This window comes from Butyricicoccus sp., from assembly GCF_977037065.1.
In genome coordinates, this window is record NZ_CDRQNY010000013.1 from 1 (window position 1) to 56,426 (window position 56,426).

A 56,426-nucleotide genomic window follows, 5' to 3' on the forward strand; every position below is an offset into this window, starting at 1 on the left:
CTTCCTGAGCGCTTACCTTTTCGTTCGGAACGAACTTGGTGTTGCTCTTACCAGCAATGATGCCCAGAGACTGGCAGTACTTGATGTAGCCGCGAGCCCAGTGGGAGCCAATGTCGGTGAACGAGGTCTTGTCGTCGTTGTACGCAGAAGCGTCAGAATTACCGGTGCGCAGAACGTAGATCATCTTCGCCATCTCCGCACGGGTTACGGTACCGTTCGGCTTGAAAGAGCCATCGTCGTAGCCGTTAACTACGCCCAACGATACCAGAGTGTTCACAACTTCGGACTTAACCTTAATGTCAGCCGAATCCGTGAACGCTGCACCAGCAAACATGGTGAATGCGCAAGCAAACGCCAGTACCAGTGCAAGAACCTTTTTGAGATTCGCGGGAAAATCGCAAAAAGACTTTAAACACCTGAAAATGCCGGAAAATAGACGGTGCATGCAACAATTTCGCAAAAACAAAACCGCTGCAAACATCCACAAACTGGATATCTGCGGCGGAATATGTACCGAAAAATCAACAGAAAAAATTTTAATATTGCTTCACAGCCTGAAACCGCCCATTGGGACTATCCCGAATTCTGTGTAACCGCCAAAATGCGGTGTAAAATAGAACTTATATTTCAAGGCGGGAGCGGCGTTGGCTGCGCCCGCCTTGTCTACAACATAACGCCAACAGGGGCGGAAGTCAAGGGGCACCCTCGTTCATTGGAGCCTCGCCGGCGGCGTAGCGCCCCTTGCCCTTTGAGCCGGGTTGTTAATCAGGCATCCGATCCTCGAAGTAGATTGCCAGCTGGGTATGAATCATGCTCCAGTCCTGTCTGCGGCCGGTCCACTTTTTCGTGATGTCGATCATCGCCAGATACAGCATTTTGAAAAGGCTGTCATCGGTCGGAAACACGGATTTCGACTCGGTTACCTTCCTGAGCTGACGGTTAAAGCCTTCGATAGTGTTGGTTGTATAGATCAGCCGCCGAAGTTCTTGAGGAAACTTAAAATAAGTGCTGAGATTTGCCCAGTTATCCCTCCACGACTGAGAAATCTTGGGGTATTTCTTGTCCCAGTGTTTTGCAAACGTGTCTAACGCGTCCAAAGCAGCCGATTCATCCACCGCTGCGTAGACTGCTTTCAAGTCAGCCATAAGCGCCTTCAAATCCTTGTAGGAGACATATTTGCTGGAATTTCGAATCTGATGGATGATGCAGTTCTGGATTTCCGTCTTGGGATAGACCGCCTCGATCGCCGCAGAAAAACCGGTCAAATTATCCGTACAGGCAATGAAAATATCCTCGACGCCCCGATTTTTCAGGCTGCTCAGTACGGTAGCCCAGAATTTCGCACTTTCGTTCTCGCCAACCCACATTCCCAGAACATCCTTCCGACCATCAAGATCAATACCGATGGCGATATAGACGGCCTTCTTTACGATCTGGCCTTCACTGCGGACATGGTAGTGAATCGCATCCAGAAAAACAACTGCATAGACCGATTCCAGAGGCCTCTGCTGTCACTCTTTCGCTGCGGGAGGGATTTTATCTGTGATACGGCTTACGGTCGTATCACAGACATCTACGCCGTAGATATCCTGAATATGCGCTTCAATGTCACCGGTGGTCATGCCTTTGGCATACATGGACAGAATCTTCTCCTCGATGTCCTGGCTGATGCTGGTCTGACTTTTCCGCAGCACCTTGGGGTCAAATTCGCTCTTGCGATCCCGCGGCACAGATACCTCTACATCACCCAAACGGGCGCGCAGGGTTTTGCTGCTGTGCCCGTTCCGGCTGTTATCCGTGTCCTTGTTCTTGTAGTCATACCGGCTGTAGCCCAGCTGATCGTCCAGCTCGGCTTCCAGACCGTTTTCCATGAACTCCGCGATAGTGTCTTTGAACAGTTCCTGAATGTCATCCATGCTGCCTACATTCGCCAGCTGCAGCAGCTCACGAATTTTTTCGCGACGTGTGTTTTCTTCTGGGGTTCTTTTCCTTCTTGCCATTGTGATTACCTCCGTCATCCTGCTTCTATTCTACACCTTGTTGGAGGTCTACACAAAGTTTGGGATGGAGTCCGCCCGTTCCACCGTTACAACAGCCTGCTCTTGCGTATACCCATCCTTAGGACGGAACCGGTTATTCTCCTTGCCCGGCATAATGCCGATCTCGCGCATCGCATACACGCTGCTGCGTGCCCAATCGCCAAGCTGGGTATCATCGGCGTTTGGTTTATCGCTTGCAGCACCGACTCCCGCCGCCATGCTGCCCGCAATCAGCGCGGCTGCACACAAATAACGCCGTTTTTCATAAAAAATATCTCCTGCCTGTGAAGTTCTTCACTTACTATAACCGTTAGACGGGAGAAGTGTGACAAAGTTCTCTCAAAAAACCTATTTTCGTGTCACAGTTGACAGGGGCAGAAGGGTTATATACTATATATAGTATATAAATTCATTTGGCAAGGGGATAGGGAACATGAAAAAACGAATGGTTATGCTGTCCGCGCTCGTGCTATGCGGCTGTATGCTGATGCAGATACCGCATCGCTCGGCATCGTCACCGGCTGCGAGAATGGCACGTTTCAGCTGACGCGCGAGCTTTCGCATTAGGAGGCAGCAGTGATTCTGCACCGACTGTACAACGTGCTGTACGGCACGGTTCCGAGCGAAAATTCTGCGAAAATCTATGCCGACAACGCAGTATCGGCCTTTGGACGAAGAATTCGGTTTACGCGATGCAGCAGGGCGGCATCCTGCAGGGCAAGAGCGGCAGCAAATTCTGCCCGAAGGATGGCTGCACCATCGAGCAGGCGCTCGTCATTATGCTGTACATGACGCAGAAGGCGTAATCAGGGAGGAAAATCATGCGTATTGTGAAAAAATACTGGCTGCCGCTGTTGGCGCTTGTGCTTGCGATTGGACTGGCGGCCTGGCGAATCGGCTATCTGGAGCGGACGAACACGTCGCTCAGCATAGAAATCGGCAGCAGGGAAGCCCTGCAGAACGGAGAGCCGATCACGTTGGAGAATCCGGTTATTTTGTACAAAAACGAGCCATATATCCCACTTTACGAGGTTGTAGAGCGTCTCGGCGGTACGACAGACGGCAAAACCTACATACTGCACGGTGCTGAGACCGCTGTCTCCGGCGTGGAACGAAATGGCATATTGTACACGCCGTTTTCGTACCTATGGGATAGTCATATTCCGCAGATACGGTGGGATAAGAGCCGCAACCGCGTTATCATCACCGAGGCACCGGATGAAATTCCACTGACCCGCCGGTGGCTGTTCTGGCGGCACAAAACCGTGCGCGGACTGCGTGTCGGAGACAGCGAAGCACGGTTCCTCGATCTGTACGGCTCACTTGACGCACGGGACGAAATGATGATTGACTTGCTGCATGTCACCATCGAAAACGGTGTCGTCACCGAGATTTCCATGGGACGTTATGAGTAAGCAAAAAGGACTTCGTAAAAACGAAGTCCTTTTTATTGGTTACTTGATTGCCTGATACATGCGCTCGATGGTCACAATGGACTGCTCTGCGGTGTAGCCGTCGGTCGGGCAGAACCGATTATTTTCCTTGCCCTGCATGATGCCGGTCTGGCGCATGGCGTAAACGCTGCCGCGTGCCCAGTCGCCGATTTTGGCATCGTCAGCGAAGGCCTTTTCGGAAACCACGTCCGTTTTGCCGCCGAGTACCTGATACAGCCGGTCAAGCATGGCGGCAGCCTCCTGGCGGGAGATGGTCTTGTACGGACGGAAGGTGCCGTCCTCGTAGCCGGTGACAATGCCGAGTACGGCGGCATTGTTCACGTTCGGGTCGTCCCTGCAATCGGTGAACTTGGTTTCCAGAGCCGGAATCTCCTTGTTGGGATAAATCTTGTTGTACAGGTTCATCGCCAGCTTGGTGAAGTTTTCGCGGGTAATGTCCAGCTTGGGATAGGAGAACGACTCGGTGAGACCGTGCTCTTCTGCGGCAGCTACTTCGGTCTTGGCCCAGCTGCTGTACTCCTTGACGTTTGCGGGCAGCAGGGTTTCGCCGCCCTTGCCATCCAGCAGATAAGATTTTGTGCCTCTGCTGCGTGTGCCGATAAAGTGCTGATCGTACCAGAAAATCTGGTTGAAGTCATGCTTGCCGACAAATTTTTCGGTTTTCGGGTCGAACAGACCGCAGGTGCCGTTGCCGTCCGCGCCTGCCTTGCCAACACGTTCCCACTTAGTACTTCCAGTCTTGGCGATGAAGAAATCAGCGTACCAGTCCGGTACCATGTCGATGTCGTCGAGAATGATGTTCATGTCTTTGTCAGCCAGAGCAAAGAAGGTGACATCCTCAACCTGTGTGGTTGGACCATCGCCGGAATACGGGTCATATACCGGCTTTTTCGCGTTTTTGAAGAGCACGAACACATTGCTGTTTGGCTCATACGTCGCAAGCTCATAACCGGACGGCAGCTTCATCGGCGTCAGTTTGCCGGTTTCATCGGCGAACCAGTAGTTGGGGCGATGATCAGCGTCGTACTGGCTAACCAGTGTTTCCGTGCCGTCAAGCGCAATGTAATAATCGTACTCCACAGGAACAACCAGCTTGCCGGTCGTTTTGTCCAGAATACCATACTTGTGTGTGCTGTCAGCTGTTAGGTTAACCAAATACTGTTTCGCGTTGAGGTTCGAGAGGATGATTTCGCAGTTTTCGCCGGTAAAGCCGAGTGTTTTCAACTGACCGTAATCCTTGATCTCCTGCTGTACCTTAGTCATAGCCGATTGCAGCGTATCCTGTGCCGAACTGGACAGTTCCGCCGCCTGTGCCGAGAACAGCAATGCACCGCTTACCACAACACCGAGTAACGCCTTCTGAAACCGTTTCATATTTTTCCTCCTTTTCACTGTTAATGCTTATACTCTCTATCCTGATGACAATAACAAATGCCATCGACAGCACGGCTGCTGCTGCGGTGGGGGAATTGCCATATATTAGCTTAGACGTTTGTTCCGTATGGTTTGTTCCGCATGTTTCAAAAATTTTTTCTCTGACATCGAATTGGTACGTCAAATGCATAGCCGGAACGGCATGAAAAGCGTATCGTATGCTCATTTCTGCACAGGAGAACTGTTATATTTATTGTATAGCTTTTTCCGGAAGGACGCAACAGGAAAGCAGCAGAGGCGGGATTGAAAAATCCTCAAACCGGCAGCGCACATGTTTGACAGACCGTGCCCGTTCTGGTATAATATTTACACGCCGCCATGGCGGAACTGGTAGACGCAGGGGACTTAAAATCCCCCGGAGTTAAACCCGTGCCGGTTCGATTCCGGCTGGCGGCACCAGAAAAACCCCGTATTTCTTACGAAATACGGGGTTTTTCTGTTAGTTTGATTTAATTCTTATTAAATACAGACTTGTTCAGTGCGCCGTCCTGATGCGCCACGATCGTGGTGCAGACAGCGTCGCCGGTGATATTAACGGCAGTACGCGCCATATCGAGGATACGGTCGATACCCATGATCAGACCGATTCCGGCAACCGGCAGACCGACCGAATCGAATACCATCGCCAACGTAACCAGACCAACCGACGGCACGCCTGCGGTACCGATGGAGGCGAGCGTTGCGGTCGCAATAACGGTCAGATAATCCGCAGGGGTCAGCTGGATGCCGAACGCCTGTGCAACGAATACAACGGCAACGCCCTGCATGATGGACGTACCATCCATGTTGATGGTCGCGCCGAGCGGGATGGTGAAGGACGAAATACGGCGGTTGACGCCGATTTTTTCCTCCAGCGTGTCGATATTCATCGGGATAGTGGCGTTAGAGGTAGCGGTCGAGAACGCAAAGCCCATAACCGGAGCGAATTTCTTGAGGAAACGCAGCGGATTGAGTCTCGTAAGCAGCGCCAGCAGAATCTGGTATACGCCGCAGCACTGGATGAACAGCGCCAGCAGCACCGCGCCCATGTACTTGAACATTGGCACCATGGCGGAGAAACCGAGACCGGCAAAGGTCTTAGAGATCAGGCAGAATACACCAATGGGAGCCAGACCCATGACCATCATGGTCATTTCCATCATAATATCGTTGCCCTGCTGGAAGAAGTTCGTTACCAGCTGGGTCTTATCCTGCAGCTTGGCGAGGATAACGCCGACGATCAGTGCAAACACGATAACCTGCAGCATTTCGCCGTTGGCGAGCGCACCGATCGGGTTTTTCGGGATGATGTTCAGCAGGGTTTCCGCAAAGCTGACCGAATCCGAAGAAGCGGTGACTTCGGCGGTCTGGATCTGCGACATATCCAAGCCCATGCCCGGCTTGATCAGCAGACCGATGCCGAGTGCAACGGCAACTGCCATCATCGTGGTGAAAATGTAGAAGCCGATGATTTTTACGCCGACCTTGCCGAGCGTTTTACTGTCGCCGATGGCAGTAGCGCCGCAGATCAGCGAGCAGAATACCAGCGGTACGACCAGCATCTGCATCAGGCGGATAAAGCCCTGACCAACAACATAAAATACGCCGTTTACTAGCACGTTCTGCACAAACTCCACATCAGCTGCAAACATATTGAGCGCAATGCCGACAATCGCACCGGCAATCAGCGAGATGAAGATCTTTGTAGTCAGACCGAGTTTCTTTTTCTCTTTTACTTCATTCATTTATTTACTCCCGTCTTCCGGTGAGCCATGTATTCGCTCAGCGCGTCATGCCAGTCCGGCATTTGATACAAACCAGTGATACGCAGCATCATGTTATCCAACAGCGTAAAGCGCGGACGCAGCGCAGTGTTCTCGGAGGCCGAGGTGACTGGCACATTTTCCTTGCCGGCGAGACGCAGAATTTCGCGGGCGTACTCTGCACGGGAGCACGAGCCGTCGCACGATGCGTGAAACAGGCCGTACTCGCGGCTGTGCATCAGGCGGTCGATAAAGCCGGCGAGCGCTTTCGCCGAGGTCGGGGAGGAAATCTCATCCTCCGGCAGATGGACCGCGCCTTCCTTTGCCGCCGTATCGAGCACGCGGTCAACAAAGTCGTACGAGCCGACGCCGTACAGCCACGACGAACGCACAATAACATGCTTGTCGGTCAGTTCGCGCACGAGCTTTTCACCGGCGTACTTGCTCTTGCCGTACATCGTGGTCGGATGGGGATCGTCAAACTCACAGAAAGCCTTGGCCTCGTCGCCGCCGAATACGTCGTCGGTCGAGATCTGAATGAATTTTGCGTCGATGCGTCTTGCAGCGGTCGCCAGATTGCGGGCGCCGATGGCGTTGATCTTATACGCTTCTTCGGGGTTCTCCTCGCAGGCCTGCACGTCGGTCAGACCGGCACAGTTGATGATGACATCCGGATGGTTAATATCGGCAAAACGACCGACAACGGATACATCCTCAACCGGTACATCGCGGTCGCTGGTTACCAGCTTATATGCTGTGTTGCCGCCGAAACGATGACTAAGCGCGGAACCCAGTCTGCCGCTTGCTCCCGCGATCCAAACGCGGGTTGTAATACTGTTCATAAAACACCTCTCCTGTCGGCTCGGTGCAGCGGAACTGCTCCGGCGCGCATTACCCATTTTATGGGCTGTATATTCAGTATAGCACAAAATCGTTAAAAAAACAACAAAATATGCGGTCTCTTTGCATAAGTATGCTCGAATTCCTGCAAACTATCCGATTTGTACAAAACTTCTTTGTATTTTTATACAAACTGACAAGACCGCTCAGCCGAAGAAAAGAAACAGCCAAAAGCGAGGAGAATTTTTTGGGAATATGGACGGCCAATATCTGTCAGCGCTATGATATCCGTACACCGATTGACGGTATCCGCGGCATGGTCGAGATCAGCCGCCATTATGCGGAAAATGCTGTAGATCACCTCTCTGCATACGAAGCGGGGAGATGGTTTATTTTATATGAAAACATCTGATTTTTATTGTGCAGAATGCTGTAAAAACCTGCGTTGACCTATGCGGTTTTCGGTGATATAATTAACGGATAACAGTGTGGATTGAATCACATAATTTGCCAAGCGTTATTTTGTCTCGAAGGAGGAGCAGGAAATGAAACCGGTTCTGGAGGTTTGTGTCCACTCGGTTGAGTCTGCGGTAAGCGCGGAGCGCGGCGGTGCTATGCGGTTGGAGTTATGCGCAAATTTAATGATCGGCGGTACTTCACCGGATGAGGATCTGTTCCGCATGGTGCGGGAACGGGTTTCCGTACCGGTTCGTGTGCTGCTGCGTCCGCGCTGCGGCGATTTTTTGTATACGGAAAGCGAATTTGAGCTGCTCTGCCGTCAGGTGAAGCGCTTTGCCGCGCTCGGCGCGGACGGCATTGTCATCGGCGTGCTCACACCCGAGGGTGATCTTGACGAGGCGCGCATGGAAAAGCTGATCGCGCTTGCAGGCGGCTGCGGTGTGACGCTGCACCGTGCGTTCGATGTCTGCCGCGACCCGTTTGCGGCGTTGGAAACCGCAAAGCTGCTGGGTGTGGATACCATTCTGACCTCAGGGCAGCAGGCGGACTGCACCGCAGGCGCGGATTTACTGCGCGCGCTGGTTGCAAAAGCAGGAGAGGATGTGCAGATTCTGGTCGGTGCAGGCGTAAATGCTGCGGTAATCCGCGCATTGCAGCCGAAAACAGGCGCGAATGCCTTTCATCTTTCCGCAAAGCGGGTGGAAAACAGCAGAATGCAGTTTCGGCGCGAAAATGTGACGATGGGACTGCCCGGATTGAGCGAATTCAGTCTGTGGCGGTGTGATGAAAATGCAGTCCGTGCGGCGCGTGAAGCGTTTGATGCGTGCTGCGGTGCGGGGCAGGAGGCGCGGACGTGAAAATAGAAAAGGTACTCAACAACAATGTTGTAGTCGCGCTAGATGAAAACGGTGCGGAGACCGTGCTGATGGGGCGCGGTCTGGGCTTCGGCCGCCGCGCAGGTGACGAAGCACCGCCGGACAAGGTAGAAAAGCGGTTCACACTGCACTCGGATCAGCTTTCCGACCGGTTCCAGCAGCTGATAACAAGCATTCCGCTGCCGCATTTCCTGATGAGCGAACGCATTATCAACCATGCGAAGATCGCGCTCGGCAAGGAGCTGTCGGACAGCATTTACGTTACGCTGCCCGATCATATCTCGGCGGCCGTCAACCGCTACAAGGAGGGCATTGTGCTGCCCAATCCGCTGCTGTGGGACATCCGGCAGCTGTACAAGGACGAATTCCGCGTGGGACTCAAGGCGAATGAAATCGTCAAGGAGGAGACCGGCGTGGAGTTTACGGATGATGAGGCAGCGTTTATCGCGCTGCACTTTGTCAATGCACAACTCGGCGGTGAAATCCGCGATATTTACGACATGACCTATCTGCTGCAGGCGGTTTTCCGCATCGTTTACGATGAATACGGTTTCCGTCCGGATGATGAATCACTCAATTACTACCGGTTTGTCACGCACCTCAAGTTCTACGCACGGCGTATCGTCAGCGGAGAAGGCTACGGCGATGAGGACAGCGATCTGCTCGATGTGGTGCGGTTCAAGTACCCGAAGGCGTATGCCTGTGCGGACAAGATTCGCGTGTACGTCCAGAGGGAGAAAAATTTCCACTCCGGACAGAATGAGTTGCTGTATCTCACCATCCACATCGCCCGTGTGATGGAGCACATTGATGATAAAAAATAATCACGGAGTCCGTGCTGTACAAGCAGTACGGACTTGTTTTTTGTGCAAAGTGCAGAAAAACAACGAGAAAATTTGGTAACTAATTCGACAGGTTGCTCTTGCCAAGGCGAGAAAAGTTTGTTATACTGCAATTAACAAGTAAACAGTATCCGTTTGAAATGGATTGTTACCGCTTCGGCGGGCAAAACCAGATTTCTCGCAGAAGTTGCTATCAAAGAGCAAGTTGTATCTGCGCAGAAGTTTGGTTCTTTTTATTTTCTGTATGTTTTCGGACAAAACAGGCATACTTAAGGCAACACCGCACAATTTACTCGCAAATCACTCGTGTTCAATCATGCGGTATTGCCGAATCAAAAAGGTTGTGAGCTAAATGTTTGGTAAACTGAAAAATCTGTTTGGCGGCGACAGCGGCATCGAGATAACGGCGCCGGTTGCCGGCAAGGTGGTAGCACTGGAGGACGTACCCGATCCCACGTTCGCACAGGGCATTCTCGGTCCGGGCATTGCAATCGAGCCGACCGAAGGACGCATTGTTGCTCCGGCGGACGGCACGGTGGATGTGATGTTTGAGACCGGTCACGCGGTATCGCTGACCACGACGAGCGGTGCAGAGCTGCTCATCCATGTTGGCATCGACACCGTACAGCTGGAGGGCAGGCATTACAAGGCCTGCTGCAAGGCCGGTGATCAGGTCAGGAAGGGCGACACGCTGATCGAATTTGACCCGGAGGCCATCAAGGCCGAAGGCTACAAGATCGTAACGCCGGTTTTAATCTGCAATCCGGATACGTTCAAGGACGTAAAATCCGTGGCAGGAGAAACGGTTTCTGCAGGCGACGCACTGCTGCACCTGGAAACCAAGTAACGGAAAGGAAGTAATTCTGAGATGAAGACCATTGAATATACGATTACGGATGCACTGGGCATCCACGCTCGACCGGCCGGACTGCTGGTCAAGGAGGCAGGCAAGTTTGCCTCGAAAATCATGATCGCCAGCCCGAAAAAGGAAGTCGATGCCAAGCGCATCATGGGCGTGATGGGACTCGGCGTTAAGGGCGGCGATACCGTAAAGCTTACCATCGAGGGTGAGGACGAGGAGACCGCTGCAGCTGCAATGCAGGCGTTCCTCGAGAGTAATTTGTAAGGATTTCATTTCGCTGGGTGTGAACGGCGATGAAATAGGGGGACGGAAACGGAGTTCGGCTCTCCCATCCGTCAACACAATCGGCCGCTTCGGCGGTCCACAAAATAAGGAGGGGAAACTCTTATGATGAAAAAACTGCAAAAGCTGGGCAAGGCTTTGATGCTGCCGGTAGCTGCGCTGCCGATCTGCGGTATCCTGATGGGTCTCGGCTACGCGATCGCTCCGGGCGTTATGGGCGTGCCGGGTGCGGCCACGAGCGGTGCACTGTATAACATTGGCTTCCTGTTGATAAAGGCAGGCGGCGCGCTGATTGACAATATGGCATGGCTGTTTGTCATCGGTGTTGCAGTCGGACTATCCGACGACCGCGAGGGTACCTCGGCACTGGCCGGTCTGGTATCCTGGCTGATGATGACCAACCTGCTGAGCACCGGCGTTGTTACCACGCTGATGCCCGCAATCGCGGATGATCCGGTAAAAACGCTGGCATTTGACAAGATCCAGAACGTATTTATCGCTATCATCGCCGGTATCATCGGTTCGAGCTGCTACAACCGCTTCAAAAATGCGAAACTTCCGGACTGGCTGGCATTCTTCAGCGGCAAGCGCTGCGTTGCCATCGTAACCGGTCTGGTTTCCATCGCGGTATCCGTTGTTCTGCTGTTCGTATGGCCGATCATCTTCAGCGCTCTGGTAGCTGTTGGCGAAGGCATCATCGGCATGGACGGCATCGGCGCCGGCATCTATGCATTCCTCAACCGACTGCTCATCCCGACCGGCCTGCACCACGCACTCAACAACGTATTCTGGTTCGATACCATCGGCCTTGGCGACCTGCAGAACTACTGGGCCGGCTTTCAGACCGGCGATGTCGGCATCACCGGCAATGTCATTGGCTGGAGCCTCGGTATGTATATGTCCGGCTTCTTCCCCTGCATGATGTTCGGTGTTGCCGGTGCGGCTCTCGCGATGATCAAGGCGGCCAAGAACAAAAAGGCTGCTATCGGTCTGGTCCTGTCCGCTGCCATCTGTGCATTCATCTGCGGCGTTACCGAGCCGTTTGAGTTCGGCTTCATGTTCCTGTGCTTCCCGCTGTATGTTGTTTATGCTGCTCTGTACGGCATTTTCGCCATTATCACCTACTATGTCGGCTTCCGTGCAGGCTTCTGCTTCTCCGCAGGCGCGACCGACCTCGTATTCTCGTCCTTCCTGCCGGCAGCGAACAACACGCTGATGATCATCCCGCTGGGTATCGCAGCATTCGTTGTATTCTACCTGGTATTCTACTTTGCGATCACCAAGTTCAACCTCAAGACCCCGGGCCGTGAGGATGAAGAAGCCGACTTCGCAGAGGTTGACAAGAATGCCAAGCTGGCAAATAACGACTTCACCGCAATTGCAGCTGCAGTCCTCGAAGGTCTGGGCGGCAAGGAAAATGTAGCATCTCTGGATAACTGCATTACCCGTCTGCGTCTGGAAGTCAAGGACGGCACGCTCGTCAACGAGAAGAAGATCAAGGCTGCAGGCGTGGCAGGCGTAATGCGTCCGTCGCAGACCGCAGTTCAGGTTATCATTGGCACCAAGGTCCAGTTCGTAGCCGACGAAATGGCAAAGATGCTGAAGTAACACTGAAAGCAATTTAACGCAGTTTGAAGTGCTCGCACACGGTTTGGAAATACAGCCGCGTGGGAACACCGAACTGTTAAGAAATCGCAACCAATCGAACTAACCTATCTTGTTTGCATATCACGATTGCGCTCCGCGCAATGGAAAGGGCGGGCACATTGCCTGCCCTTTCTATTTCCGGAGACAGAGGAAAGAGGTATTCCATGAAAATCATTCGCGCAAAGGACTACAACGACATGAGCCGCAAGGCAGCCAACATCATCTCAGCACAGGTTATTCTCAAGCCGGATTCCGTACTCGGTCTGGCAACCGGTTCGTCGCCGATCGGCATTTACGAGCAGCTGATTAAATGGTATAACAAGGGTGATGTGGATTTCGGCGGCTGCACGACCTTCAATCTGGACGAATACCGCGGCCTGACACCCGATCACGACCAGAGCTATCACTATTTCATGCACAAAAACTTCTTCGACGCGGTGAATGTGCCGGCAGAGCGCATCAATCTGCCGGACGGCGCGCAGCTTGACGCCGAGCGGGAGTGCAAGCGCTACGATGCGGCCATCAAGGCGGCTGGCGGCATTGACCTGCAGTTGCTCGGCATGGGTCTGAACGGACACATCGGCTTCAACGAGCCGGACGAGTATTTCTCCAAGGGCACGCATTGCGTGAACCTGACCGAGTCCACCATCGAGGCCAACAAACGCTTTTTCGCGTCGGCGGATGACGTGCCGCGGCAGGCCTATACCATGGGCGTGCAGACCATCATGCTGGCACGGCGCATCGTGCTGGTGGTTTCCGGTGAAAACAAGGCAGAGACCGTCCGCGAAGCGTTCTTCGGTCCGGTAACGCCTCAGGTTCCGGCATCCATCCTGCAGCTGCACACCGATGTTTCCATCGTAGCGGACGAGGCGGCACTGTCTAAGTGCGGCGATTTGCTCTAAAAAGGAAGCGAAGTTATGGAATTTAGCAATTTGAGGGTATATCAGCCGGATGGCACGTTCAAAACCGGCGGACTGTCCATCTCGGGCGAGCGGATTGCATCCGCAGAGGTGAGCGCGGACGCGGTGGATATGGGCGGTCTGTACGCCGTGCCCGGACTGGTCGATCTGCACTTTCACGGCTGCATGGGCCGCGATTTCTGCGACGGCACGCATGAGGCTATCTCTACACTGGCAAAGTATCAGGCGCAGATCGGCGTGGCCGCCATCTGTCCGGCGACTATGACCTATCCCGAGGACAAGCTGACACAGATTGCCGAAGCCGCCGCAAGCTATCAGGCGGAGAGCAATGACGCGGCGCTTGTGGGCATCAACATGGAAGGCCCGTTCATTTCTGAGGCGAAAAAGGGTGCGCAGAACGGCGCTTACCTGCACGCACCGGACGCGGCCATGTTCCGCCGGGTGCAGGAAAAATCCGGCGGCCTGTTCAAGCTGTGCGACCTGGCGCCCGAGCTGCCGGGTTCGATGGAGACCATTGACGAGCTGGCGGGCGAGGTGCGTATCTCGATTGCACACACGACAGCGGATTACGACACCGCCTGCGAAGCCTTCAAGCACGGTGCCCGTCAGGTGACGCATTTGTATAACGGCATGAATGAGTGTCTGCACCGGTCTCCCGGCGTGATGGGCGCGGCGTTTGACAACGAAAACGTGGCTGTGGAACTCATCGCGGACGGCGTGCATGTGCATCCGTCGGTCGTTCGTGCGACGTTCCGGCTGTTTGAGAACCGCGTCATCCTGATTTCGGACAGCATGATGGCGACCGGACTCGATGACGGCGAGTATTCGCTCGGCGGACAGGCGGTTACCGTGCGCGGCAACCTCGCCACGCTGCACGACGGCACGATTGCGGGTTCCGCGACCAACCTGATGGACTGCGTGCGCTCGGCAGTCAAAATGGGCGTTCCGCTCGGTCAGGCGATTCGCTCCGCGTCCACCAATCCGGCGCGCGCTATTGGCGTTGAGCACGATTACGGCTCACTCGAGCCGGGCAAGCTGGCGAATGTGCTCCTGCTGGATGAGGAGCTGAACATTCACACGATTCTGCTGCGCGGCAGAATGCTGGGCTGAACAGCGATTTGATAAAGAAATGAAATGAAAAGAAACCGGCATCGGAAGATGCCGGTTTTGCGTTGTTTTGGTTGTACGGTGCGGAAAACTGGAAGCTATTGATCTTCTGAATCTAATCCAAGTCCTTTCAGCTCTTTTTCGTTTTGGATATCTTCATCGGTTTTCTTTCCGGTGATAGCACGGTAGGCATTCTTTAATGCCATTTTTCACTGCCCATTTGATAACGAAATACAGCGCAATCAAAATGATAATTGCGGTTCCTCCGCTTATGCCTAATTCATTCCACATGATTCAATTCTCCCAAACGCCTTACTTCTTCCGCTTTTTCTTCTTCTGCACGCTGTACCCGAACTTGCCGAGATACTTGCCGAGCGCAAAATACTCGCCGTGGGAGTACATGATAAGGTTCGCGTCATTGATATGGAACCGGTCGTTTTCATCCAGAAATTCGTCATCAACCGTCACGCCGACTACCTCGGCGATGAACATGGTATGGCTGCCGAGTGCGAGGCTCTCGGTCACGCGGCAGGCGATGTTGACCGGGCTTTCCGCGATAGCGGGTGCGCTGACATGCTCGACCGGCATGGGTGTCAGACCGGTTTTCGCAAATTTGTCCACATCACGGCCGCTGACAACGCCGCAGTAGTCGCAGGCGCGCGCCAGCTTCTCGGTGGTGAGATTGATGACAAATTCACCGGTTTTCTCGATAATATCGTAAGAATACCGTGACGGACGGACCGAAATTGACACCATCGGCGGGTTGGTGCAGATCGTACCCGCCCAAGCCACCGTGATGATGTTGGGACGGTGCGCTTCATCGGCAACGCTGACCATCACCGCCGGAACGGGATTGAGCATGTTGCCGGGCTTCCAGCTTTGTTTACCCATGTTTATCTCCTTTATTGTGCGCGGGATAGACGGCGCGCAGTTGTTTTGAAGGTCTGATTACGTCAGCGGCTGCACCGTATAGCGGAGCCGTGCGGGCGAGTGCGGATACCGACGGTAAAACGCGCTTACCAGTCGGTCGGCGACCATGCGGCTGTTTTCGTAATTCGCCTGCGGCAGCAGGATGATATACTGCGAAATGCTGCATCGAGCGATCACATCGCCGCGGCGCAGATTGTTCTGGACAAGCACTTGCAGATTGTTCATTGCGGGGTCCAGACTGCGGCGTGCAAGCATTTCGCCGTCCTTGCCGGAGACCGACAGCAGGCAGATATTCGCTGAATGGCCGTTTCGCGCGATTGAACGGGCTTCGGCACGGTACAGAATCTTGAAAAAGTCGTATTCGCATACCATGGCGCCGCCGTGCGGCGCGGGCTCCTCAAGCTGAGAGCAAACCTCGTCCATGGTCAGTGTGCGGTCGTTTACGGTGCGTGTCGCCTGACGATACAGTGTGCGCAGCGTCTCGGACGGCATAACGCCGAAATGCGCAAACAGCAGCTCGCTCATTTCCTCGTAGACCGACATAGTGCCCTTCATATCGCCGGTGCGGAGCAGACCACGCATGAGGTGCTCATACAGGTCCTCTTGATACGGCTCAATATGAATCGCCTGATGGCACAGCGCAACGGCTTCGGCGGTGCGTTCCTGCTTTTCAAGCAGTTCGATCGCCCCGGCTGCCGTACGGGTGTACAGGCTGTGATAGTAGGCCACGATTGGAATGGTCCAGATTTCATCGGTCATGCGAGGAAGCGGATCGCCGGTATACAGCGCCAGTGCAGCCTGATACTCTGCCAGACGGACATCGTCATCTCCGGCGGCTTCGGCGGCATGAAAATGCGCCTCGAAGTCCTCAACATCGAGAGAAAGCGGTATAACGTTGTTCCAGAAGTATCGTCCTGCTTTGCGGCGGATGAGCAGGCGGCCAAGTCCCGGCTGCAGTTTATCCAGCGCGGTACGAATGCGGTGAAAGATTGATTTGAGCGCATTTCCGGGATCCGCGCTTTTCTCGCCGTTGCTCCAGTATAGATGGATCAGCTCCTCCTGAGCGAACGAGCGGCCGTGGTTATACAGCATATAGGCCAACAGTGACCATACCCGGCGGGAACGGTCGTCGCTGTCGGAAATGGTGCGGTCGCCGTATCGAAGGGTAAACTGCCCGAGCATCTGCACTTGTAATGTAGGTCCGTTCATCTTTGCTCCCCACCTTTGTATGATGTGTTCGCAGATTGACGCGCATGACCGATTACGAAGTCATACGGCATATATTAAAAATATACCACGAAACCGGCAAAAATGCAAACCGGAGAACAGGGAACAGAGGAGTTCCTGCAGGTGCAGCCGCAGATTTGAGGGAGAACTGCCGTTGAGAAGAGAGCGCATAAAATAACATAGTATATGGATTGATTCTGAGGAAAATGCGAAAATGCAGCATGATTTACACTAAAAAGAACGCACGTTCTTTATTGTATGTTCAATTCACTCTGTACGGATAGGAGCAAGGGCAGGGTAGCAGGCTTGCAGACAATACGCTCTGCTTGGACGCCGACCGGAACAATATGGACAGCCATCCCCGCGAATCCGCTTGCTGATGGAACTCTGTCAGACATGTCCCTTCTCGCATTGCCACTCATGGCCTTTTCACATTTCCACCCAAATTTCTTATTGGATTGCCCTGCTATCTCACTGGGCAAAGCGGCAAATTCTTTGTGGGGTGTCAGATTCAAATAAGCGCAGGCTCCGGCGGCCTCACCAAGCCGCATCGCGTCCCAGTTCTCGGATGACAGATGGGGCATCTGCTGTTTCGGGAATTGGTGCGGGAACAGATGGCTGCTTTCCAAACATGTCCTTCCGAACAGATCCAGTATACTTTCTTTTCAGAGCCGGGCACTACATCATAAGGTGTCAGAGGGGAATTTAACGCAGAATGCCACTCCGCGGCAATTTCCGGCCGGAGCACTGCCAGGAAGTTTTTCTCATACGCCTGAAGATTGGCACAGAACGGACAGTTTGAGCGGCGTTTGGTCCTGTTAGCGATCGTTGCTCGATACTCCTGCTGACATTTTGGACAGTGCCACCAAACTTTTCGAGGTGAACCGCTGAATACAGTATCAGGCTTGTCGGCGTTGCGGGTGCTCCACTCCAACGCGATTGCAGGATATTCTACCGCCAGAGTGCGTTTCTTTCGCTCATGAAAATACATTTGATTAATTGCATATTGATCCCGTCGGTGATGAAAATCAAGCGGCTGTAAATCAAGATAGCAAAATACAGAGGCGATCATTTGGTCAAGATGCCTATCCTGCTCATCAAACCGATACAGAATTTTCGTCTTCTGCAATACAACCGGCTCAGCTAGCTCCCGGCTGTCACAGATCCGAAGCACCTGATATCCCGCCTCTCGCAGGGCGCGGTCTTTCCGTTCTGCCCTCTCTCTGGCCGCCAGACTGCTGTGATAATAGTACCCATCATGTTCCAGCACCAATTTGTGTTCAGGCAAAAAAATATCCATATTCTCAATTTTCAACTGAAAAACCCCTTTCCGACAGAGCGGAAAGGGGTTTGTTTATGCGATTTTGGAGAATAACATAACAGCAAGGCCGAGCACGACAAGAATCACGCCGGTGGCGCGGTTGAGCGTTTTCGGGCTGGCCTTATTGGCGAACACGGCAGCGATGCGTGCCCACACGAGCGTGAAGATCACGCACAGAGTCCAGATCAGCGGGTCAGGCATTCCACCAATGGCGAAGTGCGAGGCCGCGCCTGTGAGCGCTGTGAACGTCATAATGAACACGCTGGTGCCGACGGCGGTTTTCAGCTCGTAGCCGAGCACCGAGGTCAGGATGAGCAGCATCATCATGCCGCCGCCCGCGCCGATGAAGCCGCAGATAAACCCGATCAGCACGCCGCAGACAATGGACTGCACAGCTCGTTTGCGCGCGGACACGTTCATCATCGCCTCTTTGGTGGTCATGACCGGACGGACGATGAACTTCACGCCGAGCAGGAACGTCATAAACACCGAGAAGCTGCCCATCGTTCGCGAGGGGAGCAGGCTGGCGATATAGCTGCCGACCACGGTGAATACAAGCACGCTGAGCATTATCAGCAGGCCGTTTTTGACATCCAGATTTTTGTTTTTGCCGTAGGTATAGGCCGAAACGGCGCTCGCCAGTACGTCAGACGAGAGCGCGATGCCGACCGCCATATACGGATCCATGTGCAGAAAGGTGATGAGAATGGGGCTGATAACGGCGGCGGCGCTCATGCCCGCGAAGCCGGTGCCGAGGCCAGCGCCCATGCCGGCGAAAAACGTGACGAGCACGGTGAAAAGCATCGTCATATCAGCGCACCTCCTGCAAGAGCTGGTCGAGATTGCGGTCGATGACACCGACGGCATCGCCAAACGCCTGCCGCTGTTCATCACTCATGCCGGAGAGCAGACGGTCGATGAACTGCGCCTGCAATGCGCGGCCGCGGTCGATGATGGGAAGCGCCTTGTCGGTACATATCAGACGGGTCTTGCGGCGGTCGCCGGGGATGCTCTCGCGGCGCAGATAGCCCTCCTCGACCAGCCGGTTGACGTTGACTGATACGAGGTTCGCCTTGATCCGGCGCAGCTCCACGATGTCGCTGGCGGTGTCATGGCCGGGGTTGTTGGCAAGGAACAGCAGGATGTCAAACGCCGTCTGTGTCAGCTTGAGTTCGCGGCACAGCGGTCGGCACATTGCGCTGTATGCCAGATCGGTCTTGTGCGTAAATTCCATATAGGGATTCATGTATATCACCTGCTTCAAAAATAGATAGTCTAAATTTGAATTAAGTATAGCATGATATGCCTGTGCCGTCAAGCCGGAGAGAAAGAAAAAAGCTCTTGTTCCGAAGAACAAGAGCTTTTTGAAAACATTTTATACGCCAGTGGGCAACAATTACTTGTTGTCAACCTCTGCCATGTGCTCGATGAGCATCAGCAGCTTGTTGGAGTAGCCCCACTCGTTGTCGTACCAGGAAACAACCTTTACGAAGGTGTCGGTCAGGTAAACGCCAGCGTTAGCGTCGAAAATGGAGGTGCGCTCGTCGCCCAGGAAGTCAGAAGATACAACAGCATCCTCGGTGTAGCCCAGAACGCCCTTCAGGCCGCCCTCAGACAGCGGCTTCTCGGAAGCAGCCTTCATAGCAGCGCAGATGTCTTCCTTGGTAGCCGGCTTAGCCAGGTTAGCAGTCAGGTCAACAACGGAAACGTCCAGGGTCGGTACACGCATGGAGATACCGGTCAGCTTGCCGTTCAGCTTCGGGTAAACCTTGCCTACAGCCTTTGCAGCGCCAGTGGTGGACGGGATGATGTTGCCGCAAGCAGCACGGCCGCCGCGCCAGTCCTTCTTGGACGGGCCGTCAACAACCTTCTGAGTGCCGGTTGCAGAGTGTACGGTGGTCATCAGGCCCTCGGTGATGCCGAATGCCTCGTCCAGTACCTTAGCGATCGGAGCCAGGCAGTTGGTGGTGCAGGATGCGTTGGATACGAAGGTCATATCCTTGGTGTAAGTGTTCTGGTTAACGCCCATTACGAACATCGGGGTGTCGTCCTTGGACGGAGCAGACATGATAACCTTCTTAGCACCGCCATCGATGTGAGCCTGTGCCTTCTCCTTGGTCAGGAATACGCCGGTAGACTCTACAACGTAGTCAGCGCCAACCTTGCCCCACGGAATGTTCTTCGGGTCCATCTCTGCAAAGAACTGAACCTTCTTGCCATCAACGGTGATGGAGTTGTCATCATACTCGATGGTGCCGTCGTAACGACCGTGCATGGTGTCATACTTGAGCATGTATGCCATGTAGTCCGGAGTCATGAACGGATCGTTTACCGCTACGAACTCAATGTTCGGGTTCTTCAGACCAGCGCGGAAAACCATACGGCCGATACGGCCAAAGCCATTGATACCTACTTTGATACCCATTTTACAGTGTTCCTCCTAAATGTTTTGATGAAGTTCTCTGTTGATGTTATTATTATACACTAAATGCGCAGTTTGCCGCAAGGTGTAATATTTGTGATTTTCTTGTCATTCTGCCCGGTATTTTTGTATAATTTTCTTTGCAATGACAGTAGCGGCAGTGGTATAATAAACACATCGTACAAAATATGGGGATTCGGTTTGTATAATCCCCCCGATTTTCGGGATGAGAAAAGCACAGCGCGCGCCGTGCTGTTTTTTCACATCCGCGAAGACAGAGATTAGTATGCCAAATACCGCGCAGCATATACCGGACGCAGGAAAACACAATCGAGAATGACAGCAGCTTTCCCACAGTACAAAGGTAAATTACACGGTGTTTTGGGAGGATAATGATGGAAGACGCATTTTTTTCGCAGCTGGACGGCAACGCAGTCCGCGAGCTGCTGCTGCGCACCGAGCTGCGGCATGCGGCGCTGTTCGCAGTGAGCGATACGCTGCGTATCGAGCGGTGCAGCGACGCGGCACAGCAGCTTTCCGGTCTGCACCCGATGGAGGAGCTGGATCCGTTCCTGAGCGGCAGCACGCGGAATATACTGCTCCGGTGCATAAATACACAGTCTGCCTGCACCGCAGAGGAGGACATCGACGGAACGGTCTACACGGTCGAGATGATCCCGCACCGCGGCGGTGCACTGCTGGCGTATCTGCGGCGCGACCGTGCCGCCTATGACGGCAGCCTGCGGGTCATTCAGGACAAAAGCTCGCGTTATCTGGGCGCTTTGATGGCCGAGGCCGAGCAGGTGGAGGATCCTGCATTGGCAGACGGGCTGCGGCGGCAGTGTATGCGGCTGTACCGGCTGCTGACGCACTCGGATTTACTGCACGACCCGCTGCTGACCGAGCAGCTTTCTCTGCGGCGCTGCGACCTGTCAGCGCTCTGCCGCGACGCTGTGCAGCAGGCGGAGACGCATGCGCCTGCGGGCAGTGCAAAATTCATCGTACAGGTGCCGGAGCATGCAGACGCGCTCATTGACGCGAGACTGGTGCGTACGGCAATCTATAACCTGCTGACAAACGCGCTGCGTGCAACACCGGAGGACGGCGAAATCACGGTTTCACTGACCGATACGCGGGATTTTGTGACGATTGCGGTTGCCGATACCGGTCCGGGACTGGATCCGGCGAAGTTCGATGACCTGCTTTCCGGCTGGCGGCGCACCACCTCGATAGACGATTACCGGGCGCTCGTGCGCGGCGGCACACCGCTTGGTCTTGGTCTGCCGCTCGTCAATCAAATTGCGCAGGCGCACGGCGGACGGCTGCTGCTCACACAGAGAAAGGGCGGCGGCAGTGTGCTGCACCTGTGTCTGGCGCATTTGCCGCATACGCTCGAGGATGACCTGTTCCGCGCACCGACTATCATCGAGGACGGCTATACCGCCGAAGAAATTGAATTTTCCATCCTGGAATGAAATAAAACAGCCTCGGAGGCGTGGAGAAATCGCACTCTGAGGCTGTTCTCTTATGTGTTGGCGGGAGAGCTGTACGAACCGCGGTAGACCTTAATGGACTCCGGCAGCCAATGCCCATCCGCAGGCTTCTGAATTTCGGTGATGGTGTACGTCAAACCGCGGTATTTGGCGTATACGATGGAGGTTTCGCCGTCGTACACGGCGATTTTCGTACCGTCAGGCATGGTTTTCTGCCGGACAGTGAGTGCATCGTCCGTTGTGCTGGTGATAAAAAGCAGGCCGCCGGCCGGCATATAGCTGATGTTCAGACTTGCAGCCAGCACGCACAGCAGCGGAACGATCAGCAGGAATGCAATGCGTTTTTTCATGAGCTGTTACCTCTTTCACGGAAGCTGTCTCTCGGTATCTGCATTATAGCAGATAAAACGTATTTTTACAATTCGCGTTTTGACTGAAAACTGTGACGTGGAATTGACGTCCAAAAGACATAGAAAAACCACCTGTTATCAGTGATAACAGGTGGTTTTGCACATTATTTGATCTGCTGAGACAGGTTGTACAGCACCTGTGCCAGCTCAACCGACTTGATCTGTCCCTTGGGATTGAATGCGCCGTGATTGTCGCCGTTCATCAGCTTGTTGGTCTGACAGAACGCAACGGCATCCTTCGCCCACGGAGCGATCGAAGAAGCATCGGTAAACGCGGTATTCGCACTCGTATCAGTCGAAACCGTAATCTTTCCGGCCTTTTCGAGCAGCGTGATGTAGCGCTGCAGCACTGCCGCGAACTCCTGACGGGAGATGGAGTCATAGGGACGCAGGTAGTGCTGACTGTCACCGGTCATAATGCCGGATTCAAAGCAGAACGAAGCGCCATCACGGTAAAGTTCGGGGATTTCGGCGTAATCGGGCGCTTCCTTAACAGCCATGCCTGCATAGGATGCAGTCAGTTCCGGGTCAACGAGCTTTGCACTGTTGTAAATCGCTTCGGCAACCGTGCAGCGGTTTTCCGCTGGATTGAACCACGGGAAATATTCTTTACCGTCGATATGACCCGCCGGCAGCATGATGTTGTTCTCAATCACATAGCGGACTGCGGGCGTGAACCACGAGTTCTCCGGCAGCTCGTATTTTTGCTCGAACTCGGCATCGGTCAGGTCCTTGTCGTTCTTGGTGTAAAGGTTGTTTTCCTGCTCGTCGGCGGTCTGGGTGGTGGATACGGTGGTATCAACGTTATCCGGAAGGTCGGCAGCGAGCGCGGTGGTGCTCATGGAGAGTGCCGTTGCACCGGTGAGGAAAAATGCCATTACCTGTTGAAATTTCATAGAGTGTACCTCCTTGTCTGCGGCAGAGCCGCAAGCCAATAGATGTATGACGTATATCATACTCTGCGACTATTATAGCATGGTCTGGCGGCAATACAAGCGGTGTAACACAGATGTAACGCAAACGACACAAAGTCGTCCGAAAGTTCCGCCCGTTGGTTGAAACTTTCTCCCTCTCAAAGTCAAAAAGTCAGCGCTATCCTTGCGCGGCTTCTTGGCCGCGCTGCGCGGTATACGCCCCGACTTTTGCTCTCATTAAATATTTTTAAGGATAGAGGCCTACGGGCTGGCATTTGCAATGCAAATGCTATTTAACATGCGCTATCGCGCAAAAATGTGTTAGCAACTGCCGTTATCGAAAAAAGAGCGGACCGATCGGTCCGCTCTCAGCGTATTCGCTTAAATGCTTTCGGTGATGATGTACATAATTTCCTCGCGGGACAGCGTGCGCGGATCAACACGGAACAGTGCACCCATGGTGCTTGCTGCGTTGTCAGCAAGTTCGCCTGCGTCTTCCGGCTTTACGCCGTAGTCGGACAGGCGCAGCTTGTCCACGCCGCACGCCTGCTGCAGCTCAGCCAGCGCAGCGAGAAAATCGCCGTCCGCACGTCCAAGTGCGTGTGCAATGGCCTGCAGGCGGTCAGCCGAGGTGTCCTTGAAGCGGCTCCAGTATGCCTTGGACAGCATGATCAGACCCGCGCCGTGCGGCAGATCGGGATGGAACGCGCTCAGCGCATGCTCGATGGCGTGCTCGCCGCTGCAGCTCGACAGCGTTTCGACAAAACCTGCCAGCGTGTTCGCCAGTGCCACATCCGCGCGCGCATCGGCGTTGCCGCCATCCTTAACAGCCGCTGCCAGCGATTTGCCGATCAGCGCAATTGCCTGCAGCGCGAACATGTCGCTCATCGGGCTTGCAGTCTTAGCCAGATAGCCTTCAGCCGCATGGAAGAACGCGTCAAAGCCCTGGTATGCCGTCAGATGCGGCGGGACGGTCATCATAAAGTCCGGATCGACGATCGAAATGGTCGGGAAGCACTTCTCGCCGCCGCCGCCGATCTTTTCCTCGCCGTTGGTGATAACCGTGAACGGGTCAGCCTCGGTGCCCGTGCCTGCGGTCGTCGGAATGGCAACAATCGGCAGTCCGGCCTTGGCCATGCGCTTGCCGCCGCCCGTGCCGCCGTGAATGTAGTCCCACCAGTCGCCGTCGTTGGTTGCCATAATGGCAACCGCCTTGGCCGTGTCGATGGACGAGCCACCGCCGAGACCGACAACAAATGCAATGTTCTGCTCACGGCAGAGCGCAGCGCACTCGCGCACACCCTCAATCGTCGGATTCGGCTGTACCTTGTTGTATACCACGGTCGGGTGACCGGCCTCCGCCAGCGTATCCGCCACCTTGGCCACATAGCCCAGCTTGGTGGTGGAGGTGCCGCCGGTGATGATCAGACCCGTGCCCTGCGGCAGACGTACCTTGGCCAGACGCTTGACCGATCCGGCACCGAAAAATAAGCGTGTCGGCATATAAAAGCCAAAGTTTTCCACTATAAAGACCCCCTTCAATTAATAATTAGGAATTAGTAGTTAGTAATTTTGTTAGAGTGCAGAGTAAAGAAAATGTAAGGATTCACCTTATTCTCCGCAAGCTTTCAGTAATCGGCTGAGATAGATTGTTTGTGCCACCTATTTAATGATGCTTTGGGCGCACACTGTGCGCCCCTACGGGTACACGGGTGCAAATGAATTTACAAACGGTGCGCCGAGGTCGTACCCCAGGGCACCTTCTCTTGCCCTAACAGGCAATTCACCTTGTCGCACCGTACGGTAAAGATTACTGGTAATTGTAACTCGGAGGTGTCATCCGTTATATCCGGACCAGCGAGTTGCGCGACATACCCGTGCCGCGCCCGCGCGGCGTCAGCGCAGATTCCGCTCGCTTCGCAAGCCCTAACACTTTTATTATACCAAATTCCACACTTGGAGAAAAGAGCCAAATCACCGAAATGGATGGCTTTTTGTTGTGCAATATGCAGTCTAAAAAGTCGTAAAAAACGCTTGACGTTGTGCAATATTAATGATATTATAATGACACAGAAAAGATAAAGGCAAACACCAAAGGCGAAGTAAAACAGGGGTTTTACTCCAAAAGGCGCAAACCTTCATCTAATCTGAAGGATGTCAATCCGGTTTGATACCCACGAAAGAGGTGAGTCCAATGGTATCAGAAGAGGCATCTTACCAGTTCGCGGGACTCGCCGCGGCGCTGTGACCGAAACGATCAAGGTGATAGCTGAAAAAATGAGCGAGTTCCAATTCCACAATTTGAACCGCCTGAAAAGCGCGATCGGCTTCTAAGCAAAGGTAACAACAACGGTAACTTTGGGGAAGCTATCCTCGTGAATTTAACTATCCGTACATGGCATACTAAGACAGTCAAGCGGATCGAGGCAGCAGGAAAGTAAGGTTCATACATGACAGAACCCTGATATTTGATGCGCCGGCGAACAAAACGAAGTATCTTACGATACCTGCCGGATGCTGCACCCGCCGATGGGCATACTGATGAGTATCTGCAGCATAGACATACCGCATCGGAACGAGATAATATCAAAGTCCGAGTAACATCCGGTTCGACAAGGCAGGCTGTATCACATCTTCCGCCGAGCAGTGACGCATCACCCACTGGAAATAGAGTTCCCGAATGTAGGAAAGGCAACCAAACGGACTATGTAGTTTGTGCAGTAAACGAACCTTAGCCGGGCGGTTCCGCGAACGTAAGATCGAAAGATGCCGAAAAAACAACCGAATACCAATCCAAATGCGATGGGAAATATCCTGTCGGGAAAAGAGGATCTATGGAGATTTGGAAGTAAAAGCCCTCGTTCATGTGTCTGTGAATGAGGGCTTTATTTTGTCCTTTTTGTCAATGGCAAAATAGATAAAATGAGTGTTGAAAATCTGTATAACTGCACGAAAACACGGTTTTGGATAAAGTTGCTTTGACGAAACTGTCAAAACTCTGCTATGATGAAAATGCAATACAGTGCAATATATAGAGGAGCGATACTTATGAAAATAGACGGAAACGAGCTGGCCATCCTGCAGAACGACCTTGACCGCGAGGGCAAGAAGGAAGAAGCGCTCAAGATCAAGCTGGAATTTCTGCGTCAGGTGCGCGAATCCGGTGATCACTGCCCGTGTAAGGAGGCGTGCCGCCATCACGGCAACTGCTTCGAGTGCGTGACTATCCACCGCGGACACCGCGACCATTTGCCGATGTGCCTGTGGGATATGGTAAATGAGCGGCTGGCGGCTCTCAGCCACATAACCGAAGGCACGCTGCGCGCCTACGAGGACCGCAAGGCCGCGGAAGGCATCGAGTGCGGTGACTGTTCCGACTGTCCCGGCTGCGGAGAATAAAAATATAACGGACAAACCAAAGCGGTTTGTCCGTTTTTATCTGCCGAAGGAAAAAGGACTTGAGTGAAAACTCAAGTCCTTTTGTGTATTCAGGAAGTATTCTTTACAGCAGCTCGTGCTTGATACGGTCGAGTGCCTCCGGAGCCTGCTGATCCATCTTCTCCGGGAAGCCGAAGTAGGATACGCAGATGATATTGTCGCCGCCAACCTTGGGAGCGTCCGGCTTCAGCTGCTTGTTTGCGAAGTCCATCTCACGCAGGGTTTCGAAGATGCCGTCGAAATCAACCTCACCCTCGCCCATAGCGGTGTGCTGGTGGATGGTGTAGTCAGCACGGCCACGCTGGTTCAGCCAGGGCGGATTTACGATGTAGCGGCAGTCCTTGGTCTGGTTCCAGGTGTCAGCCAGAAGAACGTGGGTCAGTTCATCGCCGGCGTACTTCAGCATGTGGCGAACGTCGCCCTTGCCCTGATCGTAGAAGAAACCGTGGGATGCGGAGTAAACGTAACCCAGGTTCTTGGAACGGAAGGACTTAACGATGTCACAGGCCTCGTCGTTCAGCTCGACGAAGTCATACGGATGAGACTGGCACTCTACGCGGATGCCCTCACGCTCGATGATCGGGAGAAGCTCCTCCATAGACTTGAAGAACATGCCATTGCAGATCTCCTGCTGGTTCGGGTCGCCGGAGAACTCGGTGTTGATGACCGGTACGCCCATGTCAACCGCGATCTCAATCATGCGCTTCCAGTTTGCAACTGCGTGCTGGCGCTGCTCCTCGGTCGGGCCGGACCAGCGGTAAACAACGATGAAAGAGGAAATCTCTACACCGGTCTCCTTGAGAGCCTGCTTGTACTCCTGCTGGCACTCCTTGGAGAACAGCGGGTGCTTGTAGAACGGGTTAATGCGCGGATGCGGGGACTGCTCGATGTACTTGTAGCCCCAGTCAGCTACCTTGTGAACATAATCGTTGATGGACATCTGCTTGGCAAGAACGTCAACGTCAAATGCGATTTTCATAAGAATGATCCTCCTTGTCTGTTTGCCATATCAAGGGTGGCTTCCCTGTTTGATGGCTCTATTATAAAGCGTTTCTGCCGTCTTGCCAATGATACAAATTACCCTAAACCTGCGAAATCCTGCTATTCGCTATTGCATCAAACGGATACTTCTGATAGGATAGAGGCAAGGAGAGTGACCGCTATGCTGATTCCCGAATTAGGTGTCCATCAGACCTCGGAACGGTACTTTTTTACGCCGTCTTCGCTTGCAAAGGAGCTTTTTTATTACCCGACGCGGCTCGGACATTACTTCTGCAGCAGCCGGTATTCCTTCAATCATCGGTCGGAAATCGCCCTGCAGGGTGATCACAACCAAAATATCATGCTGTTTTTTGTGCATGATGGCGCAATGGAGCTGACGCTGAACGGTACGCCTGCCATCGCCGGAGCCGGACAGATCGTGCTGTTCGACTGCCGTGAGCCATACAGCTATGCCGCCTCGGACGGACTGGAGTTCACCTGGCTGCTGTTCAACGGCCTGAATGCCCGCGCGTTCTATCAGAAAATCCTGCAGGCACGCGGCCGCAGGGCATTTTCGCCGGCCGCACCGGCGGAGATTGCGCAAATGCTGGATTCTCTGCGGAGCGCCTGCGCCGAGGACGCGCGGCTGAGCGAGGCACGGTGCTCGCAGCTGATCCACAGGCTGCTGTGCCTGCTCCTGCTGGACGAGACCACCGAGAGCACCGCAGGCGGCGACCGTATTGCACAGGCCATCCGCTATATGAACCGGCATTTGTTCGAGCCGATCGGCGTGCAGGACGCGGCAGCAGCCGTCAGCCTGAGTCCGTCGCATTTCTCACGGCAGTTCAAGGCGCGGACCGGCTATTCGCCGTATGAGTATATCGTGCTGCGCCGCATTGATAAGGCGAAGTATATGCTGGCGTCCACCGAATTGTCGGTCAAAGAAATCGCCTACGCGACCGGCTACAACAGCGAGGAGAATTTCATTCACAGCTTCCGCAAGAACGTCGGTGTTGCACCGGGAATCTTTCGGAAGTATCCGGTCTAACCGCTTGACAAGTGTGAAAAACGCTGATAAAATAAAGCAGTCGAGTAGCAGAAGTGCGTAAATCCAGATGGATTTACGCACTTTTTCTTTTGTGAAAAAGACAGGTTGTGGCAGCTTTCCGTAAAGACTCCGAAAATCCAATCAGGAGGTTTCGATATGGATCGGAACAAGGCAGAAAAACGAATGGCGACCGCGCCGGTAGGACGGCTCATGCTGCAGATGGGCACACCGATGATACTATCCATGATGCTGCAGGCAGTCTACAACATTGTGGACAGCTATTTTGTGGCAAACATGGCGGAAAACGGTGAAATCGCGGTCAACGCGCTGACACTTGCGTTTCCGGTGCAGATGATGATGGTCGCCGTCGGCATCGGCACCGGTGTCGGCGCAAATGCGCTTATTGCGCGTGCGCTTGGTCAGGGTGACCGGGAGAAGGCGGGGGCAGCGGCAGGCAATGCGCTGACGCTCATGGGGATTATTTATGCGGTGTGCCTGCTGTTCGGCGCGTTCGGTGCGGGTGCGTACATCGGCTCGCAGACGAGCGACCCGACCGCTCTGGCGATGGGCAGTCAGTACCTGCGCATCTGCTGTATGGCATCGTTCGGCATTCTGTTCTTCTCGGTGTTTGAGAAAACCCTGCAGGCGACCGGCCGTTCGCTTTATTCTACAATCGCACAGGTGACAGGCGCACTGACGAACATCGTGCTTGACCCAATCATGATCTACGGTCTGCTCGGCTGTCCGAAACTGGGCGTGGCAGGTGCGGCATGGGCGACCGTGCTCGGTCAGATTGCGTCTCTGGCTCTGGCGGCCGTGTTCCATTTCCGGCTGAACAGGGAACTGCCGTTCAGCCGCAAGGCTCTGTGCCTGCGCCGCAGTATCGTCGGCGAGATTTACTCCATCGGCGTACCGGCCATCATAGCACAGGGCGCGATGAGCGTGATGAATTATTGTGTCAATCTGATTTTCGGCAGTCTGGACAGTTCGTATGTCACCGCTTATGGCATTGTGTACAAAATTCAGCAGTTCGTTTTGTTCGCGGCGTTCGGTCTGCGTGACGCGATTACGCCGATTGTGTCGTTCAGCTACGGCATGCAGAATGCGAAACGCATCCGTGAGGGCGTGCGCTGCGGTCTGATGTACACCATCGTTCTCATGCTGGTTTGCACTGCGGCTGTAGAAATTCTGGCGCAGCCGCTGGCAGGTATTTTCTCACTGTCCGCAGGCACGATGGGCTTGTGCGTGACCGGTCTGCGCGTGCTGGCGGTCAGCTTTGTATTCGCAGGTGCAAACATTGCCATACAGGGCGTGTTCCAGGCCACCGAGGGCGGTGTGCAGTCGCTGCTCGTGTCGCTGCTGCGCCAGCTGATTTTTGTACTGCCGGCGGCATGGCTGTTCGCGCACCTGCTGCCGGCCGGCGTGTGGCTGGCGTTCCCCATCGCGGAGGTGCTGACCGCAGTAATCGCCGCCGTGCTGTTGCTGCATACCGCAGGGAAAGGCCGCCTGTCACAGCGGGATCACGCTGTTTCACTGGGTAAGTAAAATCCTGCCTGACAGAATATACGATTTTCTGTACAGCTTTTTGTCGCTTCTCACGAATCATCCGACCGAGAGACTCGACACTGTGCACAAACATATAGCCTATAATCTGTGAATAGTGCCTAATTAATTGAGAAATTGTGCTTATGTTAAGCGAAAAACGCTGAAAAATGAGAAAATCTACAAAAACCTCTTTTCTTTCTGCTGTTTTATGCTATAATGAAACTAACATAAAAGGGTTTCACGAAGTACAATCTCAGGAGGTAGTTATTATGACCAGAGGTATCCGTGTAAAGAATACGGACGACATTCAGAAGATCAACAAGATCGTAACTCGTTACGGTTTTGATATTTGGATTCACGGCAAGAGCGGTATGGTAGACGCAAAGAGCCTGCTCGGTATGTTCCTGCTGTCCCTGAACGAGCCGCTTCAGATCGTTCTCGAGGACGATGTTGATCCGACCGCACTGTTCAAGGATCTTGAGGATTACCTGGAGATCGACGACGAGGACTAATTTTTCTCGTACAACAGCATAATAAAAAGCAGTCGATTTTGGGCACCCTCCACAAAGAAGATGCCCCAAGACAGCTTTTGCATCTCAATTTAACATTTTTCGGAACGGTGTAGTCTTATTGACTGCACCGTTTCTGTTTTCTTACGCTATACAAGAGACTGGAATGATTTTTCTATTTCCTCCGTCACGGTTCAGGATGCTGTTCATACGGCGCCTCTATTCCGGCGGATTATAAAACCCGAAGGGAGAAACTTCTTTACGAAGTTCCTCCCTTCGGGTTTCTGTTTTATTTCACTGCAATCAGATGGTGTTGATATCAACCATTTCGCAGTTTTCAATCTTAATATCGCCTTCCAGGCAGCGCAGCAGCGCGGAAACCGTATCCATCGAGGTCAGGCACGGGATTGCACGCTCTACCGCGGTACGGCGGATGTGTACCGAGCCAAGCTCCGGATGACGGCCCTTGACCGAGGTGGCAACAACGTAGTCAATCTTGCCGGACTCGATCAGGTCGATGATGTTCGGGGACGGCTCATCCACATTGCGGATGGCGTTAGTGGCGACCATGTGGCGGTTGAGCACGTTTGCGGTGCCGCTGGTAGCGTAAATATCAAAGCCGAGAGCCTCGAAGCGCTCACCGATGCGGATTGCCTCCTGCTTGTCCGAATCACGGACCGAGATCAGGACAGCGCCCTTTTTCTTCATCTGGAAGCCTGCGCCGGTCAGACCCTTGAGCAGTGCCTCGCGGAAGGTCTTGGCAACGCCGAGCACCTCGCCGGTAGACTTCATCTCAGGGCCAAGCTGGGTATCCAGATCACGCAGCTTCTGGAACGAGAATACCGGAACCTTGACCGCATAGTGGTCGCTTTCCGGATGCAGACCGGTGCCGCAGCCCATGTCCTTCAGCTTTTCACCGAACATGCAGCGGGTAGCCAGATCGACCATCGGCACGCCGGTAACCTTGGAGATGTATGGCACGGTACGGGACGAACGCGGGTTTACCTCGATAACATAGATCTGATCGTTGTACAGAACGAACTGGATGTTGACCAGACCGAGAACAGCGAGGTTCTTTGCCAGAGCCTCGGTGTACTTAACGAGGGTGTCCTTGTGCTTCTGCTCGATGTTGATGGACGGATAGATGGAGATAGAGTCGCCGGAGTGAACGCCTGCGCGCTCGAAGTGCTCCATGATACCCGGGATGAGGATGTCGTCGCCGTCACAGATGGCATCGACCTCGATCTCGCGGCCCATCATGTACTTATCGACCAGAACCGGGTTTTCAACCTTGTTGCGGGTGATAACCTGCATGAACTCACGGACATCGGCCTCCTTGTAGGCAATCTCCATGCCCTGACCGCCCAGAACGTAGGACGGACGAACGAGAACCGGATAGCCAAGCTCGTCAGCCGCCTTGACAGCCTCCTCCTCGGTCATAACCGTGTGGCCTGCCGGACGCGGGATACCGCACTTTTCGAGGATAACGTCGAACTTTTCACGGTCCTCAGCGGCGTCGATCGACCATGCCGGCGTGCCGAGGATCGGAACACCGAGCTTCTCAAGGTGAGCCGCAAGGTTGATGGCGGTCTGACCGCCGAACTGTACGATTGCGTAATCCGGCTTCTCGGCCTCGACAACGCCGGTAACGTCCTCCGGCGTCAGCGGCTCGAAGTACAGACGGTCTGCGGTGTCAAAGTCGGTGGAAACGGTCTCCGGGTTGTTGTTGATGATAACGGTCTCGCAGCCGAGCTTCTGGAGCGCCCAGACAGCGTGAACCGAGCAGTAGTCGAACTCGATGCCCTGACCGATACGGATCGGGCCGGAACCCAGTACCAGCACCTTCTTCTTGCCGGACGGAGGTGCAACCTCGGTCTCCTCATCGTAGGTGGAGTAGTAATACGGGGTCTCTGCCTCGAACTCAGCGGCGCAGGTATCAACCATCTTGTATACCGGCAGACGCTTTACGTCCGAAATGTCCTTGCCGGAAAGCTGCTCGATGGTCTTGTCGAGGAAGCCCATCTTCTTGGCGCGGATATACAGATCGGAGTCGATCTTGTCAGCTGCAGCCAGCTCCTTCTCCATGTCGATGATGTTCTGGAACTTGTGCAGGAAGAACACGTCCATCGTGGTGATGTCGTGAATCTCCTCAATGGTCATGATGCCGCGGCGCAGCGCCTCGCAGATGTGGAACAGACGCTGATCGTCCGTGCGGGCCACGCCCTTCTTGATCTCGGCGTCAGACTGCTTCTGGATGCGCGGGGCGATCATGCTGTCCAGCTTGATCTCGCAGCCGCGAACGGCCTTCATCAGTGCGCCCTCAAAGCTGTTGTCGATGGCCATGACCTCACCGGTGGCCTTCATCTGGGTGCCGAGGGTGTTGTCTGCGTAAACGAACTTGTCAAACGGCCAGCGCGGGAACTTGACAACGCAGTAGTCGAGCGTCGGCTCGAAGCATGCCTTGGTCTTGCCGGTAACGGCGTTGGAGATCTCATCCAGACCATAGCCGACTGCAATCTTTGCGGTTACCTTTGCAATCGGGTAGCCGGTTGCCTTGGAAGCCAGTGCAGAGGAACGGGAAACACGCGGGTTTACCTCGATTACGGCGTACTCGAAGGATTCCGGATTGAGCGCGTACTGTACGTTGCAGCCGCCCTCGATGCCCAGTTCGGTGATGATGTTGAGTGCGGAGGTGCGGAGCATCTGATACTCCTTATCGCACAGGGTCTGCGACGGTGCAACTACGACAGAGTCGCCGGTGTGTACGCCGACCGGGTCAACGTTCTCCATGTTACAGATGGTAATGGCGTTGCCCTTGTGGTCGCGCATTACCTCGTACTCGATTTCCTTCCAGCCTGCGATGCACTTCTCGACCAGAATCTCGTCAACACGCGAGTACATGATGCCGGAGGCCGCAATTTCGCGCAGCTGCTCCCAGGTGTAGGCAATGCCGCCGCCGGTGCCGCCGAGCGTGTACGCCGGACGGATGATGACCGGCAGACCGATCTCACGGGTGAAATCAACCGCATCCTCAACCGAGTGAACAACCTTGGACGCAATGATCGGCTCGCCGATCTTCTCCATGGTGTCCTTGAACATCTGGCGGTCCTCTGCCTTTGCGATGGTGGTCGGATTAGCGCCGAGCAGCTTTACGCCCATTTTATCAAGGAAACCGTTCTCGCACAGCTCCATGGCGAGGTTCAGACCGGTCTGACCGCCGAGGTTGGGCAGCAGAGAGTCCGGATGTTCCTTTTTGATGATCTCCTGAACGGCTTCGACGGTCATCGGCTCGATGTAAACCTTGTCCGCCATAGCCTTGTCGGTCATGATGGTTGCCGGGTTGGAGTTTACCAGAACAACCTCCAGACCCTCCTCGCGCAGTGCGCGGCACGCCTGCGTGCCTGCATAGTCGAACTCGGCAGCCTGACCGATAACGATCGGGCCGGAGCCCAGTACCATTACCTTATGAATATCCTTGCGCAGCGGCATTACTGAGCGCCTCCTTTCGACTTTTCAATATTTTCGATGAACTTATCAAACAGATACGAGGTATCCATCGGGCCGGGGCATACCTCCGGGTGATACTGCACGGTGAATACCGGACGGCCGATGTGCTCGAGACCCTCAACGGTGCCGTCGTTCAGGTTGACATAGCGCACGCGGGCAATCTGCGGGTCAACCGACTCGCCTACAACGGCATAGCCGTGGTTCTGCGAGGTGATGTAGGTGCGGTCCGCGTCGATGTCCTTTACCGGATGGTTGACACCGCGGTGGCCGTACTTCAGCTTGGTGGTCTTTGCGTCGATAGCCAGTGCCAGCAGCTGGTGACCGAGGCAGATGCCGAAGATCGGCATATCGGACTTCAGCAGCTCCTTGAGGTTTGCTACGATCTCGACATTCTCCGCCGGGTCGCCGGGGCCGTTGGACAGCATCACGCCGTCGTACTTGCCGACTACGTCCTCCGGCTTGGTGTATGCCGGAACAACGGTGACTTCGCAGCCGCGCTTGCACAGTTCGCGCTCAATGTTGTACTTTACGCCGTAATCGAACAGGGCAATGCGGTACTTGGTCTCACCGTCAGCGGGATAAACGATATTCTCGTCGCAGGTTACGGTCTTAACCGCATCCTTTACAACGTAAGCCTTCATTTCCGCAATGGTCTGCTCATCCGGCTCGAAGCCCTCGGTGTAAATAACACCGTTCATAACGCCTTCGCCGCGCAGCTTGCGGGTCAGTCGGCGGGTATCGATGCCGGCAAGGCCAACGACCTTCTGTGCCTTGAGGTACTCGTCGAGCGTTACCTTGCAGCGCCAGTTGGACGGGTATTCGCACATCTCGCGCATGATAAAGCCGGAAACCCAGCTTTTGCGGGACTCATAATCCTCAAAGTTGATGCCGTAGTTGCCGACGAGCGGGTAGGTCATGGTAACGACCTGACCGTAGTAGGACGGGTCGGTCAGAACCTCCTGATAGCCTGCCATGCCGGTGTTGAATACGACCTCACCGATGCTCTGTCCTTCGTAGCCGACTGCGGTACCCTCGAACAGAGTGCCGTCCGCCAGCAGTAAGTATGCTTTTTTCACTATATCCACACGCTCCTTAATTCTTCGATTGAAACCACGGTTTCAATCGAGGGGACATACCGCGCTGAAAGCGCGGATATGTCCAGAACTGCACAAAGTTCCGACGAGCGAAACTTTGCTCCGTACTTGTATAAAAACCTTGATACGTGCTCCAGGTTTTTATGAATTTGCAAGGCAAATTCTATTTTAATGCGCGCCGATGGCGCGGTTTATATTATTTAATCGCCGCTACGATGTCGTCGCGCATCCGGATGGCTTCTGCGCGGGCGGCTTCCTTATAGTCCTCGCCGTTGTTACCGGTTTTCTTCCATGCGCACATGATGCCGCGGGAGGAGTTTACGATAGCACCGAGACCGTCGTCGTTAAACGCATTGGCGATGTCCTTTGCGGTTGCGCCCTGCGCGCCGTAGCCCGGTACGAGGAAGTAGCTCTTCGGCAGCAGCTCACGGATGATCTTCTGTTCTTCGGGATAGGTTGCGCCGACTACGGCACCGATCTGGTTGTAGCCGCACGGCGTATCCAGACCCTCGCCCCACTTTGCTACCATCTCCGCCATGCGGGCGTAGAGCGGCTTGCCCTCCATGTCGCGGTTCTGCAGCTCGCCGGAGGACGGGTTAGAGGTCTTGACCAGCATAAACAGGCTCTTCTCGCGGCTGCGGCACTCCTTGAGGAACGGCTCTACGCCGTCGGTGCCGAGATAGCCGTTTACGGTAACCGAATCGCAGCCGTACGGTGCGATCTCGGTATCGCCGACGCGGGTCTTGCCGAGGTAAGCCTCTGCGTAAGCGGTTGCGGTAGCGCCGATGTCGTTGCGCTTGATATCGCCGATAACGTACATGCCCTTGGCGTGTGCGTAGTCGATGGTCTCCTTGAGTGCCATCGCACCGTAGGAGCCGAGCAGCTCGTAATACGCAGCCTGCGGCTTTACGGCCGGAACAATGTCGCACAGTGCGTCGATCAGGCCGCAGTTGAAGGCTACGACGCTCTCAGCGGCAGCACGCAGCGTTTCGCCGTGCAGCATCATGTTGCGTCCCGAAATATGCTGGGGGATGTACTCCAGTCGAGCGTCCAGGCCGGCTACGGTCGGGTTGCCCTTTTCCTTGATCTTTTCTACTAAGGTTTGGATAGACATTCGGTTCTTCCTTTCTCAGGTGCGATGTTGTTTTACGGATTGCGAGCTTGTATGTTTACACTGTCTTCGCCGTCCACTTCGGTCAGGCGGACAAAAACGCGTTCATCACGCGCGGTAGGCAGGTTTTTGCCGATATAATCCGGCCGCAGCGGCAGTTCGCGGTGACCGCGATCGACCAGCACAGCCAGCTGTATGCGCTCGGCGCGTCCTCGGTGAGAGATGGCTTCGATGGCGGCACGCACGGTGCGTCCGGTGTACAGCACATCGTCCACGATGATGACGGTCGCGCCTGCAATGCGCGGATCGAGATCGGGCAGAGGAGCGTCCATGCGCGGTACGTCATCGCGCCACGGCGTAACGTCCAGCTCGAGCACAGGAGGTGCCGTGCCTTCAACCTCGCCCAGCTTGGCAGCAATGCGCTGCGCCAGATAGATACCGCGTGTTTTCACACCGGCGAGCAGCAGGTGCTCCGCGCCCTTGTTTTTTTCCACGATTTCGAACGCGATGCGGGTCAGTGCACGGCGAATGCCATCCTGATCGAGTATGATCTTCGGTTCGGTCAATCTGCCGCCTCCCTTCAAAAATGCAAAAAAATGACTCTCCGCCACAACAATTAGCAGAAAGCCGCACGAAATACTACACCTGTCCCCCTTGTCCTACGGCTGACGGCGTATGCACTGTTTTCTGCCTTGCGCGGCTCACGGGCCGCACCTTAAAGGCGGATTGTTAGATATATTATATAATATGAACATGCGATTGTAAATAGTCGATTGTGCCAAACAAGCATTTTTTTGCTGTGCAAAATTTGAGGGACGAGCGGGCATACTGATTCTATAAACTTTATGAAAGGCGGTAGATCTTTTATGCGAATTTCACCTTTTGTTTCCGGCATTGCGACCGGAGCGATGGCAGGCGCGGTGGTTTCGATGGTAGCGGCCGGCGCGATGCTCAATCCGTCTATGCGGAGAAGTGCGCAGCACGCGGCGCGTAAGGCGGAGCATGCGATGCACAAGGCGGCGGACCGCGTGGAGAACTTCATCGGGTAAAGAGGTTCGCCATTTCTGGGCGAGAGATTTCGCACGCTGCGGCGTGCGGGGAACGTGCGCCGTCCGGCGCGGGAACAAAAAGGGTAGACACCTACGGTTTCTACCCTCTTTGAACACCCGTTTCCCTTGCGGTGTAGCTTGGGTGCAGATGGTAGACTGCGTAAGCGTAGAAAAGGGGAACGGCAGAGGATTTTTACTACAGTGTCTTTCGCAACCTGTTCGCAGTGTTAGATACATTACTGCTACACAGACCGGAAAGTCTTCGCAGGCGCAACATGACCGTGTTGCGCAATTCGTGAGCACGTTATTATAGACAGCACCTGCGAAAATAAATGGCACCGAACACCTAAATTAGCAGGTGCCGTGCGTTATAACGTGCCAAAGAGTTGTGCGGCACTGCTATGCCGCGCTCTGCGTAGATGAACCCGCATGCGTAGCAGTAATTTATCTGTGAACTGAGAAAAGGCGGGGAAAGACACGCAACGGCAACCCGACTGCCGTTTTCCATTTTCGCAGCGGTCACCGTTCTCCGGTCTGCGCCAGACTATCCAAGGGAAAAGGGGAGATTCATAAGAGGGTGGAAAACCGCAGGTTGTCTACCCTCTTGTGCGCCCGCGCGGCGTCAGCGCAGTTCACCTCGCTTCGCAAGCGGCAATCCACCGGTTAGCACTCGCTAAAAAACGAAAATGCATGGAAAACCCCATCAAACAATGCTATACTATAACCACTACACAAAGGAGAACCATAATTTATGAAAATTCTTATCGTAGTGGATATGCAGAAGGATTTTATCAGCGGCCCTCTCGGTACGGCTGAAGCGCGCGCCATCGTGCCCTATGTGGCAGAGAAGGCAAAAAATGCACCGCGTGAGAGTCTGTTCGTCACGCTGGACACCCACCAGCCGAACTACATGGAGACGAACGAAGGGCGTCATCTGCCGGTGCCGCACTGCATCGAAGGAACGGAAGGTCATGCGCTGGACGATGCCATTGCTGTCGCTGTGGATGGCATTCCGGCGTCCCGCATCATCTGCAAGCCGACCTTCGGCGCGGTGGCGCTTGTGGACGCGCTGCGCGCTCTGCACGAGCCGCCGGAGGAGATCGCATTTGTCGGCGTATGCACTGGCATTTGCGTGATTTCCAACGCCATGCTGTGCAAGGCAGCATTCCCGGAGGCAAACATCGTGATCGACGCGGCACTGTGCGCGTGCGTCACGCCGGAGTCGCACGATACTGCGCTGAACGCGATGCGTCTGTGCCAGATGGAAATTCTGCATCAGGGTAAGGAGCCGTGGCGCAAATGAGCAGACCCAAGATCAAAATTACGCTGATCGATCGAAAAGGCAAGCACGGCTGTCACCGCGGGCACAAAATCGGCGACAGCTTCGACTTCGACACCGAGCGCGGGCAGCTTTGCCCGATGGCGATGCACGTTGCGTTCCCATACATCGACATTCTGCGTTACGGCGGCCATCTTCCCGGGCAGGAGGACGGCACGGCGGTGTTTTGCTGCCCCGATGTGGACACGATCAACGTATTCCGTATTGAAATTGTAGAATAAGCGTAAAGCGGAGGACGAAAAGGATATGGATATCAAAAAAGTTACGGGTGTGTATTTCAGTCCGGCAGGAAGCACAAAGACCGTTGTTGAAACAACGGTGGATGAACTGGCGCGTCTGTTTAAGGCAGAGTGCCGGTACATATCACTCAACACGCCGTCTGACCGTGCGCAGGAGTATCAGTTTGCCCCGGATGAGTTGGTGGTATTCGGCTGTCCGGTGTATGCCGGTCGGCTGCCGAACAAGATTTCGCCGGACTTTGCTCGCTGCCTGCACGGTGAGGGTACACCGGCGGTGGCACTTGTCACCTACGGCGGCAGAGCGTATGACAACGCGCTTGCCGAAATGTACGAGCTGCTGACAAAAAACAACTTCAAACCGGCGGCAGGCGGCGCTTTTTTGTGCCGACATGTATTCTCGGACAAGCTGGCGGCAGACCGTCCGGACGCGGCTGACCTCAGTGAGCTGCGTATGCTGGCTCAGGGTGCGGCGCTCAAGCTGAGAAGCGAGGGAGAGATCAAGCCGCCGAAGGTGCCGGGTGACGCGCAGGCAGCCTACTACACGCCGCTCAAGACCGACAAAACGCCCGCAAAGTTCCTCAAGGCCAAGCCGAGCACGATGATGATGCTGTGTGAGCACTGCGGTCTGTGCGCGAAAATCTGCCCGATGGGTGCGATTGACCCGAACGACCCGTCTAATATTCCGGGCACCTGTATTAAATGCTGTGCCTGCACGACTTACTGCCCGAGCGGTGCAAAGAAATTCGATGATCCGGATTTCCTGTCGCACACGGCTATGCTCGAGCAATTCCGCACCGAAGCGCGCAAGGAAAATTCGATTTTCCTGTAAATGTTGTGCGGACAACAGAAATCGGCGGCTTGGCGTGGTATACTGTCAGCATAAAGCAAACGACAGGAAAGAGGAGAAGCTATGGACAAGTTCATCCGCAATATCGACCACGAGAGCGTTGTAAGGCTCGCCGAGCTGGTTTCCGTTCAGTCGGGACAGGTGGTCAGCAAGACACTGGCGCAGAACAAGGCGGTCAGCATTACGCTGTTCGCGTTTGACAAGGGCGAGGAGATCGGCACGCACGACTCCACCGGCGACGCAATGGTGACCGTGCTCGAGGGCACCGGACGCTTTACGGTCGGTGGTGTGCCGCATATCGTCAAGGCTGGCGAAACGCTGGTCATGCCCGCCAAGGTGCCGCACGCCGTTTACGGCGAAGAGGCGTTCAAGTGGGTGCTGACCGTTGTGTTCCCGGATGGGTTTGAGGCATAATATCATATGGTAAAAGAAATCCCCGCCGAGTGGCGGGGATTTTTTCAGTTGTATGAAGGTTCTTCAATACCGAGCATAGCGCGAATACCGGCGCAAGACCACATCCATTTCTCTGGTAGAGGATTAGTATCGGAATTGGGATCGTAATCAAAAGCGGCAGCATAATACACAGAGTTGAAATAGGCGCCAAGCGCATCTGTTTGTATTATTAGGCCGCCAGCAGATTCTTCACCGATTTTATATGCAGCATATTGCTGGGTGTCACGGAAGTATACACCGATGTATCCACGTCCCGAATTGTAAACCAATGCATGAATTTTTGCGTTACTGGTAATAAAAGCAAAGAAATAGCCAGTACCATCCTGCAAACTAGAAACTTCGGAGAGCTTAACAATCTCATTATACCGTTGTTGTGCATCGGGAAGAACAGCAGAACCGACACAAGCGGTGCCGTTTTTACTTGCCAGAGTTTTGTGTGCGCCGGTTCCTTGGGCAGTGGAACTGGTTTTCCAATCGATATTGGAGGCATAAATTTCCGTCATTTCCGTTTGAATCGCCTCATGCAGCATTCGCGTTTCCGCGATGACCTGATCCTTTTTCGCCTTATCAATATATCCTGTCAGTGCCGGAATGAGCAGCGCCGCGAGAATCGCCAGAATGACCAGCACAACGATCAGCTCCACGAGCGTGAAGCCGCGTTTTTTGTTTTTGGAGTGCAGCATTTGAAAAAGTTCCTCCTTCCCAATTGCGGGATAAAGTTCGTCTTTCTTAGTATACTCGAAAATATGCAATAAAGCAAGGAGATAGATACAGATAAAGTGCACAAAAAATAAAGGGTTCCTGCCAAAAACACAAAAAAGAAATTGGTTAAATCGGAGAAAGTGTTTTGTAAAGCCGAAGAAACATTGAGATTTACAGCAGGGTGTGATAAAATAATATCAACCTGATAAAAAAGAATCACCTGCAGAGACAGGTGATGAGCAGGTCCGCACTGCGTATACAGACGCAGGTGCGCGAGTGGCAGATACCGACGGATTGCAGCCGGTCGGTTAGTGCCGCAGCTTTCGGCAGACGGAAGCGGGAGAGAGAAATGAAGAGAGAGTATTGGGTTACGGAAATGAAGAAATGGGGCATTGAAAATGCAAATCTATGACTGGGTCAGCATAGGCGTATTGTTCGTTCTCGGTATCTTGTTCTATTTCCGACCGGCATGGCTGTTGAGTGAAGACCGGCAGCAGGCCGATGGCGTGGTAAGCAAGGTACGCACTGTCAGCGCGGCTGCGGTGGTATGCGCCATGGTAATGACCGTGATCTGCGTGATCGGATAAAGAAAGAATTGGCTGCAAAAACGCTCCCGTTCGGAAGGTGGATTCCGAGCGGGAGTGTTATTTTTTACGACTTCGATTGCGGTCTGGACAGCAGCGCGAACAGACAGCCGAACACGATCGCGGCGGCAATACCGCCTGCCGCACCGGTCACGCCGCCGGTGAACACGCCGAGCAGACCGCTCTCCGCAACTGCTTTGGCGACGCCTTTCGCCAGCGAGTATCCGAAGCCGAGCAGCGGCACAGTCGCGCCTGCACCTGCGTAGTCTACGACTGCCTGATACCAGCCGAGACCCTGCAGGATAACACCGAGCACCACCAGCGAAACGAGAATACGCGCCGGTGTCAGCTTGGTTTTGTCAATCAGCACCTGACACAGCGCACAGATCAGTCCGCCGACCCAGAAAGCGTTCAGGTAGTTCATGCTTCGCTCCTTTCCAGCACGACGGCGTGGCAGATGCCCGCAATCGGCTGTCCCTGCTGCACCGAGGTCGGACTCATCATCGCACCCGTGCCCGCAAACACCAGCCGGTGGATTTTGCCGCGATGCATATCGCGCAGCAGCGGTCCGCAGAGAACTGCCGCTGAGCAGCCGCAGCCCGAGCCGCCTGCATGCGCGTCCTGCTCGTCACCGAAAATCAAGCTGCCGCAGTCCGAGTAGACCGGGGACAGGTCGATGCTATCGCCGCGCAGCAGCGTCAGCAGCAGGTCCGCACCGATGTGACCGAGGTCGCCGGTGACGATGCAGTCAAAGTCCCGCGGCGCGGCACCCAAATCCTCCAGCAGTGCGGAAAGGGTGTCGGCAGCAGCGGGGGAAGATGTTATTTTAGGACTATGTGCCTTATGCGGTCTGACCATGCTTGCGGATATACTCCTGCGCGACTGCATAGGCGTCCGAAAACTTAAACTTTATCGTGATTTTTCCGCCCTCATGCACATAAATCATGTCAATCAGTTCGACTACGACTTCGCGCGTCAGACTGGGCAGATTGCGATATTTTACGAATTGTGATACAAACGAATTGGTTTCGTCCACGCCGCTCTGCACCTCGTCAATGCGCGCTTGCAGGGACGCAAGACGTGTGTCCAGTTTGGCCTGCTGCTGCTCAAACTGCTCTTTCAGCCGATGGTATTCCTCACGCGAAATATCTCCGGCTTTCCAGTCCGGATACAGGGACAGCTTCATCTGCTCGATGCGTTCGCGCTCGGTTTCAAGCTGCGCCCGCTCGTCAAGCAGAGGCTTAACGGAACGGTTTCGCGTGCCGCTGCGGTTTATCTCGGCAATCAGCTCATCCATCTCGACCGCCAGAGCAATCTGGTGACGGAGCGTTTCCAATACAGCCTGCTCCAGCCGGTCGCTGCGGATGGTATGCTTCGTGCAGGCGCCGCTGTGCTGCTTTTTGAACGTCGAGCAGATATAGTAGTAATAGTCGCGATGCGGCTGGGAAATCAGCTTTCGGTTCATTGCCTTGCCGCAGTCCGCGCAGCGAAGAAAACCGGAGAACAGATAGACTTTGGGCTGTGTTGGTGAGGTGCGCGTATCACGGGCGAACAGGGATTGCGCTTTGGCGAACAGCTCGCTTGAGATGATAGCCTCGTGTGTCTGCTCGACAGTGATCCAGTCCTCCTCGGGCACGGCCTCGCTGACATGCAGCTTGTAGCTTTTCATGCGGTTTTTGCCCTGCACCATAGTGCCGGTATAGAGAGGATTGCGCAGGATACGGCGAACCGAACTGTCCGGCCACAGATCGTCCAGCTTGTCCGAGGCCGGATGGCGGTAGTTCATGCCCTGCTGCCGTTTGTAGGCAGATGGATTCGGAATGCCCTTAGCATTCAGCTTTTTGGCAATACCGAGTACGCTTGTTCCGGCGAGAAACCAGTTGAAAATATCGCGGACAACGGCGGCAGCCGGCTCGTCAATCAGCAGCCGGCTGTGGTCGTTCGGGTCTTTGCGGTAGCCGTAGGACGCAAATGAGCCGATAAATTTGCCCTGTCGGCGCTTGAGATCGAGCGAAGCGCGGACTTTATTGGAGATATCGTGCGCGTACTCGTCGTTGAGGATGTTGCGAAACGGCACGATCAGGCTGTCCGCCGAGCGCGGGTCGGCAACGCTGTCGATGCGCTCGCTCAGCGCGATGAACCGCACGTTCAGCAGCGGAAATGTGTGCTCAAGGTACTCGCCGACCTTGACGTAGTTGCGTCCCAGTCGGGATAGATCCTTGACGATCACGCAGTTGACGATGCCGGCGCGCAGGTCGTGCATCATGCGTCGGAAATCCGGCCGGTCGAAGTCGGTGCCGGTATAGCCGTCATCAACGTACAGCCGGGACGCGGTCATGTCGGTTTGCGTATCTGCAAACTCGGTCAGCAGCTCGCGCTGACTGATAATGCTGTTGCTCTCCTCGCTGTCGCCGTCCTCGCGGGAAAGACGGATATAGAGCGCGGGTTTCCACAGGACTGTGGATAACTTTTGGGGTTCGTATTTACTTTTTCGTGCCATTGAGTGCCTCCTAAAAAACGGACGGCACGCCGCAGGCTGTGTTTTGCACGTATAGTGTATCACAGCACACGGCGTGCCGCAAGGCTTCGCTTCGGTTATCCGGCTTTTACCATCACTGGAGCCGCTTGCACAGGTTGGTCAGGCAGGATTGCAGACTGGGTGCGCCGTCATCAAACAGCACCTCAACCGCAGTGTCGCCTACGCGGAAGCGGTGTGGGTCGCTGACAGACGAGGCGAACAGGCGCAGGCGCTCGTTCACCGGCAGGGTCGGGTCGATGCGTGCCTCGCGGATGTCGGGCAGGGGACAGGTGGGTGTGGGCTTGAACATAAGGGTTGACCTCCTTTGGTTTGTGTAGATGGTGGGTGTATTGTATATTCTTTCCATTGTTATACTATATATACGACAGTTCGGGATAACCGGATTTCGCCGTATCAGACACCTGCGGAACCGCGCCTGTATTGCGGCTCGATACCGCAGGTGCCATACTAAAAACAGGCGAATTCCTCCACCTGCTTGCGGACAGAGCAGTGAATGGCCTCCCAAAATTTTTCGTAGAGCGCATGCTCATTGCTGGAAGGCAATTCTATGCGTTTTTTGATCATCTCGACCATGCATAAGAAAGACCACCGAAGCAGAGCGAGATTGGCCTAGATACGGCGTTCGCGCGTGAGTAGATCAGCGAACTCATCCGAGCCATCGACCCACAGATGGGACAGGATGTCCGGCTTGTCGGCAATCTGATGCAGCAGCGCAATTGCATGTTCGTAGTTGTCTGCGAACCAGTCAGCGAACTCCTCGAGGGCTGCTCCAATCAGAGCCGGGCAGACGTCCTCGGTCAGATTGAGCGGCTTACCGAGGTACACGAAAATGCTTCGCGTGAGTTCGGAAACGCAGTCCGACACGAACTCGGCTGTCAAGGCAATTCCGGCGGTGCAGTCGCGATGATCGGTCTTGCCGGTTTTACCCTTCTTGTCGTCGTGCGGTGGAGTGGCCCAGTGGTTATAGTGTTTGAGAAGTTCTGTAATAGCGCATTTGATTTTGAAAATGCTAATTTGTCAAAGAAAAAACTTCGGCATAAGATTGAACAGCAGATGACTGAATTTGCGGAATTCGTTGAAAACAGCAATATTCCTGGGTACAAAGATAGGAATTTCCGTATTCTTACAGATTTTCTGACTGAGTCCGGAAAAAGAGAAGAATTGAGCTCGGATGAGCTTCAGTTTCTCTATACGAGACTTGTTTTTGGGACTGAAGAAGATATTACAAAAATTAACATGCGTAGCTATGATGATGAAGCTGACATGAAGTCTTACAAACTGCTGTTTAAAATTCGTGATGAAAATGATTACTTGTTTCAGGTGATCAGTAATATGGTGCATCTGCTGAGCCGTTCAGAGACGAGCGATAAATAGCATGATTATGAGAAAAAACTAATAAAGAAAATTACGGAGGATATCAATAATTGCTATCGGCGATTTGATAACGAACTACTGTATAAAGGTGTGCCTGTAAAGAAGAGAACAGTTTGCAGTAAGACAAGGTGTAACGCAGTTTTTTCGACACCATATATTTACCCTGTACTGCCATTGCTGTTCGTATTAAATGCCATATATAAAGTTAAGGGAGACGGGAATAAGCACGATAAAGCGGAACTGCTGAAGTACAATACCTCCTGCTCTTTAATAGATAATGTGTATGAAACTTTTGTCATAAGTGAAGCGTCAGAGCACTTGCTGGAGAGAGTAGAGGATGTACTGGTAAAACATCTGGTTCTGTATAAAAGAACTGTATTTCCCACTCGAAAAGATTGTTATTCTTTCATTCAGCACCGTATTACCCGCTGTATGGGAAGGAACGAGTGCTGCCTGAACATTACAAAAAGCTGGTTCATAAGTTTACAAATAATTGCCGAAAAGATGAAGACGAAGATAGAGAAGAAATGTTCGAGGATATCAAATGGGAAACTGTTAAGGAAATGCGTCCATGCCTAAAAACGATATTCTGCGTTCTTTTACGCCTCGGAGTGCTATAGATTATCTGCCTGCTGATCTTGATCGAAAACCCAACGATGAATCAGATTTACTGCAGCAGAGGAATGAGAAAGAAGAGCGACATATGTTGAACTGCACCCCATTTGTTAGACAATATGATATACTATCTAACAGATGGAGTGATTTATTATGCCAAGAGGAAAAAATGAACAAACGGGACACGCCAGAATTTAAGGCAACACCGCACAATTAAAGCAGCGGCGCTTTGCGGAAATTTTGTATTCTGATTTTGTTGCGATTTCTTGCAATACGGCAAGTATTGCTGCGAAACCGCGCCTCATCAGTACGCAAAATTTATTCGCAAATCGCTCTTGTTCAATTATGCGGTATTGCCTTAAGAAACTGGTCGTGCAAAACATGATGAAAGAAAAGTTGAGTTACTGCGAAACAGCGAGACGATTTGAAGTAAAGGGCCGGAGGCATTTGCCATAGAGCGCAGAGGACGCAGAAGTTCAGCGGCTACGCACGGAGAATGAATCCATGACACCAAGATCGCCATCCTCGTTCTTGATGCGGAAAACAGGTTTTTGCGGAATGGCACAATTTATCAATTACATTGTAGTTCTGGCAGATGCTATGCTACTTTTGCCATTCTGTGTTCAATATGCTATAATTACCTCACCAAAGTGCGAAAGGAGGGCGCCTTATGCGATACATCTTAATGAATAAAGACGAGCCGTGGGCATTGTTCTCCTGTATACAGGACGAATTTGGAGAGGAAAGCGCGGTTCTGCAGGAGTGGTACACCGAATTGCGCCCGCTCGGTCTGCAATCGCTGACGGCGTGGCTTGAGAAGCGTAAGGCACCCAAGCACCGCAAGCACATTGAACAGCTTCTGGAGCAGTACGGCTGCATCGGTCTGGAGGGCTTTCTTCGTGTGACGCATGCGCTGTCGCTCAACGATACGTTTTGGGTGAAAGAAGAGTCGGAAACGCTCGGCTGGGACAAGGTTTCCCTATATCGAAACGAGTTTGATGCCCTCATCGCGCAGGCGGCTTTCAGCGGCGTGATCAGCGTAGAGTCCCTGTCCTCCACCTCGCCGGAGTTCGGTACGGACGGCTATTACGCAAAATGCTGGGTGCGTGAACCGGACGGAATTTACCTCTACAAGGGCGGCAGCGACACCTATGAAATCGAGCCGCTGTCCGAGTTTCTTGCGTGTCAGCTTGCGGTATGTATTTGTCCACAGGCTGTGGATTACGACCTGGATTTCTACCATCATCGGCTGATATCCAAGTGCCGTCTGTTTACCGATGAGCAGGCCGGACTCATCAAAATCAGCGACTTTCCCGATCGTCCGACAACGGTTTCCGAACTGCTGCGGCTGTATACTGGGTTTGGCGCGGAGGACGCGCTCCGCCGTATGTTCGTACTTGACGCGCTCATTCTCAACACAGACCGCCATCTCGGCAATTTCGGCTTCCTGTTCGACAATCAGACGATGGAAATTAAGAAGCCTGCGCCGGTCTTTGACCACAACCGCAGTCTGCTGTTCGATCTGGATGAAGATCAGCTGGCCAATCCGGACTGGTACATCGGCAAGTGCCGTCCGCGTATCGGCGTGGATTTTATCAAGACAGCACACGGTGTGCTGACAGATGAAATCCGGCAGGAGCTGAAAAATCTGGATGGCTTCCGCTTCATGCTGCATTCGGACATCGAATTGCAGGAGGAACGGCTGAACCGGCTGTCTGAAATTGTGGAGCGGCAGAGAAGAGCGATTCTGGCATGACAGGGCTTTGCCGCATTTTGGGCCGGAAACATAGATTGAATACAAAAAACAAATCCGCCGAACCTCGTGCTGTTTTGAGGTTCGGCGGTTAATGTTTAAGGTATAGCGGTAACTAAAGTATACAATGGAATCTTAGTTGTTTGCGGTTTGTTTCGATTTCGTACACTGGCGGTAAAACGTATTCGTCTTCAATCCGGTTTGCCGCATGGCCTCGGTCGCGGTGATTTCGCCGGTACGCCAGCGTGCGACTACCCGCTCGAAATTGTCCGGCAACGGCAGTGGCTTGCGACCGGCGTACTTGCCCTGTTCTTTTGCGATAGCAATTCCCTCGCACTGACGCTGGAGGATGTACTCGCGTTCGAGTTCTGCGATCGCCGCAAACCCTGTCAGCATAAACTTGCCGGTAGGTGTAGTGGTGTCGATGGACTCCTTGCGGCTGACAAACTCTACATGCTTTTCGGTCAGCCGTTCCACAAGATCAAGCAGGTTGCGTGTGTTGCGGGCAAAACGACTGATCGACTCCACGATCACGGTATCGCCGTGCGGATGTATTCCATCATGCGGTTCAGCTTTGGACGGTCATCGTTTTTGCCGCTGGCCTTGTCGATAAACAGTTCATCAACGCCGAGATCGTGCAGCAGGACTTCCTGACGTGCAGTATTCTGGTCCTCGGTGCTGACGCAGATATAGCCGATTTTCATGGTGTATCTCTCCTTCAAATATGGTATAATGAGAAATATAAGGACGGTGACGCTGATGGATAAGACAATCGAACAGGTAAAACAGTTAGCGCACCGTTATGGAGTGCCGAAACTGATATTATTCGGTTCGCGTGCCCGCGGCGATCATCACGCCCGCAGTGATTATGATTTCGCGGTATGGGGCTGCACGCCGCAGCAGCGTACACTATTCAGCGATGCAGTGGAAAATGATCTGGACTCGCTGTATTCGGTTGATCTGGTGTTTGTCAGCGAACACACCGATGCCGCATTGCTTCAAAATATAGAGAAGGACGGGATTTGCTTGCTGGACCGTTACAATACGAAATTCGAAAATCTCACCAATGCTGTTGAACGCTTACGCGAGGGTGTGCAAGCGTATCAAGAGAATCCGGCTAAAATCATTCGCGACGGTGTAATCCAGCGCTTTGAGTTCACCTGCGAGCTGGCGTGGAAAACCACTCGTGAGTTTTTGCTCGACCAAGGTTTTACAGAGTTGAACAGTCCGAAAGCAACGATGCGTAAGGCGTTCTCGTATGGCCTGATTGACGATGAACAGGCGTGGATTGCACTGTTGAATGCTCGCAACCAGACCTCGCACCTTTATGATGATGCAACCGCACAGGAAATTTACTCTCAGATTGAGAGCGAGTTTGTGTCGCTGTTTGATAAACTTATCGAGCAGTTGAAACGTGGTTGATTGCAATAGGGTCGCCGTACATTCTGACATATTTCAAAAGTCCGAAAACGACCCTATTGACATAGTTTTTCGTTGTTTCAGATGGGTATACCATATTGACATGCTCAAAAAATACCGGCTCTTGATGAGTCGGTATTTTTGTGTTTAGTCATCGTCGATAAGATCGGCAAGCAGACCAATAATAGTCAGCGTACTGAGAATGACTTTTCCTGCGTTCACTTTTTCACCTCCTCAACTGTCCGAGAAATTTTCAACGGCCTCGATAATCAAATCGACCACCGCGCCTACAGCCTGGAAAATTGGGCCTAATGGAATCATAAGCAACATCTTCTTCCCTCAGTACGCATAGAGCAGTTCGCCGGTCACTTCATGGAGCAGCGACAGGTCGTAAAGCATTTCCTCGATTTCCTCCTCCGAGCAGCCGTAGTCGAGCAATGCCTGCACTTCATCTGCGCTCACGCCAAACGCTTTGGCAACCGAGAACAGGTCATCATAGTTTTCCGGCGTGTCCTCATAGTAGTCGCGGTAATATGGAGAATAACGCCGCCACCAATGCTCATAACTGGTTTTCGGCGTAAATGCGCTTGTAGTCATACGTCCGGTGCGGTCGATTTTCAGAATTTCACCCTCCTTTGGCTCCAGAATGTCCGTTGGCGCTTTTAACCGCAGCTTTTTGATGGCCTTGCACAGGATTTGCTGTGTCGAGGCGTAAATAAGGTAGCCATCATAGAACATGACGCACAGCGGATTATCGCCAACTACGAACCAGATGGAGTTGTCCTTGTCCAGAACCGTGAAGACAAATGAATCCTCGACTGCTTCAGCCATGGATTGCAGGCTGTCAAAGTCGAGGGTTTTCTGCTGTTCAAGGAGCTGAACGGCAACATAGCTGTCCGTTTCCACGCTTGTCAGCGGAAGGTTTTCTTCTGCGCGCAGTTCCTTGTCATTTCAGAGCACGCCGTTATGTGCGAGGGCGAAGCTGTTTCCGTCGACTTTGCCGAGAAACGGGTGGTTATTCTGGTTAAACTGCGCATTGCCCTGTGTGGTCATACGGGTGTGTCCCATGACGACGTTCACACCGTGCGGAATATGAATCTTCATTTTTCGAGCGGGCAGGGGGCGCTTATAAATCCGCAGGCGGTCATTATTGTAGGCAATGCCGGTTGCGTCCGTGCCACGCACCTGACACTCACGTGCTAATGTGTTCAGAATTTTATTCTTGGTGTGGGTGCTCAGACTTTCCTTGAAATCGATTAAACCGAACAAACTGCACATATTATTCCTCCTCACTTGCATTTACAGGTTCATTAACATAGAGGCGGCACTCCTTGAGGTACTGGATCAGCTCCGGCTCGTGCACAGTGTCCAGAAAGTCGAACCAGCTCATGTCTTGCACCTCGCTGTCAGACAAAGAAACAGCCACCTCGACCAGATGGTTTACCATCTGCAAGGTGGCTTTCAAGGTATTCAGCTTCAAAGTTCCGCGAAACATTCTGATTTCAACGGTATCCGAATTGGTCAGGTTTACCGCCGTGTAGCGTCCGGCACAGGAGTTCTTCGCGTGGCTCATCTGGTCGGTCGGCGTGAGGCGAATGCCGTACCGCACTGCCCAGCGATTCGTCTGGCTCTGCGTGCGGCGGCAGAACCGCAGCAGTTCTGCCCAGAATTTCTCGACAAAGTAGAGCAAACGGGCAATCGCGGCTTCCTGCTGTTCGTAAGTACAGCCAAACGCCAGACGCGAGATGTGAACGTGCAGGCCACAAGTGCCTGCCGCATGACTGAGATAGCCCATGCTCTGCGCTTTACGGAGGATTTCCGCCCACGGCATTTCATTCAGATGGTATGTAAGTGTCATTGGGTGCGTGACAAGTTCCAAACCATCGTCCAAGCTGCCGTCCGTCTTGATATATAAATTCTCCGCGTCTGCATTGGCGATGTTCAACAATTTTTCGGCATTGTAACGGTCTGTGCCGCCGTTGTCGATTTCCAGTGCTACGCCGAAGTGCCGCAGACCCTTTTCGTGGAACACGAGGTCAGGCGTGTAATTGTACTCGTGAATAATGTCACAATGCTCATCCCAGCAGGATGCGCAGTAGGCGCTGTCATCTCCGTCACAGTACGCGCGGTCACGCCGCAGAATGCGGTCGCAATCTGCACAATGGACGTAATCCGCATCAAAGCAGCTTTCGCAGAGCGTGTAGTTGCTGTCCTCAATAGCATCCTCGGAGTAAATCCGCTCTCCGCAGGCGTCACAAATGACCGTAAACTCATCGGCGCAACTTTCACACAGCCAGTCGCTCCCGACTCGAAACATCGCATCGAGTGGATGCTCTGCACCGCAGTTCGCACAAATTCTGATTTCACTCATTGGTAATTCCTCCATTTCGTCTGGTAAATATCAATATTCTTCGGCGAGTAGCATAGTAGAATATACCTGACTGTCAATGGCGAACACCTTAGCGTTCACTGCGTCCGAGCACGCGACGTCAAGCTCATAACGGTACGGCGGCTGCTCCTGCTCATGGATAATGTGCTGACCGGTTGGCAATTTCGTCAGCGTGAATACCTACAAATAGTCCTTTTTCTCAACCTCCATCGTCAAGACCATGTGTCACATGAGGTTGGCCAGCCATGAGGGAATCTCAGCCATCACGCCGCACGTCAGAAATTTTTGATTGTTGAACATCTTTGCTTCCTTCTTTTTGACAAAAAGTAAGCTCCTGAGAATATCTCAGGAGCTTCTACATCTATAATATATAGTTAAAAATGAAGGAAAAACAGAAAAAAGTTCTCGCACTGCAACGCGTATTAAATAGAGAAATTCATTTTTGTGTAATTTTCGTAAAAGTGGGGATGTACACTTCGTTTTTTACAAAAAAGACGAAAAATTGTGACATAAGACGCGAATTCCATTCGTTTGAAAGCGCAGATTCGTCAGCCTCTTTCTGCGTTCTGCCGTTTTACAGTTCCTCGACCGACACGATGCCTTTACGCTCGCCGACCAGTGTCATCAGACGGTTTACCGTGCAGCTGCGCGGCAGGCGCAGTGTGAAGATCGCACAGGCATTGTGCTCACCGTTTTCCGCCGCACGGGTGATCTGGATATTCAGCACCTTGACATCACATCTGCGGTACAGCTGCAGCACATCGTCCAGACACGTTTTATCCTCATATTCCATATACACATTGATCTCGGGAACGTGCTCCAACACACGGTACTCCAGCCGCGAGAACACAAGCTCGGCGAGCATGATGAACACGGTCGCAAGAATGCCGCCCTCGTAGAAGCCGCCGCCAAAGGTGAGGCCGATGATGGCCGAGGTCCACAGTCCGGCCGCCGTGGTCAGACCCTTGACGCGCTGCCGCTTGGTAACGATGATGGTGCCTGCACCGATGAAGCCAATACCCGCAACAACTTGTGCACCGAGGCGCGCCATATCTGTAAAATAGTGCATATTCAGATACAGATACTGACTCGTCAGCGTGGTGATGGCCGCGCCGATGCAGATGAGGATGTGCGTGCGGAAGCCGGCCGGGCGGCGCTTGTACGAGCGCTCGATACCGATAATGCCGCCGCAGATGAGCGCGCAGGCCAGACGCACGAACACGGAAAGCGTCGTCACGTCGCGCAGGCCGTCAAAAACAGATAACATAGCAGTCCACTCCTTACAGCTCTTCGATCACGCAAAGGCAGTCCAGCTCCGCCAGATCGGAGAGAAGCTGCGTGTGCGGTATTTTTTCATTGAGGCGGATCGAGAAGATCGCACTTGGGTGCAGCGCCTCGCCACTTTTGTTCCGCTCGATATCGATGTCGTAGATCTGCACGTTCTGCGCTTTCAGCTGATTGATGATGGTACTGATGTCCCCGAGCGAATGGAACTCCATGTACAGATTGATGTCACGCGCGTTCTCCTGTATGTACGCATCCACAATTGGAAACAGGCGGATGCTGAGAAATATCATCGCGAATGCGATGAGCACGCACTCGTAAAATCCTGCGCCGACCGCAAGGCCGGTACACGCCGAAGCCCACAAGCCGGCGGCGGTAGTCAGTCCCTTGACCTGCTGGCGGCCGGTAACGAGAATGGTTCCTGCGCCCAGAAAGCCGATGCCGTTGATGACCTGTGCGCCAAAACGCGAAACGTCGGTTTTTATGCCGATCTCTGCGCAAATATCCGACCACGGCCCTGTCACCATGGTAAATTCGTACAGGCTGAGCAGCACGGTCAGCGCCGCGCCAAGACAGACGAGCATATAGGTGCGGAAACCGGCCGGACGGCGCTTGCGTCCGCGCTCCAGACCGATGCAGCCGCCGAGCAGCATCGCAAGGGCGAGCCGCACTACGACCGAGGCGAAATGAAGTTCGCGCAGGTATTGTATCATTCCACTCATTTGATGTAGGTTCTCCTCACTCGATAAAAAGTGCACACGCTGCCAATATGTATGCAGCGTGTGCAGCTTTCTACAATAGATTTCAGTATTTACTTTGCGAATCGACAGTCTGCCCAGCAGGCGTTGTGGTCGGACAGCTCAGGACCGGTGAACTTCGCCAGCGCGCTGCCCGGCTCGGCCCAGGTGCAGTCCTTCGTTTCGGTCGAAATCGTGCCGTGATCGACGCATTCCATGCCGCGCGCCATCAGCCAGTCCAGCTTGAGCAGCATGCTCTTGCCGCCCGGCATCGGCTTGCGGCGCGTGCCCTCGATGCTGCTGAACTCGCGGTAGGAGAAGCCGTTTTCCTCCGCCTGCGGCAGAACGCGCTCGTATTTCTCGACCGCCGCCATGTGCTTGGAGAGACGCTCCGGGTCGTTGAACAGCGCGGTGAAGCCCGGAATGTCGTTGCCGTCGAACGTGTTGGTGTTCAGGTCGCCGCCGATCATGACCGGCGTATCGGGCGCGAACGAACGCTTGATCTCATCATATACGACTGCCATCTGCGCTTCGCGGCCCTCGCTGTCCGCACGGTTCTCCAGATGAACGCTGACCGCGCCGACCTCGCGTCCGCCGATGTCGAGCGAGCAGACGATGGCGACACGTGCGCCGATGCGCTTCTGGCGGTCATAGTACCAGTTGTACTGCTCGGGCATATGGACGACCTTCGCCCAGCGGATGGGCCAGCGGGAGAACAGGGCGTTGCCGTGGAAGCCCTTGTTGTCCTCGGGATTTACCAGCTCGATAAACTCCAGACCGTAGGCGTAATTCATGCCGATGGATTTCGCGATTTCGTAGGCAACGTTGCAGTTGCCCGAGCGGACCGCGCCGTCATCCAGCTCGTTGGCGTAGATGATGTCCATGTTTTTGAGGTCGGGACACATATTGAGAAAGTCGATGGTTTCGTGAAGCGTCTGGCCGCGCTCGATGTTGAATACAACGTGGCGCAGCGTTTCGGGCACCTCGGCGGGCGCATCCACGAGGTTGTGCACCTCGCACTGCTGATACTGCGGGATTTTTTCCATGACCTTGAACTGGCCGAGTGCCGGGACGAGATTACCGAGTTCGATGCGTTTTTCGTAGGACAGGGTTTCCATTTGTTACACGCCTTTCATATAAATGGTGGATATTTACAGAAGTTTATTTGCGGTAGAATATGGGGGCAGCCGGCAGGAATGCTTGACTCCGCCGGCTGTTCCATATAAGGGAAGAAAAAGATGATACGTAAAATGAGGGAGTGCGGGGGGAAATCAGGCGTTTGCGGTCGTCTTTGCTGCTTCGGCAGCTTCGCGCTGCTTCATCTCGGTGATAATGCGCGGATAGATCTTATCGAGCTTGTAGAAGATCAGCAGAACGCCGATGCCGCCCCAGGCGATGATGTTGCCGATGATGTAGATGGCGATGAGCATCTGAGACTGTGCGGCATTGATGGTTGCGGTGCCGGCGAAGCCTACAAGGCTCATCAGGGCGCCGAAGATCGCGCTCGTCATGCCGGAGCCGAACTTCTGGCCGGCGGTGGTTGCGGAAACCATCAGGCCCTGTACGCGGATGCCGCTCTTCCATGCACCGTATTCGATAACGTCAGCCAGCATGGAGTATTTTACGCCGCGGAAGCAGCCCTTGCCGATGCCGCGCATGACGCAGGCGAACAGCGCAAGATTGAGGGCGCTCGGGTTGATGAACAGGGAAACCGTGCCGATAACGGCGACGATTGCGCCGATGAGAGCGACATTGCGCTTGCCGAACTTGGCGATGAACGGGGAGAGGACAAGAACGGTGACGATCTGCGGAATGGATTCGAAGGACGCGAGTGCGCCGAGCAGGTCGCGGTTGCCGAGAATGTACTGTGCGTAGTATGCGTTGCAGGTGCCGGTAACTGCCTCATAGAAGGACAGGAACACAGCGAGCATGAAGAACATGATGAAGTACTTGTTGGTGACGCAGAGCTTGATGCCCATCCAGAGCGGAACGTTCTTGCCGTCCTTGGTCTTGGTCTCTTCCTTGACGCGCTCGTGGCAGTTCTTGAAGCAGATGAACAGCATGATGATGGAAACGATGGCGTAGAGGATGGAAACCTCGATCCATGCCTGCTGGGTGTCACCCAGACGGGTAACCAGCGGGAAGGTAATGGCGGTGATGACCATGTTGCCGAGGGCGGACATACCGGTACGGAACAGGTTGACAACGGCGCGCTGGTCGGTGTCGCGGGTCATCAGGGTAGCCAGCGTTGCATACGGAAGGTTGAGTGCGGTGTAGACAACGGTGGTGCAGAAGTTATAGGTGATGAAAACGTAGATGCCCTTGACGATCGGGGTTGCAGGCGGAACGGTGAACAGCAGGATGGCTGCGATGCCGTACGGAATCATCATCCAGAGAATCCATGCACGGGATTTGCCGTGCTTGGAATGCGTGCGGTCAACCAGATGACCGATAAGTACGTCGGAAATACCATCGAAGAAACGGGAGAACAGCATGATGGTACCGATCATAGCCGCCGAGATACCGACTACGTTGGTGTAGAAGTAAATCAGCAGCGAGGTGGTCAGGGCGTAGACAACGTTGCAGGCAACGTCGCCGAGGCCGTAGGAAAACTTTTCTTTGAGATGGATTTTCTCAAATTCCTTATCAC

At 53.8% G+C, this 56,426-nt stretch carries 59 protein-coding genes, 1 tRNA gene and 2 pseudogenes (1 of these 62 running past the window's edge); 25 read left to right on the forward strand and 37 right to left on the reverse strand.

All coding sequences use genetic code 11. The features are described from left to right. From ACWVX6_RS06060 to ACWVX6_RS06070, 3 genes and pseudogenes are all read right to left on the reverse strand, one after another. On the reverse strand, positions 1 to 334 hold a 334-nt coding region (locus ACWVX6_RS06060), incomplete at its 3' end, for an S-layer homology domain-containing protein (RefSeq protein WP_455152637.1). Between the two features lie 427 nt (positions 335 to 761). Further along, positions 762 to 2,000: pseudogene (locus tag ACWVX6_RS06065) on the reverse strand (IS256 family transposase). 48 nt (positions 2,001 to 2,048) lie between these two features. Next, positions 2,049 to 2,258: an S-layer homology domain-containing protein gene (locus ACWVX6_RS06070; RefSeq protein ID WP_455152638.1), complete on the reverse strand. Its 210-nt coding sequence runs from the start codon at positions 2,256 to 2,258 to the stop codon at positions 2,049 to 2,051. A gap of 602 nt (positions 2,259 to 2,860) precedes the next feature. Between ACWVX6_RS06070 and ACWVX6_RS06075 the strand changes: the two genes are divergently transcribed. Continuing rightward, complete coding sequence (locus tag ACWVX6_RS06075) at positions 2,861 to 3,454, forward strand: stalk domain-containing protein (protein WP_455152639.1); 594 nt, start codon at positions 2,861 to 2,863, stop codon at positions 3,452 to 3,454. Positions 3,455 to 3,493: 39 nt separating this feature from the next. Here ACWVX6_RS06075 and ACWVX6_RS06080 read toward each other — a convergent pair whose 3' ends face one another. Then, entirely contained in the window at positions 3,494 to 4,867 is a 1,374-nt protein-coding gene (locus tag ACWVX6_RS06080) for an S-layer homology domain-containing protein (RefSeq protein ID WP_455152640.1), read from the reverse strand. A 372-nt stretch (positions 4,868 to 5,239) separates the two neighbouring features. Here ACWVX6_RS06080 and ACWVX6_RS06085 point away from each other — a divergent pair. Continuing rightward, positions 5,240 to 5,326 (forward strand) — tRNA-Leu (locus ACWVX6_RS06085). Positions 5,327 to 5,376: 50 nt separating this feature from the next. Here the strand turns inward: ACWVX6_RS06085 and ACWVX6_RS06090 are convergent. Further along, entirely contained in the window at positions 5,377 to 6,651 is a 1,275-nt protein-coding gene (locus ACWVX6_RS06090; protein ID WP_455152641.1) for a dicarboxylate/amino acid:cation symporter, read from the reverse strand. Next, on the reverse strand, positions 6,648 to 7,511 hold the full coding sequence (gene rfbD / locus ACWVX6_RS06095) for a dTDP-4-dehydrorhamnose reductase (protein WP_455152642.1): 864 nt from the start codon (positions 7,509 to 7,511) through the stop codon (positions 6,648 to 6,650). The genes ACWVX6_RS06090 and rfbD overlap by 4 nt, the downstream gene beginning before the upstream one ends. A gap of 245 nt (positions 7,512 to 7,756) precedes the next feature. Between rfbD and ACWVX6_RS06100 the strand changes: the two genes are divergently transcribed. From ACWVX6_RS06100 to nagA, 8 genes are all read left to right on the forward strand, one after another. After that, the gene (locus ACWVX6_RS06100) at positions 7,757 to 7,921 is read left to right on the forward strand and encodes a hypothetical protein (protein WP_455152643.1); all 165 of its coding nucleotides are present in this window, start codon (positions 7,757 to 7,759) and stop codon (positions 7,919 to 7,921) included. Between the two features lie 133 nt (positions 7,922 to 8,054). Further along, on the forward strand, positions 8,055 to 8,825 hold the full coding sequence (locus tag ACWVX6_RS06105; protein ID WP_455152644.1) for a copper homeostasis protein CutC: 771 nt from the start codon (positions 8,055 to 8,057) through the stop codon (positions 8,823 to 8,825). Further along, positions 8,822 to 9,667, forward strand: a complete 846-nt coding sequence (licT, locus tag ACWVX6_RS06110) for a BglG family transcription antiterminator LicT (protein ID WP_418689751.1) — start codon at positions 8,822 to 8,824, stop codon at positions 9,665 to 9,667. Before ACWVX6_RS06105 ends, licT begins: the two co-directional genes overlap by 4 nt. Positions 9,668 to 10,037: 370 nt before the next feature. Next, the gene (locus ACWVX6_RS06115) at positions 10,038 to 10,532 is read left to right on the forward strand and encodes a PTS sugar transporter subunit IIA (RefSeq protein ID WP_270418490.1); all 495 of its coding nucleotides are present in this window, start codon (positions 10,038 to 10,040) and stop codon (positions 10,530 to 10,532) included. Between the two features lie 21 nt (positions 10,533 to 10,553). Then, entirely contained in the window at positions 10,554 to 10,811 is a 258-nt protein-coding gene (locus ACWVX6_RS06120) for an HPr family phosphocarrier protein (RefSeq protein WP_118730010.1), read from the forward strand. A 123-nt stretch (positions 10,812 to 10,934) separates the two neighbouring features. Then, positions 10,935 to 12,437 (forward strand): PTS transporter subunit EIIC, encoded by a 1,503-nt coding sequence (locus ACWVX6_RS06125; protein WP_455152645.1) that lies wholly within the window; start codon positions 10,935 to 10,937, stop codon positions 12,435 to 12,437. A gap of 203 nt (positions 12,438 to 12,640) precedes the next feature. Beyond that, positions 12,641 to 13,378, forward strand: coding sequence for a glucosamine-6-phosphate deaminase (nagB, locus tag ACWVX6_RS06130; RefSeq protein ID WP_110435539.1), 738 nt, complete (start codon positions 12,641 to 12,643; stop codon positions 13,376 to 13,378). A gap of 15 nt (positions 13,379 to 13,393) precedes the next feature. Next, positions 13,394 to 14,506: an N-acetylglucosamine-6-phosphate deacetylase gene (gene nagA / locus ACWVX6_RS06135; RefSeq protein WP_455152646.1), complete on the forward strand. Its 1,113-nt coding sequence runs from the start codon at positions 13,394 to 13,396 to the stop codon at positions 14,504 to 14,506. 95 nt (positions 14,507 to 14,601) lie between these two features. On the opposite strand, the gene ACWVX6_RS06140 is transcribed toward nagA, so the two are convergent. The 8 genes from ACWVX6_RS06140 to gap form a co-directional block, all read right to left on the reverse strand. Next, complete coding sequence (locus tag ACWVX6_RS06140; RefSeq protein ID WP_455152647.1) at positions 14,602 to 14,709, reverse strand: DUF6019 family protein; 108 nt, start codon at positions 14,707 to 14,709, stop codon at positions 14,602 to 14,604. Continuing rightward, complete coding sequence (locus tag ACWVX6_RS06145) at positions 14,660 to 14,794, reverse strand: DUF6019 family protein (RefSeq protein ID WP_455152648.1); 135 nt, start codon at positions 14,792 to 14,794, stop codon at positions 14,660 to 14,662. Before ACWVX6_RS06145 ends, ACWVX6_RS06140 begins: the two co-directional genes overlap by 50 nt. A 21-nt stretch (positions 14,795 to 14,815) precedes the next feature. Further along, positions 14,816 to 15,394: a flavin reductase family protein gene (locus tag ACWVX6_RS06150; protein ID WP_455152649.1), complete on the reverse strand. Its 579-nt coding sequence runs from the start codon at positions 15,392 to 15,394 to the stop codon at positions 14,816 to 14,818. Positions 15,395 to 15,451: 57 nt separating this feature from the next. After that, entirely contained in the window at positions 15,452 to 16,642 is a 1,191-nt protein-coding gene (locus ACWVX6_RS06155) for an AfsR/SARP family transcriptional regulator (protein ID WP_455152650.1), read from the reverse strand. A gap of 529 nt (positions 16,643 to 17,171) precedes the next feature. Next, positions 17,172 to 17,975 (reverse strand): zinc-ribbon domain-containing protein, encoded by an 804-nt coding sequence (locus ACWVX6_RS06160; RefSeq protein WP_118761692.1) that lies wholly within the window; start codon positions 17,973 to 17,975, stop codon positions 17,172 to 17,174. A gap of 39 nt (positions 17,976 to 18,014) precedes the next feature. Next, the gene (locus ACWVX6_RS06165) at positions 18,015 to 18,791 is read right to left on the reverse strand and encodes a sulfite exporter TauE/SafE family protein (RefSeq protein ID WP_118361246.1); all 777 of its coding nucleotides are present in this window, start codon (positions 18,789 to 18,791) and stop codon (positions 18,015 to 18,017) included. A gap of 1 nt (position 18,792) precedes the next feature. Further along, positions 18,793 to 19,227 (reverse strand): MarR family winged helix-turn-helix transcriptional regulator, encoded by a 435-nt coding sequence (locus tag ACWVX6_RS06170; RefSeq protein WP_118480639.1) that lies wholly within the window; start codon positions 19,225 to 19,227, stop codon positions 18,793 to 18,795. Positions 19,228 to 19,377: 150 nt separating this feature from the next. Further along, entirely contained in the window at positions 19,378 to 20,406 is a 1,029-nt protein-coding gene (gene gap, locus ACWVX6_RS06175; protein ID WP_110435898.1) for a type I glyceraldehyde-3-phosphate dehydrogenase, read from the reverse strand. Between the two features lie 392 nt (positions 20,407 to 20,798). On the opposite strand from gap, the gene ACWVX6_RS06180 reads away from it, so the two are divergent. Then, entirely contained in the window at positions 20,799 to 21,878 is a 1,080-nt protein-coding gene (locus ACWVX6_RS06180; protein ID WP_455152651.1) for a sensor histidine kinase, read from the forward strand. 50 nt (positions 21,879 to 21,928) lie between these two features. Here ACWVX6_RS06180 and ACWVX6_RS06185 read toward each other — a convergent pair whose 3' ends face one another. The 3 genes from ACWVX6_RS06185 to ACWVX6_RS06195 form a co-directional block, all read right to left on the reverse strand. After that, a complete protein-coding gene (locus tag ACWVX6_RS06185; RefSeq protein WP_455152652.1) occupies positions 21,929 to 22,246 on the reverse strand; it encodes a hypothetical protein in 318 nt (105 codons plus the stop codon). A 164-nt stretch (positions 22,247 to 22,410) separates the two neighbouring features. Continuing rightward, a complete protein-coding gene (locus tag ACWVX6_RS06190; protein WP_455152653.1) occupies positions 22,411 to 23,202 on the reverse strand; it encodes an S-layer homology domain-containing protein in 792 nt (263 codons plus the stop codon). 399 nt (positions 23,203 to 23,601) lie between these two features. After that, on the reverse strand, positions 23,602 to 24,744 hold the full coding sequence (locus ACWVX6_RS06195) for an iron-containing alcohol dehydrogenase (protein ID WP_455152654.1): 1,143 nt from the start codon (positions 24,742 to 24,744) through the stop codon (positions 23,602 to 23,604). A gap of 1,524 nt (positions 24,745 to 26,268) precedes the next feature. On the opposite strand from ACWVX6_RS06195, the gene ACWVX6_RS06200 reads away from it, so the two are divergent. Beyond that, positions 26,269 to 26,619, forward strand: a complete 351-nt coding sequence (locus ACWVX6_RS06200) for an LPS biosynthesis protein (protein WP_199667462.1) — start codon at positions 26,269 to 26,271, stop codon at positions 26,617 to 26,619. A 103-nt stretch (positions 26,620 to 26,722) separates the two neighbouring features. Here ACWVX6_RS06200 and ACWVX6_RS06205 read toward each other — a convergent pair whose 3' ends face one another. Further along, on the reverse strand, positions 26,723 to 27,637 hold the full coding sequence (locus ACWVX6_RS06205) for a sugar phosphate isomerase/epimerase family protein (RefSeq protein ID WP_118286227.1): 915 nt from the start codon (positions 27,635 to 27,637) through the stop codon (positions 26,723 to 26,725). 183 nt (positions 27,638 to 27,820) lie between these two features. On the opposite strand from ACWVX6_RS06205, the gene ACWVX6_RS06210 reads away from it, so the two are divergent. The 3 genes from ACWVX6_RS06210 (at position 27,821) to ACWVX6_RS06220 (ending at position 30,744) form a co-directional block, all read left to right on the forward strand. Further along, positions 27,821 to 28,687, forward strand: a complete 867-nt coding sequence (locus ACWVX6_RS06210; RefSeq protein WP_110435903.1) for an AraC family transcriptional regulator — start codon at positions 27,821 to 27,823, stop codon at positions 28,685 to 28,687. A 156-nt stretch (positions 28,688 to 28,843) separates the two neighbouring features. Continuing rightward, on the forward strand, positions 28,844 to 30,232 hold the full coding sequence (locus ACWVX6_RS06215; protein WP_118761698.1) for an MATE family efflux transporter: 1,389 nt from the start codon (positions 28,844 to 28,846) through the stop codon (positions 30,230 to 30,232). A 269-nt stretch (positions 30,233 to 30,501) separates the two neighbouring features. Continuing rightward, positions 30,502 to 30,744 (forward strand): HPr family phosphocarrier protein, encoded by a 243-nt coding sequence (locus ACWVX6_RS06220; RefSeq protein WP_118361231.1) that lies wholly within the window; start codon positions 30,502 to 30,504, stop codon positions 30,742 to 30,744. A gap of 300 nt (positions 30,745 to 31,044) precedes the next feature. Here the strand turns inward: ACWVX6_RS06220 and carB are convergent, their stop codons facing one another. The 4 genes from carB to pyrR all read right to left on the reverse strand — a co-directional run bounded on the left by carB (position 31,045) and on the right by pyrR (position 37,019). Beyond that, positions 31,045 to 34,230, reverse strand: coding sequence for a carbamoyl-phosphate synthase large subunit (gene carB / locus ACWVX6_RS06225; RefSeq protein WP_455152655.1), 3,186 nt, complete (start codon positions 34,228 to 34,230; stop codon positions 31,045 to 31,047). After that, a complete protein-coding gene (locus tag ACWVX6_RS06230; protein ID WP_118361227.1) occupies positions 34,230 to 35,324 on the reverse strand; it encodes a carbamoyl phosphate synthase small subunit in 1,095 nt (364 codons plus the stop codon). Before ACWVX6_RS06230 ends, carB begins: the two co-directional genes overlap by 1 nt. Positions 35,325 to 35,538: 214 nt before the next feature. After that, on the reverse strand, positions 35,539 to 36,456 hold the full coding sequence (pyrF, locus tag ACWVX6_RS06235; RefSeq protein WP_117489270.1) for an orotidine-5'-phosphate decarboxylase: 918 nt from the start codon (positions 36,454 to 36,456) through the stop codon (positions 35,539 to 35,541). 32 nt (positions 36,457 to 36,488) lie between these two features. Next, positions 36,489 to 37,019, reverse strand: coding sequence for a bifunctional pyr operon transcriptional regulator/uracil phosphoribosyltransferase PyrR (gene pyrR, locus ACWVX6_RS06240; RefSeq protein WP_118361225.1), 531 nt, complete (start codon positions 37,017 to 37,019; stop codon positions 36,489 to 36,491). Between the two features lie 300 nt (positions 37,020 to 37,319). On the opposite strand from pyrR, the gene ACWVX6_RS06245 reads away from it, so the two are divergent. The 5 genes from ACWVX6_RS06245 (at position 37,320) to ACWVX6_RS06265 (ending at position 40,341) form a co-directional block, all read left to right on the forward strand. Next, on the forward strand, positions 37,320 to 37,502 hold the full coding sequence (locus ACWVX6_RS06245) for a hypothetical protein (RefSeq protein WP_118730021.1): 183 nt from the start codon (positions 37,320 to 37,322) through the stop codon (positions 37,500 to 37,502). Between the two features lie 751 nt (positions 37,503 to 38,253). Then, on the forward strand, positions 38,254 to 38,805 hold the full coding sequence (locus tag ACWVX6_RS06250) for a cysteine hydrolase family protein (protein WP_455152656.1): 552 nt from the start codon (positions 38,254 to 38,256) through the stop codon (positions 38,803 to 38,805). Continuing rightward, the gene (locus ACWVX6_RS06255; RefSeq protein ID WP_117489263.1) at positions 38,802 to 39,062 is read left to right on the forward strand and encodes a TIGR04076 family protein; all 261 of its coding nucleotides are present in this window, start codon (positions 38,802 to 38,804) and stop codon (positions 39,060 to 39,062) included. Before ACWVX6_RS06250 ends, ACWVX6_RS06255 begins: the two co-directional genes overlap by 4 nt. Before the next feature lie 25 nt (positions 39,063 to 39,087). Next, positions 39,088 to 39,909: a 4Fe-4S binding protein gene (locus ACWVX6_RS06260; protein WP_118761701.1), complete on the forward strand. Its 822-nt coding sequence runs from the start codon at positions 39,088 to 39,090 to the stop codon at positions 39,907 to 39,909. Between the two features lie 81 nt (positions 39,910 to 39,990). Continuing rightward, positions 39,991 to 40,341 carry a cupin domain-containing protein gene (locus tag ACWVX6_RS06265; protein WP_117489259.1) on the forward strand — a complete coding sequence of 117 codons (351 nt, stop codon included), beginning with the start codon at positions 39,991 to 39,993 and terminating at the stop codon, positions 40,339 to 40,341. 44 nt (positions 40,342 to 40,385) lie between these two features. Here the strand turns inward: ACWVX6_RS06265 and ACWVX6_RS06270 are convergent, their stop codons facing one another. Continuing rightward, on the reverse strand, positions 40,386 to 41,063 hold the full coding sequence (locus ACWVX6_RS06270; RefSeq protein WP_455152657.1) for a prepilin-type N-terminal cleavage/methylation domain-containing protein: 678 nt from the start codon (positions 41,061 to 41,063) through the stop codon (positions 40,386 to 40,388). Between the two features lie 411 nt (positions 41,064 to 41,474). Here ACWVX6_RS06270 and ACWVX6_RS06275 point away from each other — a divergent pair, with 411 nt between their 5' ends. Continuing rightward, on the forward strand, positions 41,475 to 41,669 hold the full coding sequence (locus tag ACWVX6_RS06275; protein WP_110435915.1) for a hypothetical protein: 195 nt from the start codon (positions 41,475 to 41,477) through the stop codon (positions 41,667 to 41,669). Between the two features lie 64 nt (positions 41,670 to 41,733). On the opposite strand, the gene spoVAE is transcribed toward ACWVX6_RS06275, so the two are convergent. The 5 genes from spoVAE to ACWVX6_RS06300 all read right to left on the reverse strand — a co-directional run bounded on the left by spoVAE (position 41,734) and on the right by ACWVX6_RS06300 (position 45,084). Next, complete coding sequence (spoVAE, locus tag ACWVX6_RS06280; RefSeq protein ID WP_110435916.1) at positions 41,734 to 42,090, reverse strand: stage V sporulation protein AE; 357 nt, start codon at positions 42,088 to 42,090, stop codon at positions 41,734 to 41,736. Further along, positions 42,087 to 42,524, reverse strand: a complete 438-nt coding sequence (locus tag ACWVX6_RS06285; protein ID WP_455152658.1) for a hypothetical protein — start codon at positions 42,522 to 42,524, stop codon at positions 42,087 to 42,089. The genes spoVAE and ACWVX6_RS06285 overlap by 4 nt, the downstream gene beginning before the upstream one ends. After that, complete coding sequence (locus ACWVX6_RS06290) at positions 42,508 to 44,166, reverse strand: recombinase family protein (protein ID WP_118761703.1); 1,659 nt, start codon at positions 44,164 to 44,166, stop codon at positions 42,508 to 42,510. The genes ACWVX6_RS06285 and ACWVX6_RS06290 overlap by 17 nt, the downstream gene beginning before the upstream one ends. Before the next feature lie 112 nt (positions 44,167 to 44,278). Beyond that, the gene (locus ACWVX6_RS06295; protein ID WP_118480667.1) at positions 44,279 to 44,494 is read right to left on the reverse strand and encodes a DUF6870 family protein; all 216 of its coding nucleotides are present in this window, start codon (positions 44,492 to 44,494) and stop codon (positions 44,279 to 44,281) included. Positions 44,495 to 44,814: 320 nt separating this feature from the next. Next, complete coding sequence (locus tag ACWVX6_RS06300; protein ID WP_455152659.1) at positions 44,815 to 45,084, reverse strand: hypothetical protein; 270 nt, start codon at positions 45,082 to 45,084, stop codon at positions 44,815 to 44,817. 24 nt (positions 45,085 to 45,108) lie between these two features. On the opposite strand from ACWVX6_RS06300, the gene ACWVX6_RS06305 reads away from it, so the two are divergent. The 3 genes from ACWVX6_RS06305 (at position 45,109) to ACWVX6_RS06315 (ending at position 47,950) form a co-directional block, all read left to right on the forward strand. Continuing rightward, positions 45,109 to 45,579 (forward strand): hypothetical protein, encoded by a 471-nt coding sequence (locus tag ACWVX6_RS06305; RefSeq protein ID WP_455152660.1) that lies wholly within the window; start codon positions 45,109 to 45,111, stop codon positions 45,577 to 45,579. A gap of 571 nt (positions 45,580 to 46,150) precedes the next feature. Beyond that, complete coding sequence (locus tag ACWVX6_RS06310; RefSeq protein ID WP_455152661.1) at positions 46,151 to 46,411, forward strand: hypothetical protein; 261 nt, start codon at positions 46,151 to 46,153, stop codon at positions 46,409 to 46,411. A gap of 453 nt (positions 46,412 to 46,864) precedes the next feature. After that, positions 46,865 to 47,950, forward strand: a complete 1,086-nt coding sequence (locus tag ACWVX6_RS06315; RefSeq protein WP_455152662.1) for a HipA protein — start codon at positions 46,865 to 46,867, stop codon at positions 47,948 to 47,950. 132 nt (positions 47,951 to 48,082) lie between these two features. Here the strand turns inward: ACWVX6_RS06315 and ACWVX6_RS06320 are convergent. Next, a pseudogene (locus tag ACWVX6_RS06320) lies at positions 48,083 to 48,651 on the reverse strand (recombinase family protein). A gap of 55 nt (positions 48,652 to 48,706) precedes the next feature. Here ACWVX6_RS06320 and ACWVX6_RS06325 point away from each other — a divergent pair. Further along, on the forward strand, positions 48,707 to 49,369 hold the full coding sequence (locus tag ACWVX6_RS06325) for an HI0074 family nucleotidyltransferase substrate-binding subunit (RefSeq protein WP_455152663.1): 663 nt from the start codon (positions 48,707 to 48,709) through the stop codon (positions 49,367 to 49,369). A 336-nt stretch (positions 49,370 to 49,705) separates the two neighbouring features. On the opposite strand, the gene ACWVX6_RS06330 is transcribed toward ACWVX6_RS06325, so the two are convergent. The 8 genes from ACWVX6_RS06330 to ACWVX6_RS06365 all read right to left on the reverse strand — a co-directional run. Next, positions 49,706 to 50,272, reverse strand: a complete 567-nt coding sequence (locus ACWVX6_RS06330; RefSeq protein WP_455152664.1) for a hypothetical protein — start codon at positions 50,270 to 50,272, stop codon at positions 49,706 to 49,708. 45 nt (positions 50,273 to 50,317) lie between these two features. Beyond that, positions 50,318 to 50,644, reverse strand: a complete 327-nt coding sequence (locus ACWVX6_RS06335; protein WP_455152665.1) for a class II glutamine amidotransferase — start codon at positions 50,642 to 50,644, stop codon at positions 50,318 to 50,320. Between the two features lies 1 nt (position 50,645). Further along, positions 50,646 to 51,737 carry an amidoligase family protein gene (locus tag ACWVX6_RS06340; RefSeq protein WP_455152666.1) on the reverse strand — a complete coding sequence of 364 codons (1,092 nt, stop codon included), beginning with the start codon at positions 51,735 to 51,737 and terminating at the stop codon, positions 50,646 to 50,648. Positions 51,738 to 51,767: 30 nt separating this feature from the next. Next, positions 51,768 to 51,926, reverse strand: a complete 159-nt coding sequence (locus ACWVX6_RS06345) for a DUF960 family protein (RefSeq protein ID WP_455152671.1) — start codon at positions 51,924 to 51,926, stop codon at positions 51,768 to 51,770. A 403-nt stretch (positions 51,927 to 52,329) separates the two neighbouring features. Then, positions 52,330 to 53,022 (reverse strand): MgtC/SapB family protein, encoded by a 693-nt coding sequence (locus ACWVX6_RS06350; protein ID WP_118361194.1) that lies wholly within the window; start codon positions 53,020 to 53,022, stop codon positions 52,330 to 52,332. A gap of 13 nt (positions 53,023 to 53,035) precedes the next feature. Further along, entirely contained in the window at positions 53,036 to 53,761 is a 726-nt protein-coding gene (locus ACWVX6_RS06355; RefSeq protein WP_118361192.1) for an MgtC/SapB family protein, read from the reverse strand. An 89-nt stretch (positions 53,762 to 53,850) separates the two neighbouring features. Beyond that, the gene (locus tag ACWVX6_RS06360; protein ID WP_118761712.1) at positions 53,851 to 54,894 is read right to left on the reverse strand and encodes an endonuclease/exonuclease/phosphatase family protein; all 1,044 of its coding nucleotides are present in this window, start codon (positions 54,892 to 54,894) and stop codon (positions 53,851 to 53,853) included. 153 nt (positions 54,895 to 55,047) lie between these two features. Next, on the reverse strand, positions 55,048 to 56,426 hold the 3' portion of the coding sequence (locus ACWVX6_RS06365) for an MFS transporter (protein ID WP_118730039.1). The gene runs 31 nt beyond the window's last position; 1,379 of the gene's 1,410 nt are visible here — the last part of the coding sequence; its start codon lies beyond the right edge, outside the window; its stop codon occupies positions 55,048 to 55,050.

Coding starts and splice junctions, on each gene's coding strand:
- ACWVX6_RS06070 (WP_455152638.1), bottom strand. CDS start 2,258: ATGGCGGCGGGAGTCGGTGCTGCAAGCGATAAACCAAACGCCGATGAT.
- ACWVX6_RS06075 (WP_455152639.1), top strand. CDS start 2,861: ATGCGTATTGTGAAAAAATACTGGCTGCCGCTGTTGGCGCTTGTGCTT.
- ACWVX6_RS06080 (WP_455152640.1), bottom strand. CDS start 4,867: ATGAAACGGTTTCAGAAGGCGTTACTCGGTGTTGTGGTAAGCGGTGCA.
- ACWVX6_RS06090 (WP_455152641.1), bottom strand. CDS start 6,651: ATGAATGAAGTAAAAGAGAAAAAGAAACTCGGTCTGACTACAAAGATC.
- rfbD (WP_455152642.1), bottom strand. CDS start 7,511: ATGAACAGTATTACAACCCGCGTTTGGATCGCGGGAGCAAGCGGCAGA.
- ACWVX6_RS06105 (WP_455152644.1), top strand. CDS start 8,055: ATGAAACCGGTTCTGGAGGTTTGTGTCCACTCGGTTGAGTCTGCGGTA.
- ACWVX6_RS06115 (WP_270418490.1), top strand. CDS start 10,038: ATGTTTGGTAAACTGAAAAATCTGTTTGGCGGCGACAGCGGCATCGAG.
- ACWVX6_RS06120 (WP_118730010.1), top strand. CDS start 10,554: ATGAAGACCATTGAATATACGATTACGGATGCACTGGGCATCCACGCT.
- ACWVX6_RS06125 (WP_455152645.1), top strand. CDS start 10,935: ATGATGAAAAAACTGCAAAAGCTGGGCAAGGCTTTGATGCTGCCGGTA.
- nagB (WP_110435539.1), top strand. CDS start 12,641: ATGAAAATCATTCGCGCAAAGGACTACAACGACATGAGCCGCAAGGCA.
- nagA (WP_455152646.1), top strand. CDS start 13,394: ATGGAATTTAGCAATTTGAGGGTATATCAGCCGGATGGCACGTTCAAA.
- ACWVX6_RS06140 (WP_455152647.1), bottom strand. CDS start 14,709: ATGGCATTAAAGAATGCCTACCGTGCTATCACCGGAAAGAAAACCGAT.
- ACWVX6_RS06145 (WP_455152648.1), bottom strand. CDS start 14,794: ATGTGGAATGAATTAGGCATAAGCGGAGGAACCGCAATTATCATTTTG.
- ACWVX6_RS06150 (WP_455152649.1), bottom strand. CDS start 15,394: ATGGGTAAACAAAGCTGGAAGCCCGGCAACATGCTCAATCCCGTTCCG.
- ACWVX6_RS06155 (WP_455152650.1), bottom strand. CDS start 16,642: ATGAACGGACCTACATTACAAGTGCAGATGCTCGGGCAGTTTACCCTT.
- ACWVX6_RS06165 (WP_118361246.1), bottom strand. CDS start 18,791: ATGACGATGCTTTTCACCGTGCTCGTCACGTTTTTCGCCGGCATGGGC.
- ACWVX6_RS06170 (WP_118480639.1), bottom strand. CDS start 19,227: ATGAATCCCTATATGGAATTTACGCACAAGACCGATCTGGCATACAGC.
- gap (WP_110435898.1), bottom strand. CDS start 20,406: ATGGGTATCAAAGTAGGTATCAATGGCTTTGGCCGTATCGGCCGTATG.
- ACWVX6_RS06180 (WP_455152651.1), top strand. CDS start 20,799: ATGGAAGACGCATTTTTTTCGCAGCTGGACGGCAACGCAGTCCGCGAG.
- ACWVX6_RS06185 (WP_455152652.1), bottom strand. CDS start 22,246: ATGAAAAAACGCATTGCATTCCTGCTGATCGTTCCGCTGCTGTGCGTG.
- ACWVX6_RS06190 (WP_455152653.1), bottom strand. CDS start 23,202: ATGAAATTTCAACAGGTAATGGCATTTTTCCTCACCGGTGCAACGGCA.
- ACWVX6_RS06200 (WP_199667462.1), top strand. CDS start 26,269: ATGAAAATAGACGGAAACGAGCTGGCCATCCTGCAGAACGACCTTGAC.
- ACWVX6_RS06205 (WP_118286227.1), bottom strand. CDS start 27,637: ATGAAAATCGCATTTGACGTTGACGTTCTTGCCAAGCAGATGTCCATC.
- ACWVX6_RS06210 (WP_110435903.1), top strand. CDS start 27,821: ATGCTGATTCCCGAATTAGGTGTCCATCAGACCTCGGAACGGTACTTT.
- ACWVX6_RS06215 (WP_118761698.1), top strand. CDS start 28,844: ATGGATCGGAACAAGGCAGAAAAACGAATGGCGACCGCGCCGGTAGGA.
- ACWVX6_RS06220 (WP_118361231.1), top strand. CDS start 30,502: ATGACCAGAGGTATCCGTGTAAAGAATACGGACGACATTCAGAAGATC.
- carB (WP_455152655.1), bottom strand. CDS start 34,230: ATGCCGCTGCGCAAGGATATTCATAAGGTAATGGTACTGGGCTCCGGC.
- pyrF (WP_117489270.1), bottom strand. CDS start 36,456: ATGTCTATCCAAACCTTAGTAGAAAAGATCAAGGAAAAGGGCAACCCG.
- ACWVX6_RS06245 (WP_118730021.1), top strand. CDS start 37,320: ATGCGAATTTCACCTTTTGTTTCCGGCATTGCGACCGGAGCGATGGCA.
- ACWVX6_RS06250 (WP_455152656.1), top strand. CDS start 38,254: ATGAAAATTCTTATCGTAGTGGATATGCAGAAGGATTTTATCAGCGGC.
- ACWVX6_RS06255 (WP_117489263.1), top strand. CDS start 38,802: ATGAGCAGACCCAAGATCAAAATTACGCTGATCGATCGAAAAGGCAAG.
- ACWVX6_RS06260 (WP_118761701.1), top strand. CDS start 39,088: ATGGATATCAAAAAAGTTACGGGTGTGTATTTCAGTCCGGCAGGAAGC.
- ACWVX6_RS06265 (WP_117489259.1), top strand. CDS start 39,991: ATGGACAAGTTCATCCGCAATATCGACCACGAGAGCGTTGTAAGGCTC.
- ACWVX6_RS06270 (WP_455152657.1), bottom strand. CDS start 41,063: ATGCTGCACTCCAAAAACAAAAAACGCGGCTTCACGCTCGTGGAGCTG.
- spoVAE (WP_110435916.1), bottom strand. CDS start 42,090: ATGAACTACCTGAACGCTTTCTGGGTCGGCGGACTGATCTGTGCGCTG.
- ACWVX6_RS06285 (WP_455152658.1), bottom strand. CDS start 42,524: ATGGTCAGACCGCATAAGGCACATAGTCCTAAAATAACATCTTCCCCC.
- ACWVX6_RS06290 (WP_118761703.1), bottom strand. CDS start 44,166: ATGGCACGAAAAAGTAAATACGAACCCCAAAAGTTATCCACAGTCCTG.
- ACWVX6_RS06295 (WP_118480667.1), bottom strand. CDS start 44,494: ATGTTCAAGCCCACACCCACCTGTCCCCTGCCCGACATCCGCGAGGCA.
- ACWVX6_RS06305 (WP_455152660.1), top strand. CDS start 45,109: ATGATCGGTCTTGCCGGTTTTACCCTTCTTGTCGTCGTGCGGTGGAGT.
- ACWVX6_RS06310 (WP_455152661.1), top strand. CDS start 46,151: ATGCCTAAAAACGATATTCTGCGTTCTTTTACGCCTCGGAGTGCTATA.
- ACWVX6_RS06315 (WP_455152662.1), top strand. CDS start 46,865: ATGCGATACATCTTAATGAATAAAGACGAGCCGTGGGCATTGTTCTCC.
- ACWVX6_RS06325 (WP_455152663.1), top strand. CDS start 48,707: ATGGATAAGACAATCGAACAGGTAAAACAGTTAGCGCACCGTTATGGA.
- ACWVX6_RS06335 (WP_455152665.1), bottom strand. CDS start 50,644: ATGTGCAGTTTGTTCGGTTTAATCGATTTCAAGGAAAGTCTGAGCACC.
- ACWVX6_RS06340 (WP_455152666.1), bottom strand. CDS start 51,737: ATGAGTGAAATCAGAATTTGTGCGAACTGCGGTGCAGAGCATCCACTC.
- ACWVX6_RS06350 (WP_118361194.1), bottom strand. CDS start 53,022: ATGTTATCTGTTTTTGACGGCCTGCGCGACGTGACGACGCTTTCCGTG.
- ACWVX6_RS06355 (WP_118361192.1), bottom strand. CDS start 53,761: ATGAGTGGAATGATACAATACCTGCGCGAACTTCATTTCGCCTCGGTC.
- ACWVX6_RS06360 (WP_118761712.1), bottom strand. CDS start 54,894: ATGGAAACCCTGTCCTACGAAAAACGCATCGAACTCGGTAATCTCGTC.